Here is a 51,515-nt window from a genome sequence, read left to right on the forward strand (position 1 = left end):
GTAGTATATCTATCTTTAGAATAGGAGTGATTAATAGTGACACGACGTGTACTTATATTAGGGGCAAATGGCAAAGTTTCTAAAGCCGCTATCAATTCATTTCTAGAAAATACAACTTATACTTTAAGACTTTTCCTCAGAGATGCAAACAGATTGCCAGACTATGCGTCTGACCGTATTCGTGTAAGAGAGGGCGATGCGACAGATTTTGAAGCTGTTAGTGCAGCAATGGCAGATGTCGATATCGTTATTGCAAGTCTTTCAGGTGACTTAGATCAAGAAGCTGAAACGATTGTCCAAGCTATGCAAGAGAACGAAGTGAAACGTCTGCTCTTCGTCACTGCGCTAGGTGTGAATAACGAAGTCCCTCAACCGTTCCAAGATTGGGTTGAAGAACATTTAGGTAATCGTTTAGAGATTTACCGTAAAGCAGCTCAAACGATCGAACAATCTGGCCTTGATTACACATTGATTCGTCCTGCTTGGTTAACGAACTTAAACGAAGTCGATTACGAAATCACTAAAAAGGACGAAACATTTAAAGGCACTGAGGTTTCTCGTAAAAGTATAGGGGCGCTCATGGTGGAAATTGCGAAACATCCAGAGCTCTATTCACGTGAAGATATCGGCGTAAACAAGCCCAATACCGATGGCGAGGCACCAAGAGATCTTTAATTTAAAAGTATTACATTTTTATTAAGACATTGAATCTTATATCACTATATTAACGCTAAAGAGACAATTTCTATGGACAGGCTATAGAAATTGTCTCTTTCTATAGTCAATGATCTACCCTCACTGAATTTAACACTTTAGACACATCGTTTTTTATTATACAATTAAACTAATCAACAATCGGTAATAAAGGGGATTACAAGCATGGCGAACACCGAACAATTAGACATACTTTATAAATTGAAGAAAGAAGTAGAGAAATCAAATAATTCTCGACTCGTACATATCATTAACCAAGTGATTAAGAAAGTATATCTCGAACAATATACTGCGACGTTTGTAGGGCATTTCTCAGCAGGTAAATCTACATTAATTAACTCCGTATTGGAACAAAGCATCTTACCAAGTTCACCCGTTCCTACGACGAGTAACACTGCCATCGTTTCCGTTTCAGATGAACCGGGAATCATCGCAAACTTAGATAAGCAACGTTACACCATTCTAGATAACTATGACCAAGTGAAAGTGATGAACCGTGAGAATGTTGATGTTGAGTCTGTAGAGATTAAATTTGAATCATCAAAATTCAATAAAGGGTTCACGCTCCAAGATACACCTGGGGTAGACTCCAATGTCGCTACTCACCAAACAAGTACAGAACAGTTCATGTATACAAGTAACATCATCTTCTACACGGTCGATTATAACCACGTTCAATCCGCGTTGAACTTTGAGTTTATGAAACAGCTCAACAAGGCTGGAATTCCGGTTGTCTTCGTTATTAATCAGATTGATAAACATAACGAAGAGGAAATTACGTTTGATACTTTCAAATCACGTGTAGAGAAGTCAGTTCAAGATTGGGATCTTAACCTTGATAAGATCTTTTACGTAACGAAATTCGACCACCCAGAGAACCAAATGCAGGCACTCTCTGATTACATGGTTGAGAAAGATACGTACCGCGAAAGCATTGATGATTACGTTGAACGCATCGTTCAATTTATCACAGACGAACAACTGTCTTATATTCAAACTGAAATCCAACAAATACTCGATACGTTGGATATTCATGAGGAAGATTTCGACCAAGCTTATTTAAACTTCCAACAACGTCAAGAGGTCAGCGAAGAAGCGCAGTTATTAAATAATCCTGATCAGCTTTATAACTTTTTAAAAGAAAAGCGTAAAGACATATTAGATAATGCCTACGTCATGACACATGACACACGGGAAACGATTCGTCTTTATCTTGAAAGTAGAACGAAAGATTTCAAAGTAGGCGGTTTGTTTAATAAGAAGAAAAAGACGGCTGAAGCACAAGAAACACGACTTAACAATGTGGTCGATCAATTACAAGAGAAAATCGATCAACAAATCCGACAACCGTTGCGTGAAGACATGTCATTCCTCACTCGTTTTATCAACGATACTGAAGTGAATGAACGTATCTTAAATCAACACTATACGATTCAACCTGAAATTATAACGTCTCTGTATCAAGAGCAAATTCACATCAGTAACCAATACGTGCTCACATTCTCAGATGATTTAATGAAATCCATCAAACAGTTTGTGAAGAAAGAGTCAGAGCCATTATTTAAAGATGCGATTGAACACGCGCATGCTGAGGACTTAGCTATGGATGATGAGCAAGATATGAATGACTATGAGCATTTTATCCAGTTGCGTAACTTGAGAGAGTCACTGACGACACGCAACTATCAACACTATTACATCCATCTTCACGACTCACTCGACAAACTGATCGACCGTACAGAAATTCAATACAGTCCGTCATCAACTACAGCCGACAACGGTACAGAAGAGGCGAACGATGCGGATACAAGTCAAACATCTAGTCAAGATCAAAGTAGCGAGATCGTTGCAGGACTCAAAGCGATACATGACGTTCCGCTCTTCGATCAGACGAAGAAAGATATCGAAGGTACGTTGAATCGTCTCGAGCATAAGATGATTAAGATTGGTATCTTTGGCACGTTTAGTGCAGGTAAAAGTAGTCTGATTAATGCTTTACTTGGTGATAACTATTTAGTAAGCTCACCGAACCCAACAACGGCGGCAACAACGGAACTCACATACGGTGAAGATAGTGCGATTACACTCAAATCAGATGAACAATTACTCGAAGAATTGAACAATGTATTTGAAGTGCATGATGAATCATTCGAGTCCGTCGAAGCATTTTTACAATCTAATACGAAGAAATTGAAAGAAAAACTTGAAAAGAACCAACTTGCCTTTATCAACGCAATTGAAAAAAATTATAGCGACTACAGAGAAATGTTGCAATCTGGCGAGAAACATACGATAGGTCAAGAGGAAATACGTAAATGGAGTTCAGAGGACGAATATGCCACGTTCGTCAACACTGTGCATATTCAGCTACCAATTGACTGGCTGAAAGATAAGATTATCGTGGACTCACTCGGTTTACATTCCAACAACCAACGTCATACGAATGAAACTGAGAAGATCCTGACGTCTTCTGATTTAATTCTCTACGTCAGCTACTTTAACCACTCATTTACTGATAACGACAAACGCTTTATTGAACACATGAAAGACATGAATCAGTTGAATGAGAATCAAGCTTTCAAGATGATTATTAATGCGACTGACTTAGCTGAAAGTGAAGACGACCTCAATGCGGTTAAGGATTACGTCCGTGATGCGCTGGCTCAAGTTAATATGAAATCTCAAATCTTCGGCGTTTCAAGTCGTGAAGCACTGCGCAGTGGAGATGAGGGGATTGACGCTTTACGCGAAAGTATCGATCACTTCGCCTCAGTAGAATCTAAATTTATTCTTCAAGATCATATGATGCATCAGTTGAAACAAGTCTCTGTGGCATTTGAAGAAATGATCAATGAATTTGAAACAAATCAATCTCAAATTGAAGAACGTAAGAAGAAACTCAACCAACTTTCTCAACAACGTGTGTTGAAACCGAATTTACTCAACACAGTACAACAGCGTAGTCAAAATGAAGTAGAAGACCAAATTTATCATCTAACTCAGCGTTTAAATCTTCAATTATTAGATGAAGTGAAATCAATTTATAATAGTCAGATGACGAAATTTGATGACTTTAATAAAGAGAAGAGACGTTCAACGAAATTGTATTTAGATCAAATCCATCAACGTTTATATCTCGAACAATCCTTACTCGTAGAACGTACGAAGAAATATTATCTAGAGCAGCTTGAAGACGAATTTGCACCGCTTCAACGCTTTCTCAATCAAGTGCACGTCTTTATCGACCCAGATTTCAATCTCGCTGAAAGTGACATCACAGAACCATATATGTACCTAGAACTCAATGAAATGTTTAATGCGTTACCTAAATCATTGACGAAGAAAAAGATCATTCAACCAAAAGTACAGCGTGATATCCAACAAACCATCACTGACAATACGACTGAGTTGTTAAAACCACAAATCGGCAACTTAAGACAAGCACTTGCAGAATACGTCGACCAAATGATTCAAACATCAGAAGCTGATTTTGATCAACTTGAAGCTGACATTCAATCACAAATTGAGTCACTACTTGCATTCGATATTGATGCTTCACTCATCAATCAAATCCGAGAAGCAAACACAAGTCTTAAATCTGCAATATCAATCGACGACTAGAAAGAGGCACGTAGTTATGACACATAGAATATTACTGGTGGATGGAATGGCGTTACTATTTCGCCATTTCTATGCCACAAGTTTACACCAGCAATTTATGAGAAACTCTCAAGGAACACCTACAAATGGCATTCAAGGTTTCGTACGTCACGTCTTCTCAGCAATCGATGACATCCAACCTACACATGTTGCTGTTTGTTGGGACATGGGGCAAGCGACGTTTCGTAATGACATGTTTGAAGATTACAAACAACATCGCCCCGCACCACCTGAGGAGCTCATTCCACAATTCGACAAAGTTAAAGAAGTGTCCGAAGCTTTAGGCTTTGCAAATATTGGAATGACGAATTACGAAGCTGATGATGTAATAGGGACTTTAGCCCGCAACTATTCAGACGCACATGACGTCTTCGTGGTTACCGGGGATAAGGATATCTTACAATGTCTCAATTCAAATGTTGAAATTTGGCTTACGAAGAAAGGTTTCAATATTTATAACAAATATGACTTACATCGATTTGAAGAAGAATATGGTATTACCCCGCATCAGTTAATCGATGTCAAAGCGTTTATGGGCGATAGTTCAGACGGTTACCCAGGCGTCAAAGGGATTGGAGAAAAAACCGCTTTAAAGCTCATTAAACAATACGGTTCTGTAGAACAAGTCATTGAGTCTTTAGATCAACTCACGCCAGGACAGCAGAAGAAGATTGAACAAGATATGGCCGCACTTAAGATGTCTAAAACGTTAGCGACAATTCATACAGAAGTTCCTATCGATACGACACATCTACTAGAACATTTAGTTTATAATGACGATATCTCTCATGCTTTAGATGTGTGTGAATACCATGAGCTCAAAGTTTCAGGTAGTTATCTTGCGACACATTTTCTATAAAAGTGATTTAGTAATAATTAAATGCATAAAAAGAAACGGCTCCGTCGATATTCACCTTACAAGAGAAGGTAAAACATTCGATGAGCCGTTTTTTAATATGGTATGAAGTCGTATGCGACATTAGCGCTTCTTATTGCTCTTTAAATATTGAAATAATCCTTGTTGAGCATAGTGATTAGCTTCACGATTAGACTTTCTCGGAATCCATTTTACGAATAAAAGAAGAAAGTGAGATTCTAGTTGTTGAATCTGCTCGAAATACGGTCTGAAGAGGGGATTCTTCACTGATTCACTCTGCATGCTATCTTCAATTAATTTAGAATCCGTATAGACCAACGCATTGTCGACTTGGTGTTGAGAAGCAAGTTCTAAAGCAAATTTGAAAGCCGCCCATTCTGCCGTGTGATTATCCATCTCACCTAAATACGTCGTTTCAATCTTGCGTTCGGTCTCAGTTATAATGACTGCAGCACCGACACTTGGTCCTGGGTCGCCACTCGTCGCTGCGTCGAAATAAATCTTAGCCATGGTTCACTTCCTTTATCATTATGTTACGACATCTGTCGCGACTATCATATCATATAATATTATGTATCAAGCACAAATTAAGTTAAACTTTATTTATGATAAACTCACTGTAGACTGAATTGAGTTTATAATCTTTAATATTTTGTATAAAAGGTGAGAACAATGAACAAACAATTATTTATCGTCCACGGCTATCAAGCCACACCTCAAGATCATTGGTTCCCTTGGTTAGCCGAAGAAATGCGTAAAGAGGGTTATCAGACGACTTCAATACCGTTGCCTCACTCTGATCAACCGCAATACGAAGAGTGGCAAGCGACATTACATCAATATTTAGATCAACACATGGATCAGAACACAATTATCGTTGCCCATAGTTTAGGTGTGATTGCTATCTTAAGTTACCTCACATCTTTACCTCAATCTACCAAATTAAAAGGGCTGTTCCTTGTAGCTGGTTTCAATGAACCTCTACCACACATTCCACAACTTGATACGTTTATTCATCGTTGTGATGTGCGCTTCAGCAAAGTCCAAGCACAACACATGTATACGATTGCTGCTTCCGAAGACCCTTCTGTACCTTTAGCTGCAACGAATAGAGTGTCACATGGGTTGAATATTTCAACTACTATCGTGCATCATCAAGTTCACTTCCTTGCTCGTGAAGGCTTTACATCATTCGAAGCTTTAAAGGATATGTTAGTTAACATAGATAAGTAGAACAAACTCAAAGAGTGAAACGTAAACATCGCAATGATGCACGTTTCACTCTTTCGTTTTGTAGTTATTTTATTGACGATATGGATTCAAATACTTACTTATCAAAGGCATCTATGTGATCAATTTTACCTTTACGATACATCGACTTCGCTACATAACCGAAAGGCACGTTGAAAATAGTTGAAATCATTTTAAGTAGATAAGTGGTAATAAAGATTTCAAAAACTGCCATAGCCGGCATTGAACCTGCAAAAGCAATCAACACAAACAACGCTGTATCAACGATATTACTCAATAGCGTACTCCCGTAGGCACGTACAATGAAAGTGCGATCTGAACTAAAAACACGCTTAATCATACTGAATAAGAAGACGTCGAGATGTTGACCGATAATATAAGCGATCACTGAACCGAGTGCAATACGTGGAACGACGTTAAAAATCGTTTCCAAAGCATGTTGTGTGTGATCGACCGGTGATGGGATAAAAGTGAGCGACATTTGCATCACGATAATCATCACTAAGGTTGAGCTGAAACCGAGCCACACTGCTCGCTTAGCTAAACGACGACCATAAATATCATTGAGAATATCCGTAGCCAGATAGATAGAGGCGAACATCACATTTCCTAACGTGGCCGAGATAGAGAATAAATCAATCGTCTTGATAACTTGAATATTAGCAATCACAGTTCCAATCGCAATCCATGCAATTAAACCATGTTTACCAAAGAGACGATACATCAAGACGAGTAAGATAAACGTCACTAGAAAAGTGAGCACACCAAATAATTCATTAAACAATTCAATTCCTCCTAAATTTTGGTTACGCGGGTGTTTAGAAACCGCGTTAAACTAACTTGCTCATTCTATACCTAAAATAGTGAGAAATCAACAGCGTCAGAGATAAAATTAAAAGGAATTAAGATAATAGTTAAATACGATATTGATATGACAAATTTATCAATAATAAGTTGAGCAATAGGGTGCCTAAGCACTTGAAAATTAAAAATTTGAAAGCAGTAAGTAATTCAACTCTAATAACTAACGGTAATAATATTCATTTCTATCTCCTAACAGATTTGAAAATAACAAGAAACGATATGTGTTTATTATGTCCATGCATCAACCCGTAGTTTAATATCGAGCAGAATTACTTGTGTGCTATGTTAGATTAATATATCTTTATTGCTCCGAGCTCTATTGTTTTCAAAAGACGACTTGACACGCTTGATAGATTAAGGCTGCAATGAAAATCCATTTTTTTGAACTTGGAAAGTGAGTAAAAATTAGTTGAATGCATTCCCGTAAGAAAGGAAAGTCGTCAGACTGAAAACAAAATTATGTTGAGCACCTAAATTAAAATGTCAAAGCTTTTACTAACAAACAACCCAGCATCTATCCAAAAAATTCATTTCAGATATTAAACAAGATAGGGCACTAATGATATAATAAGACATAATATCGCCTTCTTGTTCTTAGGCTGAATCCTTGTATTTCACACGCATTCAAGATATGATAATCCACGATTCGCAGGTAGGAGTGTGATACATTGTTTTCACCAACCGAACAACGAGCACTTAATGAAATTGATCAATTAATGAACGATTATTGCAAAGACTGCATTTTAAAAACACACTTAAGAAAGACCCAAGGTAAAAACCAAGCCCATTATTTCTGCATCAATGAATGCTCAATAGGCAAAGAGATTAAACAATTAGGCAATGAACTGCAATAGGGAGTGAGCGTTATGGAAATAGTACGAGTTGAACCAACACCGAGTCCAAATACGATGAAGATTGTCTTAAGTGAAAAACGCGAAGATAATAAATCAAACACATACACACAAGTACAAGACGACCAGCCAACATATATTAACAATGTACTTGAACTTGAAGGTGTGAAATCCATCTTCCACGTTATGGACTTTCTCGCTGTCGATAAAGAACCTAAATTTGACTGGGAAGATGTCTTACCTCAAGTCACTGCTGCGATTAACGACGAAACAGCAGAAACTACAGAAGCTACACCAGATGAACATTACGGTGAGGTTAAAGCAGAAGTTCTCATGTTCAAAGGGATTCCGTACCAAATTAAACTCACGACACAAGAAGATGAACAGCGTAAACAATTACCTGAACGCTTCGTAGATAGTATGTTAAGCGCTCAAAAAGATAGTGATAACGTTGTATTTTTAAGAAAGTGGGAAGATTTCGGTATCCGTTACGGAGAACTCGACGATATCATGGAAGATATTTCTGAAGAGATCCAAGCGCTTTATCCAGACGAGGAATTACAACGCTTGGTCACTGAAGCGCTAAATACGGATGTCGTGATTCCTGAAAAACAATATCAACACGTGACATTAAATGAGTATCGTCAAACAGACGATTGGAAAGCGCGTTTGAGAATGTTGAAGAACTTTACTACACCGACGAAAGAAGACTTTGACTTACTCGGTTATGTCTTAGATGAAGAGAGTAAAGTGCCGCTTCGTCGTGAGGCAGTCGTGTTACTTGGCATGATTGAAGATCAAGAAGTGTTGCCATATATTTATAAAGGGTTGCACGATAAAAGTCCAGCTGTCAGACGTACAGCAGGTGACTGTCTCAGTGATTTAGGCTTTAAAGATGCGCTTCCAGAGATGGAAAAAGCTTTAGATGACCCACAAAAAATCGTGCGCTGGCGTGCCGCGATGTTCTTATTTGATGAAGGTGGGCATGATCAATTACCAGCACTTAAAGCGCACGAAGATGATCCAGCTTATGAAGTTAAACTGCAAATCGAGATGGCTATTTCACGAATTGAAAGTGGCGACGAAGCACTCGGTTCAGTTTGGAAACAAATCGCTAATAGAAACAAATAATAGAGAGGAGATTCTATGATGAATGCTTATGAAGCTTACATGAAAGATTTAGCTAAACAAATGCGTGAAGAGCTCACTTCACACGATTTCACTAGCTTAGAATCTGCCGATGCAGTGAATGATTATATGAAATCAGTAAACGATGATGAAACTACCTTTGTAGTTATCAACTCAACATGTGGCTGTGCAGCTGGGCTTGCGCGACCTGCAGCTGTAACTGTGGCAGAACAAAACGATAAGAAACCTGATTACAAAGTCACTGTCTTTGCAGGTCAAGACAAAGAAGCAACTCAAGCAATGCGTGAATATATTTATCAAGTGCCATCTAGTCCATCTTATGCATTATTTAAAGGGCAAGAACTTAAGCACTTTATTCCACGCGAACACATTGAAGGCCGAGACATCCAAGATATCTGTATGGATATTAAAGATGCTTTTGATGAACATTGCTAAATAAATAGCTATAGTCAGGAGACAAAAACACGAGCTCATCACAATAAGAGGAGGATTAACATTACAAACCTTTTCTTCTTATTGTGGCAAGCGCAATGTTTTTGTCTTTTTTATTTCATTATGAGTTATTCTCTAGAAAAATTTGACCCTTAGGTATATAAGATATTTCCATTTCAGAGCGATTTATTTTAGGATAATGTTAAAAGGACTTTCGAAAGGAGTAGCCAACGATTGTTAAATTCATTCGATAAAGCTTATCATAGCTTATGCGAGGAAATCCTTGCATGTGGCAATAATAGAGACGATCGCACCAAGACAGGTACACGCTCTAAATTTGGCCATCAGCTGAGATTTGATCTCAGCAAAGGATTCCCGCTTCTCACTACTAAAAAAGTTTCCTTTAAACTCGTAGCAACTGAGCTACTCTGGTTTATTAAAGGAGATACAAATATACGGTATTTGTTGCAATATAATAATAATATATGGAACGAATGGGCCTTCGAGAACTACGTACTATCATCTGATTATCATGGCCCAGATATGACGAATTTTGGGCATCGTGCACAACAAGATGCTGAGTTTAAAGCAGAATATCAGAAACAGATGAAACAGTTTAAAGAACGCATCTTAGAGGACGATGCGTTTGCTGAGCGCTATGGCAATCTCGGCAACGTATACGGTAAACAATGGCGCGATTGGGTGGATCAACATGGCAATCATTATGATCAACTTAAACAAGTCATTGAGCAAATTAAAGCACACCCTGAATCACGTCGCCATATCGTTTCAGCATGGAATCCAGCTGAAATTGATACGATGGCTTTACCGCCATGTCATACGATGTTTCAATTCTATGTTCATGATGGTAAATTAAGCTGCCAACTTTACCAACGGAGTGCCGACGTCTTTCTCGGCGTACCATTTAACATCGCAAGTTACAGCTTATTAACGCATCTTATCGCGAAAGAATGTGGTTTAGAGGTTGGAGAATTTATCCATACCTTTGGTGATGCACACATTTACAGTAATCACTTTGACGCTGTGAACACACAACTTTCACGCGACGGTTACGAACCACCTCAACTTCGTATCAACTCAGATGCATCGATCTTTGATATTGATTATGAAGATTTAGAAATCGTCGACTATCAATCTCATCCAGCTATTAAAGCGCCGATTGCTGTGTAAGATATGAGATGAACTATACTTTAAGGAGATGACTATTATGACATTATCTATTCTCGTTGCACACGACGAACAGCGTGTCATTGGTGTAGACAATCAACTACCTTGGCATTTACCGAATGATTTGAAACACGTGAAGAAGTTAAGTACTGGTAATACACTCGTAATGGGGCGCAAAACGTATGAATCTATAGGTAAACCTCTACCAAACCGACGTAATGTGGTACTCACAAGCGATCATTCTTTCAATCCAGAAGGTGTCGACGTCATTCATTCTTTAGATGACATTAAAGCACTGCCAGGCCACGTCTTTATCTTCGGCGGTCAATCTCTCTTTGAAGCGATGATTGATAAAGTCGATGACATGTATATTACTGTGGTCGAAGGTAAACATAAAGGGGATACATTCTTCCCGCCTTATACTTTTGAAGATTGGGAAGTCGTATCTTCAGAAGAAGGCGAGCTTGATGAGAAGAATACGATCCCACATACATTTTTACACCTCAAGCGTAAGACAGAGAACTAGGAGGACTTCCTTAAATGACTAAATATAAAATCGTCACTGATTCTACGTCAGATTTACCACCATCGTTTCTACAACAACATGACGTGCATGTGATTCCATTAAACATAACGATTGATCAAACGTCGTATACTGACCAGCTTGATATTACGTCAGATGAGTTTCTCAAGCGCCTTGAAGCAGGTGCAGATACGAAGACGAGCCAGCCCGCTATTGGACAATTTATCGAAACGTATGACAATCTCGGGTCGGATGGCTCAAAGATTATTAGCATCCATATGACATCACAACTTAGTGGGACGTATCAAACAGCTGTGCAAGCGAGTCATATGAGTAACAGTGACGTTACTGTAGTCGACTCTCAATCGATTTCGTTCGGTCTAGGTTATCAAATCAAACACTTAATAGAGTGGACAAGACAAGGCTTAACTGTAGATGAAATACTCAAGAAGATTCGACATTTACAAGACAATACGAAACTCTTTGTCGTCATTGGTCAACTCAGTCAATTAATCAAAGGCGGTCGTATCAGTAAGACCAAAGGGTTAATTGGTAATATGATAAAGATTAAACCCATCGGCACATTAATCGATGGTCGACTAGAGATGATTCACAATTCACGAACGCAAAAATCTGTGATTCAATTTCTTAAAAAAGAAGTACATCAATTTATCGAAGGTCATCAATTGAAATCAGTCGGCATCGCTCATGCCAATATCATTGAGTTTGTCGACAAGATTAAAGCACAATTTAAGGAAGAATTTCAGTTTGATGATTTCGATGTTAATACAACTACGCCAGTAATCTCTAATCATACTGGACAAGGTGCGATTGGCTTAGTCGTTGTTAGAGAATCAATCTGACAGCTTATCAAAGGAGGTTAACTATGGCCTATGCAACATTAGCCGGTGGTTGTTTCTGGTGTCTCGTGAAACCCTTCACTTCTTATCCAGGCATTGAAAGTGTCGTCTCAGGATACAGTGGTGGCCACGTTGCAAATCCAACTTATGAAGAAGTGTGCTCTGATCAAACAGGGCACGTAGAAGCTGTACAAATCACTTATGACCCAGACATCACTGATTTCGATAATATATTAGATATTTATTTTAAAACGTTCGATCCCACTGATAACGGTGGACAGTTCTTCGATCGTGGTGAGCACTATGCTCCAGTAATCTTCTATCACGATGAAGAACAGAAGAAAGCAGCGGAAGCTAAGATTCAAGAGCTCAACGAAGCTGCGATATTCAACAAACCTGTCATTACACCCATTCGTCCGTATAAGAACTTCTATCCCGCTGAGTCGTATCATCAAGACTTTTATAAAAAGAATCCGATGCATTACGAACAGTATCAACGCGGTTCAGGCAGACAAGCATTTATTGAAAAGCACTGGGGGAAACAGAATGATTAAAAAAGATAAAGCAGATTTAAATGATATCGAATATCTTGTAACACAAGAAGATGGCACAGAACCGCCATTCCAGAATGAATACTGGAATCACTTTGAGAAAGGCATCTATGTGGACAAGATTTCAGGTAAACCGCTATTTACCTCTGAGGACAAATTCGAATCCAGTTGTGGCTGGCCGAGTTTCTCAAAAGCACTCGATGATGACGAAATTATCGAGCTAGCGGATAAATCTCATGGTATGCTTAGAACAGAGGTCCGTTCTGAAGATGCAAATAGCCATCTGGGTCATGTCTTTAATGACGGTCCTCAAGATAGAGGCGGTCTGAGATACTGCATCAACTCAGCTGCTATTCAGTTTATCCCTTATGATAAACTTGAAGAGCTAGGCTATGGCGAATTAGTATCTCATTTTAAAAAGTAAGGAGTATTAGAACATGTTTAAGAAATTATTTGGTAAAGATAAAGAAGTAAGTAAAGATATTGAAATTTATGCGCCGATGACAGGCGAATATGTGAAGATTGACGACATTCCTGACCCTGTCTTCGCTCAAAAAATGATGGGGGAAGGCTTTGGTATTGACCCTACTGAAGGTCACGTCGTTTCACCAATCAATGGTAAAGTAGATAACGTCTTTCCAACGAAACACGCTATCGGCTTGAAAGCAGATAACGGTCTTGAATTGCTCGTACACGTTGGTTTAGACACAGTTCAACTTGACGGCGAAGGTTTCGAAGTCGAAGTCGCAAGTGGAGATACAGTATCTGTTGGAGATCCTTTACTCACATTTGACCTTGAACACATCAAATCCAATGCGAAATCCACTGTTTCACCAGTTATTATTACTAATTCAGACCAAGCTGCTTCAGTGCATATTGAAGATGCACAAGCTTTAGTTAAAGGTGAAACGAAACTTGCTGATGTGACTATGAGCTAATGAAAGATCATTCATTCTATCATTATGCGATGACAGTTCGAGGTCAAAAAGATGACAAAGGTGTACTCGCTGAAGAAATCTTTGATGATTTGGCATTTCCCAAACAAGAATCAGACTTTAATGCGCTAAGTGATTATATTGAAACAGAAGGTGGTTACTCAGTATCCATGTCCGTCTTTGATGATATGTACGAGGACTACCAAGAGTGGTTGAAATTCTAATTCACTTAACCGTTGCAATTGTCATTACTCGGAAGAGCATGATAGGTCTATCTCTCGTACTCCGACACGTGAGATTATAAGCCAGATCTATCAGCAAATGAATACGCAATTTCATACTCTAAGCTAAGGTTATGACAGTCATTCTCACTGTAGTAGTTCTGTGATTGACTCACGCACATTGTTGGCACAAGCTTTGGTAGTTCCATTCCGACCCGTGCAAGGTAGAGTTGATTACGACTACGTCAGTTTATGTTCTAACCTTAGCTTACTTTATTGTGAAGTAACTATAAATTTCTTATTGTTTCAATTTTATACTAAAAGGAAGGAGTGAATGCGATGATAAATTCTGAAGAACATGAGACACAGAGCAATCCCTCTAAGAAACAGCACTCAGCTCGACCTTTACATATTAGAAAAAGCAGATTGGTACTACTTTTACTCGTCACTATCATTCTCACTGCTTTGATCGCTGTTGCGGCTACTCTAGGTTTCCAACATTGGCGCAGTGGTTTAGACAAGCATCAACGGCAGTCATTATCCAAAGTCGAAAATGTGTATCAAACCTTAACGAATGATTACTATAAAAAGAAAGATCCCGATAAATTGTCGAAAGCAGCTATTGATGGCATGGTGAAAGAACTCGACGATCCTTATTCTGAATACATGACAAAAGACCAAACAAAGTCTTTCAATGAGGATGTGTCGGGAGATTTCGTCGGTATTGGTGCAGAAATGCAGAAAAAGGATAAACACGTTCAAATCACCAGTCCAATGAAAGGGTCACCTGCTGAAAAAGCTGGATTGAAACCTAAAGATATCGTGAAGAAAGTCGATGGTAAATCTGTGAAAGGGCAACCTTTAGAAGCGATTGTGAAAAAGGTTAGAGGTAAAAAAGGCAGCACTGTGACATTAACGATTCAACGTGGTACACATGAACAAGATTTCAAGATTAAACGTGATAAAATTCATGTGAAGAGTGTCGATTATTCAAAACATGGTAAGGTCGCTGTGCTTAAAATTAATAAATTCCAAAGTAGCACCTCAGGGGAATTGAAATCAGCATTGCTTAAAGCACATAAAGCAGGTATTCATAAGGTCGTGCTTGATTTACGAAACAACCCAGGTGGGCTCTTAGATGAAGCTGTGAAGATGATTAATGTCTTCGTCGATAAAAATAAAACTGCTGTTGAACTTCAAAAGGGCGACCATACAGAGAATATTAAAACATCTAATAACGCGCTTAAAGAAGCACAAGATATGGATGTGTCTATCCTCATTAACGAAGGTTCAGCAAGTGCTTCTGAAGTTTTTACCGGAGCGATGAGGGATTATAATAAAGCTACAATTTATGGTTCTAAGTCATTCGGTAAGGGTATCGTACAAACAACCCATGAATTTAAAGATGGCTCACTCTTGAAGTTTACCAACATGAAATGGTTAACTCCGAAAGGACATTACATTCATAAGAAGGGCATTCAGCCTGACCAAACAATCAAACCACCTAAATATCAACAACTGAGTGTGATTCCGACAGATAAAATATTAAAAGTCGGTGATAACAATCAACATGTTTCAACGATCAAGATTGGTTTGAATGCCTTAGGTTATCACACTGATGATGAAAGTAAGACGTTCGATTCTAATTTAGAACGCCAAGTGAAAGCTTTCCAGAAAGATCATCATTTAGATGAAACAGGTGAGTTTGATAAATCAACAAATGAGAAATTCACTCAAGCATTAGTCGATAAATCAAATAAACATGATACCGTGTTAGATGACTTATTACACAAACTACAATAATAAAGAGGTGTTGCCCTTATGATAAGATTAGCGACGACAGAAGATCTTCCGACAATCCTTGAACTTGTTGAAGAAGCGAAAGCATTAATGAAACAGGACAACAATCATCAGTGGGATGATGCTTATCCATTGGAAGAGCATTTTGAAGAAGATATCGAGAAAGAAACGCTTTATGTGTTAGATATTGATCAACACATATATGGCTTTATCGTCATCGACCAAGTTCAATCAGACTGGTATGATAAGATTGATTGGCCTGTCGATCGTGAAGGTGCATATGTGATTCATCGCTTAGCAGGCTCTCAAGATTATAAAGGAGCAGCGACAACGCTCTTTGACTTTGCGGTGAATCTTGCGCTCGATCACGACATCCACGTGCTCTTAACTGATACTTTCGCTTTAAATAAGCCAGCTCAAGGCTTGTTTGAAAAGTTCGGATTCTCTAAAGCGGGAGAAGCAGAAATTGATTATCATCCGTTCAATAAGGGTGAACCCTTTTACGCATATTATAAAAAACTAGAAGAATAGAGGTTGAATTATGGCAAAAATAGCATTTACAGGTGGAGGAACAGTTGGACATGTTTCAGTCAATCTCAGTCTTATTCCCACTGCTATCGAACAAGGCCATCAAGCATTCTACATCGGTTCAAAGCAAGGAATAGAAAGAGAAATGATTGAGTCACAACTTCCTAATATCACGTATCATACAATATCAAGTGGCAAACTACGACGTTACCTCTCTTTCGAAAACATTAAAGATGTCTTTAAAGTGCTGAAAGGCATTCTAGATGCGCGAAAAGTGCTGAAGAAAGAACGTCCTGATGCCTTATTTTCTAAAGGAGGATTCGTGTCAGTCCCTGTAGTTATCGCTGCGAAATCTTTAAAGATTCCAACGATTATTCACGAATCTGATTTAACGCCAGGCTTAGCGAATAAAATTGCACTCAAATTCGCCAAAAAAATCTATACGACGTTTGAGGACACAGTCAAATACTTACCGAAAGACAAGTCTGACTTCGTTGGTGCCACGGTACGCCAAGATTTACTTCACGGTGACAAAGGTCGCGGTTACCAACTCACTGAATTTACTGATAAGAAACCTGTCTTACTGGTAATGGGTGGCAGCTTAGGAAGTAAAAAGTTAAATGACATTATTCGTCAAAATCTCGATTTATTACTCGAAAAATACCAAGTTATTCATTTAACAGGTAAAGGATTGCTCGATTCGTCACTCACTGATGTGAAAGGTTATAAGCAATTTGAATTCGTAAAAGATGATTTAACTGATTTGCTTGCTATCACGCATACGGTTATCAGTCGTGCCGGTTCTAATGCTATTTATGAGTTTTTAACATTAAATATCCCAATGTTACTCATTCCACTTGGCTTAGACCAATCACGTGGTGACCAAATTGATAATGCGAAGAACTTTGAATCTAAAGGTTACGGACGCATGATAGCTGAAGATCATCTCACTGAACATCGTTTGATTGATGAGTTGCAAGATATCGAAGCACATCGTTCAACGATAATTGATGCAATGCATGATTACAAAGAAAGCTATACTAAAGAAGACTTATTTAATAAATTTATTACAGATGCATTAGGTTAAACGAAAGAGGTAGTATTTATGACGAGATGGAAACGTATACTCATATTGATCATTTGTATCATACTCTTTAGTTTAATCGCCTTATACCACGGCGCCCAAATCGGACGTGAAGTTGATAATGGTGTCTATCATTTCATCTTCTCATCCGAAAGCTTTCTTACAACTACGTTCTTCATAGGAATAACGAAGATAGGAGAAGTCTATACGATGGCCGTCTTATCATTGATCTTGGTCATCTATCTTGCGCTCAAACGCTATTATGTAGAAATGCTATTCTTCGTGTTTACGATGGGACTTTCAACGATTCTCAATCCGTTACTAAAAAACATCTTCGATCGTGAAAGACCGACTGTATTGCGACTCGTTGAAGCCTCAGGTTATAGCTTTCCGAGCGGACATGCGATGGGCTCCATTGCATTCTTTGGTAGCCTAATTTACTTAGCACATCGTTTAATCAAATCGAAAGCAAGAATTGTCGTTTATATCATTTGTACGCTATTTATTCTAGGTATCTGTTCTTCACGCATTTATTTAGGCGTACATTATCCGACTGATATCATGGCAGGACTATTAGGGGACGGCAGTTCCTTGATACTTTCGACACTCATTTTGCGACACAAATTGCAGATTTAGTGACGGTATCACTGAGTAAAATTAAATCTTATTAATGATAACAATGTGAATATATATCATATGAGTACCGCTCTAGAAAGGTTAGCGACCTAGAGCGGTGTTTTATAGCTAAAAAATCTTAAGCGTGTAGTAGGAGGGTAGGAGGGCGTTCATCTCCTTAAGTTTGAGTACGTATAGTCAACAAAAAAGCGACACAATTTCCGTTCACTGGAAACTTTGTGTCGCTTTCATGTGTCTTTAAGTCTTTGTAATACGTATGATAAAAACCGGTTTTTATATGGCAAACCGGTTTTTATTTAATAACACGTTGTCTCGCAACGTTAGTCTTTTACGGGCATATAAAAGGGGATATTGTGAAAATGATCAATCCAATTAGAACGAAATATGTGTGGGGGGAATAGTTCATTTGGTATTGATAATCATTTTCAACTACAATTATACATGACTGAGAATGGTTGTCAATTAGAAATGGCAACTTTTTTCAAGAAAATTTTTAACTCGTTCTTAAAAAGGCGCTATTAAAGTAATCTCACGCTTTTCTTTTTCTAAAGATTATCAGAAAAAAGACGTTTACCTTTTAACCGAGTTGCGATATGATGTTGTTTACAAACAATTACGTAATCATATGAATTAAACTCTGAGGTGTAAAATATGACGAGAATACTCATTGTTGAAGATGAACAGAATTTAGCACGTTTTATCGAACTCGAACTCAAGCATGAGAATTATCTAGTAGATATTGAGAACGATGGTAGAAGTGGACTAGATCGTGCGCTCCAACACAATTATGATTTAATCTTATTAGACTTAATGTTGCCACACGTGAACGGACTAGAAATCTGCCGTCAAATCCGCCAGAAGCAACAAACGCTTATCATTATTATCACTGCGAAAAGCGATACATATGACAAAGTAACTGGACTTGATTACGGGGCTGACGATTATATCGTGAAACCTTTCGAAATAGAAGAACTGCTGGCGCGTATCCGTGCAACAATGCGTAGACAGCCAGAAAAGAATATCATTAATATTAATGGTCTCGTCATCGATATCGACGCCTTCAAAGTGACGGTAGATGATGACACTTTAGAACTGACGAAGACAGAATATGACCTTCTCTTCTTACTTGCGACCAATCGTAATCATGTCATGCATAGGGAACAAATCATTGAAAACGTGTGGGGATTCAACACCGAAGTAGAAACGAACGTGGTCGACGTCTACATCCGTTATCTACGCAATAAATTAAAGCCTTATCATATGGATAAATACATTGAGACCGTACGCGGTGTGGGATATGTGATACGACAATGAAGCAACGTCGATTACGTACCAAATGGATGGTCATCACTACAACCATCACATTTACAACCATCCTCATCTTTAGTATCATCATTATCTTCTATTTGAGTAATGCATTACGCAACAATGAGTTAGAGGAAGCACAACGTAGTTCTAATGATATTGGTTCATTATTTGAAGAAACACCTTACAAGCATATCTCGACTGTTGATTTAAACGCGTCTCTAGGCAACTTCCAGAAGGTCATCGTCTTTAACGACAAAGGCAAAGAACTGATTGATGCTTCCAACGATAATTCGATTACGTATCATCCTCAGTTACACACGCATCATTTAAACAAGGTGAAAGTGGTTAAGAATCATCACACCGCTTATTTCGTACTCACACAGCGCATCGATTCTGCGAAATTCCACGGCTACAGTGTGGTTATTCACTCGTTAGAGAACTATAATACGCTCGTTAATTCGTTATACTTCTTTGCGGTGACATTTGGAATCTTGGCTACAGTAATCACAGCACTCATCAGTTACTTTTTCTCATCTCAGATTGCGAAGCCTCTAGTCACTTTGTCTGATAAAATGCAGCTCATTCGACGCAACGGATTTCAAGAAAAGATACAGTTACCGACCAATTATGTCGAAACAGATAATTTAATCGAAACCTTTAACGCCATGATGACGCGCTTAGAAGATTCTTTTAACCAACAACGTCAATTCGTAGAAGATGCATCACACGAACTCAGAACACCATTGCAAATCATTCAAGGACATCTGAACTTAATTAAACGTTGGGGTAAGGAAAGTCCGGAAGTGCTTGAAGAATCACTCAACATTTCGCTTGAAGAAATGACACGTATCACGAAACTTGTTGAAGAACTACTCTTACTCACGAAAGATGACGTCACACAACACGCGTCTGAAGTGGAATGTGTCGATATTAATAAAGAAATTAAACAGCGGATTAAATCACTAGCACGCTTACACGAAGACTACACCTTCGAATTTGAACCTTATCCTAAACCATTATTGAAAGAGATCAATCGCTATCATCTTGAACAAATACTTATCATCTTCATCGATAATGCGATTAAATATGACCAGAACAATAAATACATTAAGATAGAAACTCAATTACGCAACAAACAAATTTCGATCAATATTACTGATCATGGTGTTGGAATTCCACAAGAAGATTTAGAGTTTATCTTCGACCGCTTCTATCGCGTAGACAAATCACGTTCACGCAAACTCGGTGGTAACGGACTAGGATTATCTATAGCGAAGAAACTCATCGAACATAATGGAGGCTCAATTGTAGTTGAAAGTGTGGTAGGTGAATATACGACGTTCCATATTCGCTTCTAGATTCATTTCTAAGCGCATGGGAACGTATTGATGTTTGAATTGTAAATAATTGTGAATAAAGTAAGTAACAATACTTAGCAGGACTCTAAGTATAAATTCAATCTGGGTCATCGCACCTTGATTAAAAAATTTATAATTCGGAGTTCTGCTTTTTTATATAAGGTGTGATAAGTACTTTAATTTGAACACTTTTAATGCTATTATTGTGTTGTAAGCGTTTCAACTATTTTGTGGAGGGTGTAATAAATGAGCAACGAAAAACAGGTAACTGAGGCACCTGTAAATTTCGGGCAAAATCTTGGATATATGTTAGACCTATATGATGTTTATTTACAAGATCCATCATCAGTTCCTGAAGATTTACAAGTCCTTTTTAGTACAATTAAAGACGGTGAAGCTAACATCGTAAACAAAGCAAGCTCGGATGCAACTATTTCACAAAGCGACAGCACGATTAAACGTGTTATGCGCTTAGTCGACAACATCCGTCAATACGGGCATTTATTAGCTGACATTTACCCAGTAAATCGTCCAGTCAGAGAACATGTTCCTAAATTAAACATTGAAGACTTTAATTTAGACAAAGAAACTTTAGAAACAATTTCTGCAGGTATCGTATCTGATCACTTTGAAGATATTTACGATAATGCATACGAAGCTATCGAACGCATGGAAGACCGCTATAAAGGTCCAATTGCCTTTGAATATACACACATTAATAATAGTAAAGAACGTGTATGGTTGAAACGTCGTATTGAGACACCATACCAAGCTTCACTAAACAATGAACAAAAAATTGAATTATTTAAAAATTTAGCGCACGTAGAAGGTTTCGAAAAGTATTTACACAAAAACTTCGTAGGGGCTAAACGTTTCTCAATTGAAGGTGTTGACGCACTCGTACCAATGCTTCAACAAACGTTACGCCTAGCTAGTGACGAAGGTATTTCTAATGTTGAAATCGGTATGGCGCACCGTGGACGTTTAAACGTCTTAACTCATGTGCTTGAAAAGCCATACGAAATGATGATTTCAGAGTTCATGCACACTGACCCAATGAAATTCTTACCAGAAGACGGCAGTTTAGAACTCACTTCAGGTTGGTCTGGCGACGTGAAATACCACTTAGGTGGCGTGAAGACGACAGATTCTTACGGCATCACACAACGTATTTCACTTGCAAACAACCCAAGTCACTTAGAAATCGTTTCACCAGTTGTCTTAGGTAAGACACGTGCAGTTCAAGATGATACTGAACAAGCTGGTGCAGTGACTACCAACTTTAAGGATGCTATGCCAATCCTCATTCACGGTGACGCAGCTTATCCAGGTCAAGGTATTAACTTTGAATCTATGAACTTAGGTGGCTTAGAAGGCTATTCAACAGGTGGTTCACTCCACATTATTACGAACAACCGTATCGGTTTCACTACAGAACCAAATGACGGCCGTTCTACAACTTACTCTTCTGACATCGCTAAAGGTTACGATGTACCAATCATGCACGTTAACGCAGACGATGTAGAAGCGACAATTGAAGCTATCGAAATTGCTATGGAGTTTAGAAAAGAATTCCATAAAGATGTCGTAATCGACTTAGTAGGTTACCGTCGTTATGGTCACAACGAAATGGACGAACCTTCAATTACGAACCCTGTTCAATATCAACACATCCGTAAACACGATTCAGTTGAAATCCTTTACGGTAAAAAGTTAGTTGAAGAAGGCGTTATTTCAGAAGACCAAATGAACGAAGTTATCGATGGCGTGAAGAAAACATTACGTTCTGCTCACGATAAGATCGATAAAAACGATAAAATGGATAACCCTGACATGCAAAAACCAGATGCGATTGCAGAACCACTTAAAGGTGACGACCAATCATTCTCATTCGAGCATCTGAAAGAAATCAACGATGCAATGTTATCTTATCCAGAAGACTTCAATGTCTTGAAGAAACTCAACAAAGTACTTGAAAAACGTCGTGAACCATTTGAAAAAGAAGATGGTCTCGTAGATTGGGCTCAAGCGGAACAACTTGCGTTTGCTACAATCACTCAAGATGGTAAACCAATCCGTTTAACAGGCCAAGATAGTGAACGTGGTACTTTCAGTCATAGACATGCTGTACTTCACGACTCTGAGAATGGCCAAGAATACGTGCCATTGCATCATGTGCCTAATCAACAAGCGACATTCTCTGTTTACAACTCACCATTATCAGAAGCTGCAGTTGTAGGCTTTGAATATGGTTACAATGTTGAGAATAAGAACTGTATGACGATCTGGGAAGCACAATACGGTGACTTCTCAAACATGGCACAAATGATCTTTGACAACTTCTTATTTAGTGCTCGTGCTAAATGGGGAGAAACTTCAGGATTAACTCTATTCTTACCTCATTCATTTGAAGGTCAAGGACCAGAACACTCTTCTGCACGTCTTGAAAGATTCTTACAACTTGCAGGCGAGAACAACGCAACAGTTGTTAACTTATCTAGCTCTAGTAACTATTTCCACTTACTCAGAGCACAAGCAGCAAGCTTAGGTACAGATGCAATGCGTCCACTCGTCGTGATGTCACCTAAGAGCTTGTTACGTAACAAGACGGTTTCTCAACCTATCAGTAAATTTACTGAAGGTACATTCGAACCAATCTTACCAGAATCAGGCGATGCAGATAGCGTGAAGAAAGTCATCCTTGCATCAGGTAATATGTTTATCGACCTTAAAGAGTATTTAGCTAAAAATCCTGACGAATCAATTCAGCTTATCGCAGTGGAAAGACTTTATCCTTTCCCTTCAGAAGAAATTCAAGCTGAACTTGATAAATTACCTAATTTACAACACGTTGCATGGGTACAAGAAGAACCTAAGAACCAAGGTGCTTGGTCATTCGTTTACCCACGCCTCAAAGAATTAACTGCAGATAAATACGATTTAAGTTATCATGGAAGAATACAACGTTCTGCTCCAGCAGAAGGTGATGGCGAAATTCATAAACTTGTACAAAATATGATACTTGAACAAAGTACAAATAATAAGTAGGGGGAAGTACAACATGCCAGAGGTTAAAGTTCCAGAACTAGCAGAGTCTATTACAGAAGGTACCATTGCAGAATGGTTAAAGAGCGTAGGTGATAGCGTCGATAAAGGTGAAGCTATCGTTGAATTAGAAACAGACAAAGTTAACGTTGAGGTCGTATCAGAAGATGCCGGCGTATTACAAGAAACTTTGTTTGACGAAGGTGACACTGTTGAAGTAGGTCAAGCTATTGCTGTAGTAGGTGAAGGTCAACCAAGTAATTCAGGTTCATCTTCTTCTGATGACAGCAAACAAGAATCTAAATCTGATGATGCTAAATCAAGTGATGATAGCAAAGATACTCAATCACAAGATGATTCAAGCGATCAATCAGGTCAACGTGTTAACGCTACACCATCTGCACGTAGATATGCACGTGAACAAGGTATTGACCTTAGCGAATTAGCGGGCAAATCAGGAGATGTAGTTAGAAAAGAAGACGTTGATTCTAAACAAAATCAACCAAGTAGTTCTAGCAGCCAATCTTCTTCATCTAAAGAAGACAGCAAACCAGCTCAATCATCTAAACCTTCTAAACCAGTTGTACGTGAAAAAATGTCACGTCGTAAGAAAACAGCTGCTAAGAAACTTTTAGAAGTTTCTAACCAAACAGCAATGTTAACTACTTTCAACGAAGTAGACATGACAAACGTAATGAACTTACGTAAACGCAAGAAAGAACAATTTATCAAAGACCACGACGGTACTAAACTTGGTTTCATGTCATTCTTCACTAAAGCGGCAGTAGCTGCATTGAAGAAATATCCTGAAGTTAACGCTGAAATCGACGGCGAAGACATGATTACTAAACAATTCTATGATATCGGTATTGCCGTATCTACAGACGATGGTTTATTAGTACCATTCGTAAGAGATTGCGATAAGAAAAACTTTGCTGAAATCGAAAGTGCAATCGCAGACTTAGCTGTTAAAGCACGCGATAAGAAATTAGGCTTAGATGACATGGTGAACGGTTCATTCACTATCACTAACGGTGGTATCTTCGGTTCAATGATGTCTACACCAATCATCAATGGTAACCAAGCTGCTATCTTAGGTATGCACTCAATCATCAAACGTCCAATCGCGGTTGAAGATGATAAAATTGAAAACCGTCCAATGATGTACTTAGCATTAAGCTATGACCACCGCATCATCGACGGTAAAGAAGCAGTAGGATTCTTAAAAACAATTAAAGACTTAATTGAAAACCCTGAAGACTTATTACTTGAATCATAATTTGAATAAGACAAAGCCCTTGAAGGTGAGCAATCATCTTCAAGGGCTTTTTACGTGGATTCACAATGCAAATCGTTAAACATCAACTATAGAAATTAACACTCCGTATTACTGCTAGCGTTAGAGGCGTGTATGGAGAAACGCTTTGCTTTGTCGATTTGTAACTATTCTCAATGTTCTATTACGAATGAAATTCAATTATAGATAAGGCGAAAGCATCGCAAACAGCAATACTTTCGCTAAAGCAATAAGTTTTAATTGGAAGACTTTTCATCAAAAAAGATCCAAGCCAGAAATGTAATGTTTCCAACTTGGATCTAGTCATTGAAATATATAAAGCGATATTATCCGACAAAGATAAAGACGAGTAATTCAATAATTGCAAGCACAATAAAAATACCAAACACAATACCATAAATATTATTCTTGTTCTTGCTCTTATTATCTTTACGATTCTGCACAGATTGAGACATATTACTAAAGAATGTAATACCACAGTACACTGCAATCAACAACGTTATTCCAAACAATACCCAAAAGTTAAACATACTGACAGACCTCCTTCGTCTGAACTTAACGTTACTACTATTCTATAATATATTTTAATATAGAAATAGTTAATTCTCCAACAACTTATTTTACTACTTAAATCCATCACACATAATGTCTAAACATATAAATCATAATCAGAATACGTTATAATTAAAGTTAATAGAAATAAAAGGGGTGTGGTAATATGACAGGGTTACGAAGTGTAACACTTGGTGCTAAAAATTTGAAAAAGATTTCTACGCTCTTCCATGATCAATTGGGTATGAGTGTGAAGACAAAGGGGGAAGCATTGCGCTTTGGCGATGCTGATTTAAGTCCAGGAACACGCGTTCACTTTGTAGAGATACCACATTACAGCACGAAAGACCAACACATTTACAGTTTAGGTTTACGTGTTCCTACTGACGAAGCACTACAAGAGTATCAAACGATTCTTGGGGAACATGGTATTCAATACAGTGAAATCACGATGTTGAATACGCATAAGTGCTTTCATTTCATGAGCCCAGAAGGACATCGTGTCGTCATTTACTCTGACGAACACAATAGCGGTGAACCTTTAGGAACGCCATCCACTTACAGTTCAGTCAATCCGCTTCATCAAATTCAAGGCCTGGGTCCAGTAGTGCTACGCGTGAATGATTTATTGCTCACACGCTCAGTGCTTAGCCGAGTCTTTGATATTGAAGCATTTGCGGAATATACGTTGTCTGAAGATGAAGATAAAGATGTCCTCGTCTTCCAAATCGGTGACGGTGGCTTAGGCGGAGAACTGCACATGTATCAATCTGATGAAACTTTAGATCTACCTGATTATGGTATTGGTGAGCAAATTGAGTTCGCGACAGATGATCAAGGTCAATTCCAACTCGCTAAAGAGGAACTTGATGAGATTGGTATACCATATCAGACACTAGATCAAGAAAGTACAAAATCGTTACGAATTAATGAAGCGAGTGGTATTTCATTCATTTTAACTTTAGAATATAATTAAATAGTTAGTTTAGTGAAAGGAACGAAAGTTATGTTACATGAAGAATGGAAATCTAAGACGCCGATAAAGCGTGTAGAAGTTGTGCATACAGATGCTGATAAGTTTACAGTGTCAGACATGCTTACAGTCGGTCAACAATATGATGTAGTTAACGAGACAGAAGAGTACTATCAAATCATTGATAACTCTGGTTTAGTCGGTGGTTACTACAAGACATATTTTAAAGAAATCTAAAGATATTGAACTGTGGAAAGGGCTGGGGAGTGACTTACTCGTAGTTACCCAGTCTCTTTTCTGTATACAACTATAGGTAAAAGGAGTGCTTACATCTTGGCACAAGGACAATATATCAATAATGATGCGACAGTATTCGAAGATGCCCAATCGTTAATGGCTTTGAATAAAAACATTCTACTTAAAGGGCCTACGGGTTCAGGGAAGACGAAGTTAGCCGAAACACTCAGCGAAACTGTCGACATCCCAATGCATCAAGTCAATTGCTCCGTTGATTTGGATGCTGAAAGTTTACTCGGCTTCAAGACAATTCAAACTAACGACAAAGGTGAACAAGAGATCGTCTTTATCGATGGACCGGTCATTCAAGCGATGCGACAAGGTCATATTCTCTACATCGATGAAATTAATATGGCTAAGCCTGAAACATTACCCATACTCAATGGTGTACTAGACTATCGCCGTAAATTAACGAATCCATTCACAGGCGAAGTGATTCATGCTGCACCAGGCTTTAATGTGATTGCAGCGATTAATGAAGGTTACATAGGCACGCTACCGATGAACGAAGCATTAAAAAACCGCTTTGTTGTCATTCAAGTGGATTATATCGATGGTTCAATATTAAGCGATGTTATTCGCCAACAATCTCGTTTGGATGACATGGCACTCATTAAACAAATCGTGCAATTCAATAGCGATTTACGTACGATGACGAAGCAAGGCCAAATCTCAGAGGATGCTGCGAGTATCCGTGCCTTGATTGATTTGAGCGACCTTGCTACAGTGATGCCAATCAGACGTGCGATTCAACGCACAATTATCGACAAACTTGAAGATGAACGGGAACAGCAAGCCATTGAGAATGCAGTTGAACTAAACTTTTAGTGAGGGATAACTATGAATGAACGCTTTATCATGTTTAACGACGAACAACTTGATGCGAAACAAGTGATGATGTTGCAGGATTTAGCTCGGTTGTTACTGCGCAATCCACAAACACAAGTGAAGATTCAAAAGTTTCCTTACTATAATCCGATTGAGAATACACTGATTACGAGTACATTCTGGTCCCATCGTCCTAAAGACGTTGAAACGAATGGTTTGAAGACGGATGTCATGCTTGCTGCATATGGCTATCACTGGATGGATACGTCGATTGTCAACGAAGTGATAGAAGAACAAGCGTTTCAACATCCTAAGCTTTATCAACAGATTTTTAAAATGTTGGAAGATCAACGTATCTTGAATCAAATCGTGGAAGAACGCCCGACTACACGTGCAGCGATTGATTTACGTAATCAGACACGATTGAGTTACACTGAATCGCAAATCAAGGTCTATGAAACGAAGACGACGTATACTGATTTAGTGCTACTACATTTAGAACGCTCTGTGCTCAAGCAGAATTTCTTCGACGTGCCTGAGATACATCCTTCACTAGATGATATTTTTGTAGCAATGTACCAATATCTACCAGACTTCTTTAACTGTACATGCTCCGAAGATAGTATGTATATGGCGCAAAGAATCATGTTCCAAATTGATGATTTGTTAAAAGAAGATATGTTGAATGAATACTACTATCTTCCTAAGAAGGTCTACGCTGAATTGGAAGAATGGCAAGATGATCAGTTGAAGCGCGTGGATGCCAGTCAAACTGATCAACATTCAGAAGAATCAAGCGAAGATATTGTAAGTGCAGAGATTGAAGCGAAAGCACAAGACAGTCAATCAGAGGGCGGTTCTTATCTAGAGATGGAGTTACATGAGGGTGAGACGAGCGATAGCGTATCAAACAATGATACCGCTAGAGAAGGAGACGCGAGCGATGATATTACTGATGTAGCCTCTACCAAAGGCAAGGGAAGCCGTCAAACTGTTGATAATGAACTCGGTGGTATGGTGGGTCAGAATTCACTCTTTGCGTTAAAGGGCATTAATGAGAACGTCTCTGTTGATTGGAATGTCCCTGACATTTTACCCGAATATTACAGTGACTATTTAGAAGTTGAAAAAGATGTACAATACGAAATTAAGGATCTCACTCAAATTATTAAGAAAACGATTGAACGTGAACGTCAAGATGAGCGTCATAACTTAACGAAAGGACGGCTACAAAGGGATCTCATTAACTGGTTTATCGACGACCAATATAAATTATTCTATAAAAAGCAAGATCTCAGTCGTCAATTTGATGCCACGTTTACGCTATTAGTTGACGCGTCAGCCAGTATGCACGACAAAATGGATGAAACCATTAAGGGCGTAGTGCTCTTCCATGAAACGCTTAAAGCTTTAAAAGTAAAACATGAGATTCTCGCTTTCAATGAAGACGCTTTCGAAGCAGATGATCGAGAACACCCTAATATTATCGATGAAATTATCAATTATGATCGCTCACACTTTGATAGAGAAGGTGCGCGCATCATGGCATTGACACCACAAGATGATAACCGAGATGGTGTCGCAATACGTCTCGCAAGCGAACGTTTACTCCGTCGCTCTCATCAGCAACGTTTCCTTATCGTCTTCTCAGATGGTGAACCGTCTGCATACAACTATAGTCAGGATGGTATATTAGATACGTATGAAGCTGTTGAAACTGCACGTAAAATGGGTATAGAAGTCTTCAACGTCTTCCTTAGTCAAGATCCGATCACTGAAGACATTGAAGAAACCATTCATAACATTTACGGTACATTTTCAATCTTTGTTGAAGGTGTGCAGAATTTACCAAGCCATCTCGCACCATTACTAAAGAAACTATTATTGAAATCTTTTTAGTAATAGAGTCATTGTAAACTACAATTAACACAACTATTTTTAAATATTCTGAAACTTTTATAGACGCCCGTTCTTTATCATGTTAGAATATAAAATATTGTTAATGAATTGATTAAAGGAGTACTAACATGAGAAAGAATACATGGATTATTGGATTTACATTATTCGCAATGTTCTTTGGAGCAGGGAACTTAATATTCCCTCCAAATGTAGGACTTGAAAGTGGTCAATTCTTCTGGCCATCCATTATCGCCTTTGCTTTGACAGGCATTGGTTTACCATTAATGGCTGTGATTATCGGCGCAGTGGATAAACAAGGTTATATCGGCTCATTAAATAAGATTTCTCCTAAGTTTTCAGTTATCTTTTTAATGGTTGTTTATCTTACAATAGGGCCATTGTTCGCAATTCCGCGTACTGCGTCTACATCATTTGAAATGACAGTAACGCCAATCGCGCATACAAATAGTAGTTTAGCACTATTTATTTTCAGTTTAATCTATTTCTTAATCGTACTTTATTTGTGTATTAATCCTAATAAGATGGTAGATCGAGTGGGCTCATTACTCACGCCACTATTACTCATCACCATTCTAGCTATGATCATCAAAGGCTTTATTGATTTCGGTGGCAATGCACAAAGTACGGCCGTATCACCTTATACTTCAGCTTTAGGTGGCTTTTCTAAAGGTTTTACTGAAGGGTACTTAACGATGGATGCGATTGCAGCGATTGCCTTCTCAATGATTGTCGTTAACGCAGTGAAGGCCACAGGCGTATCACATGCCGATAATATTTTTAAACAAACAGCGATGGCAGGGGTCATTGCAGCAATTGGTTTAATCATTATCTATATTTGTGTCGGCTCAATCGGTAACCATATGCATATTTCAGATAGTCAAATGCATCAGTTGAAAGCAAATGACCAGAATATCGGTACATATCTACTCACAACGATTGCGACAGTCGGTTTTGGCTCGTTCGGTAAATACTTGCTCGGTATTATCGTTGCACTTGCGTGTCTGACTACAGGTTGCGGACTGGTCGTATCTGTATCGGAATACTTCCATAGAATTCTTCCGAAGATTTCTTATAAATCTTACGTGATCCTATTTACAGTGATCAGCTTTATCTTAGCTAATATGGGTCTCAACTCTGTGATTAAAATGTCTGTGCCGGTACTCAGCGTGGTTTATCCAATCGCTATTACAGTAGTGATCCTAATACTACTTGCGCGTTTCATACCGACGAAACCTATTGTGCAGCGCTTCACGATATTCATCGTGACGATTGTCTCAATTCTTGGCGTAATCGACAGTCAAGGTTGGGTTAAAATACCATTGATGTCAAATCTACCATTGAAAGATTATTCACTTGAGTGGTTCCCAATTGCAGTGATTGCAGTCATTATTGGCTACATTATTTCTACATTTGTAAAAAAACAAGAACCTATTCATTATGAAAAAGAATAGACGTTATGATAGCGATGCTAGGATGAATCAGAACAGTCATCCTAGCATCTTTTTCGTTTTATACAGAAGCTTAGTGGGGATAGAGAGGGAGGATGGGGTGCTCTCATAGATACGACTGGCTCAAAGTAAAAATGAAACAAACTATAGACAATCACGTCTAACCACATCTATATAACTACTAAAAGAGATGGAACCGCTATCGTTCCACCTCTTTTAGTTACTTTATTTAACTCATTTGCGTGGGGAGTTTTGTTTCATTGATAATAATTGTTGCTTTAAATCTTGCTCCAGTCCCACGAGTTCATGTTCTGCTTTTTGACGTTGAGCGCGTCCTTCTTGTTGTATTTGTAAGGTTTGTTGAATTGTTTCAATAATATCGTTTTGCGTCGTCTTCAATGTTTCTAAGTCTACCACACCACGTTCATTCTCACGTGCAGTATCAACAGCATTTTCTTTTAACATGGACGCATTTGTTTTTAATAGATCGTTCGTTGTATCTGTAACTGCTTTCTGCGCAGACACAGCGTGACGTTGGCGCATCAAAGTGAGTGCAATAGACATTTGATTCTTCCATAATGGAATGCTCGTTAAGATAGAGCTTTGAATTTTCTCTGCTAAAGCCTGGTTTACGTTTTGTATCATGCGAATTTGAGGTGCAGTTTGTAAGGCAATTTGGCGTGATAGTTGTAAGTCATAAATACGTTTACTCAAACGTTCTTGAAACTGCTCCATATCGGCGATGGCTTGTACATCCATCTGATTATCTGTCTGTTCTGCGTGCGCTCTTAATTCAGGCAACGTTTCACTTTCAATCTGTTGCTGTTTCTTCTGAGCAGCTGCAATATATAGCGTTAAATCATCGAAATAGTGTTTATTGTGCTCATAAAGTTCATCGAGTAAATCGATATCTTGTTTCAAGTTACCTTTGTGCTTATCTAATTCTATTGAAATGCGATCAATTTGAGCACCCACTGATTGCATACGAGAGAATACTTCATTGACTGATGCCTTAGCTCTTTTAAACAAACGTTTGAGCTTTGATTGATTCTCCACATTTAAATCATCAGGATTCACAGACTTTAACTTTTTCATCAACCCATTTAATGTTTCGCCTACAGGTCCCACATCAGCTGATTTAACCTCATTCAAGATACGATGTGAGAACTGAGACATTTGGTTCTGAGCTTCTGTACCATAATTCAGCAACGATTCATGTTCCATCGGAGTAATTTGCTCTGCTAAACGATCGATTTGTTGTTGCTCTTCAGTAGTAAAATTCTGTTGTTGTTTGTGCAAATGAGTTTCTGTCTGTGAGGTATCATTTAAATATTGATCTAAGGGGTGAGAATTCATGATATCTTTGTCTTTAGACATGTCATTCGCTCCATTTCTTCATACATTTTAGTTACGATAGCGCTTTTGCTCCATACGGTTAACTTCCATTTCGACATCTAAAGTTTGATAGTCATCTTCGTTCAAGCGTCTCAAATCTGCTGTCAATGTACGCTTGACTTCATCTAGCGTAATACGTGTTTGCTCAAGCTTTTGCTTCTCTGTCGTCGTCTTCTTAGGTGAACGTGTGAGACGTGTATAAGCTTCGATAAGATTCAACGCATTATCGATATGCGAATAGAAGAAACTCTCTACGATAAAGAACTTCGATGGTTGTTGCTTTACAGTATAATAAATCGCTCGCGCAATGCGATAAATCTCGTTGACCTGTTTAAAATCTTTAATCGAACGTACATTCATAAACGTTCTCAAGATACGTCTAATCTTATCTTGAGCGTCGTTAAGTTGATGACGAACGAATCGATAATCTCTACGGGATAAACCGATTTCTTGAAGATACTTGCGTGAAGAAAGACGTTGAGTAGGGAAGTAAACGATTCCGAACGTCACGATTGAGATTAACACATCGATAATGACATAGATGTCTAATGCAAATAAACTGACAATCCAAGCGATGACAGCAACTGGAAATGCAAAGGCAGCTCCAATAATACGAGAAATGTTATATCTCAAGTTTCATCTTCCTTTATATTGTTTTAAATTTCTTTAAGCTTTCGTCAACTTCTAATGTTTCAATATCGACATCTTCGACTTTAGAAGCAGGGGAAGCGCCTTGTGATACAGCTTCGACAAATTGATTTAGTGTTTCTGCGTCACCTTGCGCATATATTTCAACGTAGTCTTGTACGTTCTGTACTGTGCCGACTACTCCATACTTTTTAGCTAACTTTTGTGTATAGTAACGAAATCCAACACCTTGAACAGTGCCATACACTTTCATATGCTTACGTTCCATTCATATCACCTCATATACTTATTATACGAAATTTTAAGGCGCAAAACTAATATTTGCGTTGCACGCTGAGTATAACATCGGTCAAAAGTATGAGTCGTAAAACTTGATTTATAAACTCTGAAAATATTATAGTTACTTTGTTACATACGTAAAGTGCGCTATCGCTCATCTTCACTTTGATGAGATGAGTAGTGAAACTCTCTGAATATTTAGGTATCGTCTCGTGATGATGGTATTCAAATTACGTATAGCGACATAATCGAAAGGATGTAATAAGGGATGTGGACAGTTACAAAGATCAGAGCTGATTACGAAGGTTGGTGGCTTTTTAGTGACTGGACAGACTGTATTATTGAACGTTACAACTATGAAACTTACGCTGAGATGTTAAATGCTTATCGCAAAATGATTGCAAAGGCTAAAGCATACTATGATAACTACATTGTAGGAAAGTACAACATTCATGCCTTTTATAATAACTGTGAACTAGGGTTCTGTGAAGACTGTGATGAAGACCTACAAATATTTTATAGTTTCATTGTATTAAATAATAACGAAGTTTATTATAATCTACCAATTATTGAATAATTCCTTTTTTGATAATTGTATTGCATTTTAACATGCTTTAACGTATACTGGTAATCAAGCAATAAGTATTATTCCATATTGCAAAGAATATTGTATTTCAGTTTGACTGTGAAACCGTATTTTTTGTAATATGCGAATAACGCATATTGATTGAATTTTAGTCTTGGAGGTTTCACAGATATGAAACAAGGTACAGTTAAATGGTTTAACGCTGAAAAAGGTTTTGGTTTTATCGAAGTTGAAGGAGAAAACGACGTATTCGTACACTTCTCAGCTATTAACCAAGAAGGTTACAAATCATTAGAAGAAGGTCAATCAGTTGAATTTGAAGTAGTTGAAGGCGACCGCGGTCCTCAAGCTGCAAACGTTGTTAAACTATAATTATAGATTTTAATACCAATTGACACAAAAAAGAGCCTTAATTAAGGCTCTTTTTTGTGTCTTTATCTTTATTTCGTATCATTGATGATGAGTTGACGTAGAGATTGACGTTTAATCACTTCACGTGCTTTACCATCTTTCATAAAGAATACGGATGGTTTCTGCATTTGATTATAGTTTGAAGCCATAGAATAATGATACGCCCCTGTTGAAAGAATAGCTAAATAATCGCCGCGTTGTACAGAGGAAGGGAGTTTCGCTTCACGTACGATAATATCGCTAGATTCACAAAGTTTACCGGCAATCGTCACTGTTTCATCCGCTTCTTCTTCACGATTGACTAATAGCGCTTCGTAATCAGCATCATATAACGCTGTGCGGATATGATCACTCATACCCCCGTCTACAGAAACATACTTATTCACACCTGGGATTTCTTTAATTGTTCCGACTTCGTATAAAGTCACACCCGCTTCACCAACGATAGAGCGTCCTGGTTCAATACCAATTTCTGGTACAAGGTAATTCAATGATTCAGCTGTTTCTTTAATCGCACTCGTAATTTCTGCAATACCTTCTTCAATAGGGAAGCTTGTATCACCATCTACATACTTAATACCGAAGCCGCCACCTAAGTTGAGTAAATCAACCTCAATGTTATTGTCTTTTAACCATTGAAGCACGAGTTTCGCAGTCTCGATCATTGCTTCAGTACCTTCGATTTGAGAACCGATATGGAAGTGAACTCCTTTGAGATTCAATTTCTCTTTGTCATTAATCGCTTCGACCGCTTCTTTAGCCAAACCATGTTTGATTGAAAGTCCAAATTTACTATCTTCTTGTCCTGTTTGGATAAACTCGTGCGTATGCGCTTCAACTCCAGGATTCAAGCGTACGACCACATCTACCGGCTCGCTCGCGTATTTATTGATTAAATCGATTTCTTCGAGTGCATCAATCACGATGTAACCCACATGATTTTCCAAAGCATATTGAATTTCACGTTTCGTCTTATTATTCCCATGGAAGTGAATTCGTGATGGATCGAAACCTGCAGCGAGTGCTGTGTAAAGTTCTCCTTCAGACACAACATCTAATTGTAAATCTTCTTCATCAACCAATTTGACCATTTGTAGGCAAGTAAAAGCTTTTGAAGCATAAGAAATATTATAGTTCAGACCACTTTTACGAAAAGCCTCATGATAACGACGCATTTGATTACGAATTTCGTCTTCATCATAAACAAAAGCAGGGGTACCAAAGCTCTGAGCAAGCGTCTTCAAGCTCGTACCACCCATCGTTAATTCGCCATACTCATTATATTTAACAGCCATAACTTATCGTATCTCCTTTATCAATGAATGATGATTGAGCGCACTGAGTTGTTCAGAATTCGCGCCCACACCTTTAAATGTAAATTCATCTACACGTATATCACCATTATATAATATAACCTCATCTTCTGCATGGACTGTCTCATCTACTTCAACAAACATATGGCTCATCATCAAAGCACGAATAGAGAAACGACGGCCGTGAATTAACACATCATGCTCTGCACGAGACTTAAGGAAGCCATCACCATAACCAATATCAACGACTGCTAAACGCGTATGAGGTTCAGTTACTTCGAAAGCAAAGCTATAGCCACAATAATCGCCTTGATGTACATCTCGGATTTGAATCACATTCGCCTTGAGTGTCAGTGCTTGTGTGATTTCACTCTGATTCAGCGAACTATATGGTCTTGAACCATAGAGCGCGATGCCTATGCGCGCATGAGTATGGTGGGGGAGTAAGCCCTCTTCACGATAGTAGCTTGCACTATTTTGCGCATGAATCAGGTTAAAATGATAGCCCTCTGAAAGTAGTGTATCGACAATCTTCAACCAAGCTTCTCTTTCATTTTGATATTCTGGCACATCGAATTCGTCGGCATAACCAAAGTGCGTCCATAATCCTTCAACAATCACGCGTTGATCTTCATCTTCTTGCTCGATTGCACTTAATACTTCATGAATCTCATCAAGCGTTCTAAAGCCAGAGCGATGGAGTAAATTCTCAAATTCAATATGCACTTTAATACCTTGTAGTTGTTCTTTGTGACAGTAATAATAATCTAAAGAAGGTAAAGTCATCTGAATGTCGTACTGACGTACCGTGTCGAACTCATAACTTGGATTCATAAGAAAGATTGTTGCTTCTGGCGCTAGTTCACGTACACGAACCGCTTCCTTTAAAGAAGTCGTACTAAACGTATCTATACCAGCTTCTAGAAAGGATTCAACAGCGAATTCTAATCCATAGTGATATGCATTGTTCTTCACAACCGCCAGCACATTGTTATTACCTTTAACGCTTTGCGCATTATTTATAAACGTTTGTCGATCTATTGACCAAATCGCTGTCATTCTGCAAGCACCTCTTCATAATTCATTAAGATTTGTTCATAATAATCTGCGACACGAATCAGCATACTTTCATTAAAGTTCAAATGAGACGTATGCAAGCCTGTAACGTAACCTTTACTTTCATCTCGCGTACCTACAAAGACGAAATAACTTGGCGCAAGTTGGCTATAGAAACTGAAATCTTCACCAAAGAGATACGGCGTTGGTTTATCGATAATACCTAAACCTGCTTCAGTCAGTCCTTTATCTACAAACGCTCTAAGTTCAGGCGCATTATAAGTAGGGGGATAACCTTCCTCAAATTTCACTTCACAGTCAACATTGAAGAGGGCTTTCACACTTTCGGCAATGCGCTCCATTTGATTTTTAACAATCGTTAGATCTTGTGTGTCATATGTACGAATTGTACCTTCTAAATAACCATGACTAGGCACTGTATTAATCGCTTCTCCTGCTTCAAAGTGTCCCATGTGCACGATATTACGTTTCAAGCCGTTGAGATGAAATTGCTGAATTTGTCCTACTTGCGTCAACACATGCTGTAACGCTTCTCCACACGAACGACCTTGCTCTTTATCCGCTACGTGACTAGATAGACCATTTAAGAAAAAGCGATATTCTGTCGCACTAGCAGTGATTTCCTTATCACGTAAAGCGACATGGCCTTCATCGACGAAAGGCATGACATGAATACCAAAGATGGCTTCAATATCAAAGCTCTCAAATGCACCCGCTTTAATTAGACGATTCGCACCACCGCCTGTTTCTTCAGCAGGTTGGAAGATAAACACGACATTTTGTGGTAAACGTCCTTCATCACTAAGACGTTTACATCTTTGAACGAATAACATGAGCGCCGTTGTATGTCCATCATGACCACACGCGTGCATCACGTTGTCTTCTTGACTGCGATAGTCAACATCATTCTCTTCAAAGATAGGTAAGGCATCGATATCTGCGCGATAAGCAATCGTATGATTCCCGTTACCCTCTAAAAAAGCGATAGCACCCGTATCGAGAGGGCGCTCGTAATGAATACCTAAATCTTCAAGAAATTTCACGATATACTCAGTCGTTTCATATTCATGTAAGCTCAGTTCTGGATGTGCATGTAAATGGCGACGATGTTGCGTAACAAATTCTAATTCACTCATAACAATCCTGTCCTTTGTTTAAAATATGTATAAGGGATAACTGTGTCCTCACACTAAACAAGTTATAGTTAAAATCATTGCTACAACCGTCTAAAGCTAGAAGTCTTCTAAAGTTATCCCTTTAAGTTGGTGAGATATGCCTCGGCAGAAGTGGACGAATATCTTCTAAGTATGTGTAAGCGTTTCTTAAAAAATAATCATTTTACCTAACGATAAATTCACACAATCCTACCGAGCATCACTTAAATTATCTTTAATGCTATCATTATATAATACTTAATTATCTAAATTTCTTAATGCTGAAACAATTTCTCGTTTAGAATCATCAACGTCTGATGTTTGTTTGATGACTTTCGCTGGCGTACCGGCTACTACTGCACCCGCGGGCACATCTTGAGTAACAATTGCGCCTGCTGCAACGATTGCACCTTCGCCGACTGTGACACCTTCTAGGATGACCGCGTTCGCTCCGATAAGCACGTTGTCTTCAATGACAACAGGGGAAGCACTTGGAGGCTCAATGACACCTGCAAGGACAGCACCAGCACCTACGTGGACGTTCTTACCTGTCGTTGCACGACCACCTAATGCCGCGTTCATATCGATCATCGTACCTTCGCCAACGACAGCACCAATATTAATTGTAGCTCCCATCATTACTACAGCGCCATCTTCGATAATGGCTTGTTCACGGATAAATGCGCCGGGCTCAATACGTGCGTTTGTATTCGTTAAGTCTTTGAGCGGAATAGCTGAGTTGCGTCGATCCATTTCAATTTCTAATTCTTCAATAGCAGATGCATTTGCTTCGTAAAATTGTTTCCAATCTGCTGCTTCACAGAAGATGACTTTTGAATCATCTGAACCGAATACTTTAAATTGTTCTGGGAAAGTGACATCATTAAAGTTCCCGTTTGCATAAACCTTTAAAGGCGTTGATTTCTTTGCATCACTAATATATTGAATAATTTCTTCTGCTGATAAATGTTGTACCATCCATCTCTCTCCTTTGTTTATAAATTATCAAATGTATAGAAACCATTCTCTTTAGTTACTAACTTCGTCGCTGCATTTAATGCGCCATTCGCAAAAATATCTTTAGACTGAGCGCGATGCGTGAGTTCAATCGTTTCATCTTGACCTGCAAATAAGACATCGTGTTGACCGACGATTGTGCCTCCGCGAATGGCGTGAATTCCCACTTCATTCGGTTGGCGTTTCTCATCATTGTCATGTCGATCGTACACAGGCTCTAAATTCTGTCTCAACTCATCAATCACATCATATAGCTTAACGAGTGTGCCACTTGGCGCATCAACTTTCTTATTGTGATGTGCCTCAGTGAGTTCGATATCGAAGTCTTGAAGTAAAGGTACTGCTGTTTCTAGTAATTTAGTCAACACATGTATACCGTAACTCATGTTGGCACTAAAGAAGACAGGCATCTGTTTACCGAGCGTTTGGAGTTTATCGATAATCTCATCCTTTTTACCAGTAGTGGCAACGACTAAGGGAAGATTGAAATCTTCATCTAGTAAAGGTAATAATAATTCAGGATTTGAAAAATCGATGGCTACATCTGCTTCTTTAGCCTCACTAATATGTTGGAAAGTCGGGTAGGGATACGACTTCGACGCATCCCTTACGATCGTACCGACAATCTCATGACCATTCTCTTCTGCTAAGCGTGCCACACGTTCGTTCATCGCACCGTAGCCAATTAAGAGAATCTTCATTATAAATCACCTGCTTTATAACTTTGATACGCATCTTCTAATCCTTTGCGCTCAGCTTCAGGAAGTGGCACGAGCGGTAAACGCAACTCATATTTACCGAATCCTTCAACAGCTGTTAAAGCTTTAATTGGAATAGGATTCACATCTATGCTCGTCGCATCTAACAAGCGACCAATTGGTTGAAATGCTTCTTCAATATTTTCCTCATTTTGTTTAGCGTCGTATAAATTTTGGAAATCTCGTGGAATCACATTCGCAATAACTGAAATCACGCCATGTCCACCACGATTGTAGAATTCAACTACGTTATCATCATTACCACTGAGTAAAGCGAAATGGTCTGTATCGACACGTTGTTTCACTTCTTCAAAGTAATCGAAATCATTTGTCGCATCTTTCAATGCAACGATGTATTCATTTTTACTCAACGTTTCAACCGTTTCTGGCTCAATCGTCATATTCGTACGTGAAGGCACGTTATAAAGTACCACTGGAATTTGAGCTTCATTCGCAATCGTCGTGAAGTGCTCAACTAAGCCACGTTGATTCGTTTTATTGTAGTAAGGTGTAATCAACATTACGCCATCTGCACCTAACTCTTTCGCACGTTTCGATGCTGCTACTGATTTCGCCGTATTGTTGGTACCTGTACCTGCAATAACCGGAACCTCGCCGTTCACGAGTCCTACAACTGTTTCTAATACTTGCTCTTTCTCTTCATCCGTTAGGGTAGGGCTTTCTGCAGTAGTTCCGTTAACGACAATCGCTTTCGCGTTATTCTCTAGTAAGTATGTCACGTGCTCACGTAATGCACCATAATCTACTTCGTTATTGGTAAAAGGGGTTGTTAAAGCAACACCCACGCCTTCAAAGATATGTGTCATGATATAGAACTCCTTTCAAGTTGTTAATATTGTTACAATTCGGTTATTTCTTGAGTTGCATGACTTGTTCTAAGATCTGAACTGCATTGAGCGCAGCGCCTTTCAATAAATTGTCAGACGTGCACCATACATGGAACGTATTGTCTAAAGTATCATCGCGACGAATTCGTCCAACGAAGATCTCATCTTTACCTGTAGAATGAATCGCTAGAGGATATTCATTCTGTTCCGGATTATCGATGAGTACGACACGGTCATCTTCCTCAAATAGTTGTTGAATGCTTTCGACTGATGCTGTGTCCTTTAACGTCACACTCATGTGTACACTGTGGCTATCTTGCACTGGAACACGCACACATGTCGCTGTCACTTTTAAAGTCTCATCATTCAAGATTTTACGTGTTTCATCGATCATCTTCTGTTCTTCTTTCGTATAGCCATCCTCCAAGAACACATCGATATGTGGTAAGACGTTGTTATAGATTGGGTGAGGGTAGGCTTCTGGAGCTTTACCATTCGCACCTTCAGTTAAATCTCTTTTACCTTTAACGCCTGAACCTGAAACAGCTTGATAAGTCGTATAAGCTACACGTTCAAGTCCGAAACGTTCTTGCAAGAGTCTTAAAGGCACGACAGATTGAATCGTTGAACAGTTCGGGTTAGCGATGATTCCTCTCGTAAAATGCGGTTGATTCACTTCAGGAACGACTAAGTCCACATCTTCTGTCATACGCCATTGACTTGAATTGTCGATAACGATCGCGCCCGCTTCTTCGAAAAGGGGAGCGAAATGCTCACTCGTGCCTCCGCCAGCACTCATAAGGACATAATCAAAATGTTCTTGCGCTCGCGCTTCAGTGAGCTCTTGAACGGTATACGTTTGTCCTTGGAAATTGATTTCCTGACCTGCTGAGCGAGCAGAGGAGAACAATACGAGTTCATCAAATGGAATAGCTTTGCGATCTAACGTTTCTAACATCTTTGTTCCCACTAGTCCTGTGGCACCAACTACTGCTAATCTTGTCATCTATATACACTCCTCTGGATTGATTTAAATATCAAATGCTTCGTAGAGGACGGCAACGGCTTTATCACCATTCTCCTCATCAATCACACTTGAAATACTAATTTCTGACGTTGTTGTTTGGTAAAATGGAATGTCGTTCTCGATTAAGGTAATAAACGCGCGAGATGCCACACCCGACATGTCACGCATGCCTGAACCGATGAGCGAAATCTTAACGTAAGAATCATTAATCTTGTAATCTAACGCTTTAAATTCATTCGATAAACGTTCGAGAATTCCATTAATTTGTCCTAAGTCAGTATCTTTAATAGTGAATGACATTTGAAGTCCTTCGATATTAATAATTTGTGAAATCATATCGACGTTGACTGACCCTGCTTCTAGTTGATCAAAGAGGGCGGTCAACAGACGATTATCGGGTAGGGGATGACTAATCGTTACATGCATCATGTTGCGATCTAATGCAACCCCTGTTACTGCTTTCTTCTCTAACAACTCTGTTCTAGACATAATCCAAGTTCCTTTCACATTTGATAGGGTTCTGCCAAGATAAATTGGAATATTGTAATTTTTGGCAATTTCAACACTTCTCGTTTCTAACACACCCGCGCCTAATGCACTCATCTCCATCATTTCTTCAAAGGAGACATATTCAAGTCGTTTCGCATCTTTATAGATACGCGGGTCCGTCGCATAAACACCATCTACATCGGTGTATATTTCACAAGGAATCTGGTTACTTGCAGCTAAAGCTACAGCGGTCGTATCTGAACCCCCGCGACCTAGCGTAGTAATTTCATCATGTTCGTTAATTCCTTGGAAGCCAGCAACGACGAGTACATCATTCGCTTCAAATGCATGTTCAAACGTCTGTGGATTGATCTCAGCAATTTTACTTTTAAGATGATGTCCAACAGTCTTAATGCCTGCTTGATAGCCCGTCATCGCTTTAGCATTTACGCCGATATCATTCAGTATCATTGAAAGGTATGATACTGTTTGTTGTTCACCCGTTGTGAGTAGTAGGGCCAGTTCTTGCTCCTTAGGCTTTGTAGTAAGCGATGAGACATTGTTCCTTAACTCATCCGTTGTCTTGCCCATTGCGCTGACTACCACGATGAGTTGTTCTCCTGCCTCTACTCGACTTTTCAGCATGTCAGCAATATTTCTAATTTTGTGAAAATCACTGACAGAAGAACCGCCAAATTTTAAAACACTTCGTTTCAATTTCAATATCCTCCTCAATTAGGGGAGAATCACAGTAATAAAAAAAGAACAAGTTCGGAATGCGAGCTTGTCCTCAATCTATCTACAAGTGATGCACTCCATTATCTAACAATAATGACAGACTCTTTGTTATTAACAAGAAAGTCCAATGATCTCCCTCTGCTAAGAGAAACCACTTCGGCATCGCACCCTTTCAATGTTAGCTACTAGCAGGTAGGGAATAGTTTTCCTTTTCAGATAATTATTAGCAAAAAAGAAATCAAGGCCGTCTAACATTTACTGATGATTGATGCTCCTCATCTTTGAATTATTAGCTTTTCAATATGTTTTTTATTATACATAGATGCGCATAGCCTGTAAACCTCAAATATCATTTTTAATCAAAAAAATCTGAAAAATAATGTACGATAAATATGCATTTGCTACATAACTGTAAAAATAAAAGATGTGTGAGTAAGAAAATTAGGGAAATAAAAAGGAATTATGATTGAAAGGAGTGGAATGTTGGTCAGTTATAGATGAAAGGATGTAAGTTGAGTGATGATTAATTAAATCGTTAACGATGAAACGTTGGATAATCCTAGCATAGTTTTAAAATCAATAGAAGAGTTGGAATAGGTAATATGAGTATAAAGAAATTGATATGAACCATCATATAAAAGTAACATTTATAAACACTAGAAGTTCGATGATAGATAATGAAAATTATATTAGAAAATAAATAATAAGTTAATTTTCAATGTTGACTCGAGACGCTTGATGGAACCAGACTACAACGAACATCCATTCTTTGAACACTTTATGAGAAAGGAATGAGTTGAGTGGGGTCCTACGCAATAGAGATCTGGATTCATAAGAGGTTCAACTCTTATGAATCCTAGCTCTCTTTACGAGGGAAGTACTACGAAATCAAAGATTTCTGTACTTCTCCCAACCAAGCGAGAGTCATAACATTGAAAAAAGTAGATAATATTAATTTTTTAAGGATAATTAGCTTTGAGGCTTAATGACACCAATTTCTTCAAGATATTCACTATATGGAATTTCTTTAGAAACTGCGCCCGGTTGATTAATATCAATGACACGGTTCGCAATTGTATTGATAAATTCAAAGTCATGTGAAGTAAAGATAATAGAGCCTTTAAAGTTCTTCAAGCCTTCGTTCACAGAGGTAATACTTTCAAGGTCTAAGTGGTTCGTTGGCTCATCCATGAGAAGTACGTTCGCTTCAGATAACATCATCTTACTCAACATACAACGTACTTTCTCACCACCGGATAAGACGCTAGCTTTCTTCTTAACTTCTTCACCGCTGAAGAGCATACGACCTAAGAAACCACGTAAGAACGTTTCAGTTTGTTCGTCTTCAGGTGCATATTGACGCAACCAATCAACAAGGTTCATGTCTACACCTTCGAAATAAGCAGAATTATCTTTAGGGAAGTTACTACGTGAAGTTGTCACACCCCATTTAACTGAACCTTCGTCAGGTTCCATTTCTCCTGCAAGAATCTTAAGTAATGCTGTCTTAGCAATTTCGCTATCGCCAATAAGCACAGCTTTATCATTTGGATTCATAGTGAAGGAGATGTCATCAAGCACTTTTTCACCATCAATCGTTTTAGAAACGTTATTGACGAATAATAAGTCATTACCGATTTCACGTTCAGGTGTAAATCTAACGAATGGGTAACGTCTTGAGGATGGTTGAATATCTTCAAGTTCAATTTTTTCCAATTGTTTCTTACGACTTGTCGCTTGTTTAGATTTAGATGCATTTGCTGAGAAACGCGCGATAAAGTCTTGTAATTCTTTAATCTTTTCTTCTTTTTTCTTGTTTTGCTCTTGCGCCATCTTCATCGCAAGTTGGCTGGATTGATACCAGAAATCATAGTTACCGACGTAAAGTTTAATTTTACCGTAATCTAAATCCGCAATATGCGTACATACGTTATTGAGGAAGTGTCTATCGTGTGACACGACTATAACCGTATTCTCGAAATTGATTAAGAAATCTTCGAGCCAGTTAATCGCAGGAATATCGAGACCATTGGTAGGCTCGTCGAGAAGTAAGACGTCTGGATCGCCAAATAAACTTTGAGCTAAGAGTACTTTCACTTTCTGATTGTTCTCTAGTTCAGACATTGTCTTGTCATGCAATTCAGCAGGAATTCCGAGACCTGACAGGAGGGAACCTGCATCCGCTTCAGCATTCCAACCGTTCATTTCCGCAAATTCGCCTTCAAGTTCTGCCGCGCGAATACCGTCTTCGTCACTAAAGTCAGGCTTCATATAAATTTCGTCTTTCTCTTTCATCACATTAAATAGTCTTTCATGACCTTGGATGACTACATCAAGTACGCGTTGATCTTCATACGCAAAGTGATCTTGTTTCAATATTGCTAAACGCTCGTCTTTACCCATAGAAACGTGGCCTGTTTGAGCGTCAATTTCTCCAGATAATATTTTTAAAAATGTTGATTTACCAGCACCGTTTGCACCGATTAAACCATAGCAGTTCCCATCAGTAAATTTGATATTTACATCTTCAAATAACTTACGGTCCCCAAAACGCAAACTTACATCTGAAACTTGTAACATGTCATAACTCCTTTACGTTATTATACCGGACAAATTATAACATATAATAAGAACGCATTCGATAGTCATGATGAGAATCATGATAGGGTTTAATGCTAGGAGTATCAATGCGTGTTATAATGGTTAAGATTATATGTGCAAAGGAGATAATTATGGCACACAATGAACAAGATATTGCAGGAACAATCGATTTCCTAGAAGTAGTAGATACGTCAGGTTCTACCTATATATTACGCGGTCCCAATAATGAAATAGTAAAGTTGAATCCTTCTGAAATTAGTGAAGAAGATGACTTAGAAGTAGGAGAAGAATATAGTTTCTTCATATATCCGAACCGCTCTGGCGATTTATTCGCTACGCAAAACATGCCTGACATTACTAAAGACAAATACGATTTCGTTAAGGTGTTAAAAGCCGACCGTGATGGCGCACATGTGGACGTGGGCTTACCTCGTGAAGTATTGATTCCTTGGGAAGACCTACCTAAACTTAAATCGTTATGGCCAGCACAAGGTGATTACGTCCTTGTCACTTTACGTATCGATAGCCAACGTCAAATGTTCGCGCGTCTCGCTTCAGAAACGATTGTCGAACATATGTATACACCAATTCATGATGATCGTTATCATAATCAAGAAATCCAGGCGCGTCCATACCGTTTACTTCGCGTTGGAACATTTTTACTCTCAACTGAAGGACATAAAATCTTTGTGCATCAATCTGAGCGTAAGGAAGAGCCACGTTTAGGCGAGTTAATGAATGTCCGCATCATTGGTTACAATGAGAAAGGGGAGCTCAATGGTTCGTTCTTACCACTTGCCCATGAACGCTTAGATGATGATGGCCAAGTTATCTTTGATTTACTTATCGAATATGACGGTAAATTACCTTTCTGGGACAAGTCTAGCCCTGAAGCTATTAAAGAAGTCTTTAACATGAGTAAAGGTGCTTTCAAACGTGCGATAGGCCACTTGTATAAAAGAAAAATTATTAATATCGAAACAGGACAGATTAGTTTAACGAAAAAAGGTTGGAATATCGCGAAAGATAATGAAAGTTAATAAAGTTTTAAATCCAGCTTTAGAAAAATAAAATGAGTTAAAGTTTAAAATAGAATAGCTTTTAAAAATCAGCTTGAGTTCGAAAAAGCATAGCGCTCACATTCGAATTCAAGCTTTTTTATGTGGAGGAAGTACTCCGACACATCTGAGACGAACATCTATTCATGATACCGCTAAGATGTCGTGATTGAGTTAAGTGCAGCGCTTCAGCAAGGAAAAATTGCCAACTTGAAAACGACACATAGTTCGCGAAAATCTCAATAATTTCTACTAGACAACATTCCTCTAGACCATTCCTTCCTTCAATTAACTTTATTAACCCATACTTTTACAGCTTTTTAAAAGAATTTAACTTAATCTTTACACTGCAACTATTTTAACTTAATAAACAACCTCTAATATAAACAGTGAAATAACTTAAACATTACATATCACTGAGGAGGATGTTGGAATGAAGAAATGGCAATTCGTTGGTACATCGATTATCGGCGCATCGTTACTACTTGGCGCTTGTGGGGGAGGAAATGCCAACTCGGGCAACGATAGTTCAAACAAAGTGAAGGGCGATGGCTCATCTACAGTCGGCCCAATCATTGAGAAGTTAAATGAGAAATTCTCGAAAGACCATTCAGATGTCACAGTATCTTCAGGTACAGCAGGCACAGGTGGCGGTTTCGAAAAATTCATCGCTGGTAACACAGATTTTTCTAATGCTTCTAGACCAATCAAAGATGAAGAAAAGAAAAAACTACAAGATAAAAATATCAAATATCATGAATACAAAGTTGCACAAGACGGCGTAACAATTACCGTCAATAAAGATAACGATTTCGTTGATACGCTAACGAAAGATCAACTTAAAGATATTTATTCTGGTAAAGACAAGACTTGGAAAGATGTGAACTCTAAATGGCCAGATAAGAAAATTAAAGCGTTCTCTCCTGACCAATCTCACGGTACTTACGACTTCTTTACTGAAGAAGTGATGAACGACGGCGATATTAAAGCAGATAAAAATGCTGATACTAACGTCATCGTTAAGTCTGTTCAAGATAACAAAGAAGGTATCGGTTACTTCGGCTATAACTTCTACGAACAAAATAAAGACAAATTAAAAGAAGTTAAGATCAAAGATAATGACGGCAAAGTAACGAAACCGACTAAGAAAACAATTCAAAATGATTCTTACGCCTTGAGTCGACCACTCTTTATCTATACCAATGATAAGAAACTCGAAAGCAATAAAGGCTTCCAGAAATTTATGAAATTCGTCATGGATGATAAAGGTAAATCTGCCGAAAAAGCTGGTTTCGTCGCACTACCAGACAAAGATTACAAACAACAAAAGAACGAAATTAAAGATTTTATCAACAAACACGATAAAAAAGACGACGATAAAGACAGTAAGGATAAAGAGGATAAATAAAAACATTGCTAAGTAGAAGATAAAGATTGGGGAGACTGAGTAGAAAGCGAAGCATGATAAATCACCTTTCTACGCTTCCCAATCTTTTTACATAATTAGGAGTTACAGAAGAAAGAAGGGATGCTATTGACTACACCACAAATTAACGTCAGCAAGATGATTGAAGATAAACAATCGAAATCGAAAGTAACGAGCGATAAAGTCGTTCCAAAAGTGCTTGCACTCATCGCGCTGATTTCAATTCTAACTACACTAGGCATATTAGTGACATTGCTCACTGAAACCATCACATTCTTTACACGCATACCACTGACTGAATTTCTATTCACAGCGGAGTGGTCGCCATTCACTTCGTCACCGAAATACGGAATTTGGGCACTCATCATCGGCACACTGAAGATCACAGTCATTGCCACAATCGTAGCAGTGCCAATCGGCTTAGGTTCTGCAATTTATCTCAGTGAATATGCCTCAAAGACAGCACGTAAGATCATTAAACCTACCTTGGAATTATTGTCAGGAATTCCGACGATTGTCTTTGGTTTCTTCGCCCTAACTTTCGTCACACCATTACTCAGATCTATCTTTCCTGATATCAATAGCTTCAATTCCATCAGTCCCGGAATTGTTGTAGGTATCATGATTATTCCGCTCATCTCGAGTATGAGTGAAGACGTCATGTCTTCTGTACCAAACAAAGTACGAGAGGGCGCTTTAGGAATGGGTGCAACCAAGTTTGAAGTTGCACGCAAAGTCATCGTTCCCGCTGCGACATCAGGCATCATGGCATCGATCGTGTTAGCTATCTCAAGAGCATTAGGCGAGACGATGATCGTGTCGTTAGCAGCCGGCAGTACACCGAGTTCATCATTCGATTTAACAAATTCCATTCAAACGATGACCGGTTACATCGTCCAAGTGGCGACAGGTGATGCAACCTTCGGCTCTACAGCTTATTACAGTATTTATGCGGTAGGATTCACACTCTTCATCTTCACGATTATCATGAACTTGATTTCTCAGTGGATTACACACCGCTTCAGAGAGGAGTATTAATATGACGGTATCTGCACCAACTCGACAACTTAAGCAAGATGACGCGAAGTTAAATCAACGCATACGTCAACGTCTCAAACTCAATCGCATACTGAAATATGTACTCTTAGGCTGCACTTTAGTCGGCTTGCTTGTCTTAGCTGTGCTGATTATCGACACTTTAGTAAAAGGAACGAGTCATCTCAACTTACATTTCTTAACGTCGTTTTCTTCTTCTACACCAAGTATGGCAGGGATTAAAGGCGCTCTAGTTGGTACGCTGTGGTTAATGGTGACAATCATTCCCATTTCAATCATTCTCGGTGTAGGCACAGCGATATATTTAGAGGAATACGCACGAGATAACACGTTCACACGTATTATTAAAATTAGTATTTCAAACTTAGCAGGTGTTCCTTCTGTCGTTTTCGGTTTACTTGGTCTGACGATATTCGTTAGAGGTATGGGCATCGAAGCACTTGGCTTAGGCAACTCAATTATTGCTGCAGCACTGACGATGTCGCTACTCATCTTACCTATTATTATCGTTGCAAGCCAAGAGGCGATACGTGCTGTCCCGCAATCAATGCGCGATGCTTCATATGGTTTAGGTGCAACCCAATGGCAAACGATTCGTCGTGTCGTTCTACCTGCTGCACTACCAGGTATCTTAACTGGCTTTATATTAGCTTTATCACGTGCATTAGGGGAGACGGCACCTCTCATTCTCATTGGTATTCCAACTGTCTTATTGTCGCTACCATCTAGTATATTCGATCAGTTCCAAGCTTTACCAATGCAGATTTATAACTGGGCGAAACTACCGCAAGCTGAATTCCAGAATGTCGCTTCAGCCGGAATTATCGTCTTGCTCATCATCTTACTGTTAATGAATGCGATAGCCATCTTTTTACGTAATAAGTTTAGTAAAAAATTTTAGGGGAGTGTAATTATGTCTCAACTTTTACAAGAAAGAAAAAATACCAAGGTCGCACAACGACTTTCAGACTTCAATCAAACAGAAGCGCAACCATCATCAAAAAATATCGTTTATTCCACACAGAATTTAGATTTATGGTACGGTGACTATCACGCTTTGAAGAATATTAGCTTAGATATTGAGGAGAACACGATTACAGCGATTATCGGTCCTTCAGGTTGTGGTAAATCAACATATATCAAAGCGTTGAACCGTATGGTCGAACTCGTACCATCTGTTAAGACAGCGGGTAAGATTTACTATCGTGAACAAAATATCTTTGATCGTCAATTACCTGTTGAGAAACTCAGAACGAAAGTAGGAATGGTCTTCCAACATCCAAACCCATTCCCTAAATCGATTTACGACAATGTAACTTACGGACCTAAAATGCACGGTATCAAGGATAAAAAGACGCTCGATGCCATCGTCGAAAAGTCGTTGAAAGATGCCGCAGTGTGGGATGAAGTGAAAGACAAACTTAATCGTAATGCGTACAGCCTATCTGGTGGTCAGCAGCAACGTGTGTGTATTGCACGAACGCTCGCCATTCAACCTGATGTGATACTCATGGATGAGCCTACATCTGCACTAGATCCCATTTCAACTCTAAAGATTGAAGAGCTCGTTCAAACGTTGAAAGAAGACTATACAATTATCATGGTGACACATAACATGCAACAAGCAGCGCGTGTATCTGATCGTACCGCTTTCTTCCTCAACGGTTACGTCAATGAGTATAACGATACAGATAAATTGTTCTCGCATCCTGTCGATAAGGAGACAGAAGATTACATTTCAGGAAGATTTGGTTAATATGATGACAATTCGTTCACAATATGAGGCGGATATTGATGCTTTGCACCACAAACTGAGACGAATGGGTCTACGTGTTTATAGCAGTATCACAAGAGCCATTCAATCGCTGGATGACAATGATAAAACACGTGCACGCCAAGTGATTGCAAAAGATCAATTGATTAATCAGCTAGAGACAGATATTAATGAAAGTGTCGTTCTGCTTATTCTAAAACAACAACCTGTAGCATCAGACTTAAGATTAGTGCTCGCTGCGTTAAAGATTGCGAACGAACTTGAGCGTATAGGTGACAACGCTGCGAACATTGCACATATTCGTTTACGAACGCGTATCGATGATGAATATGTGTTGAAGCGCTTAGAAGCAATGGGGCAGTTAAGCCTATTAATGTTAGAGGATCTTGATACGGCTAACAAGGGTAAAGAACTGTCTTTAGTAGAAGAAATTATTCAACGCGACCAAGATATTGATGACCTTTACACACACATTATTAATATTACGTATTTAATCGATAACGATCCTTACGTGGCAGGGCAAGCCCATCTCGCTGCACGCTCTTTAGAACGCATCGGGGATCACATAGGCAACATTGCTGAAAATATTCTTTATTATTACACGGGAGAACTTAATAAATAAAGGCTCCTTGTCAATAACGGTTGGTGAGGGTCAAACGCACTAAGCAACTTTATTATGTTGTTTGGTGCGTTTTTTATATTCACTTACG

Annotated in this window: 50 protein-coding genes and 1 riboswitch; of the genes, 35 read left to right on the forward strand and 15 right to left on the reverse strand. The window is 38.7% G+C overall.

The window, feature by feature from the left end; translation table 11 throughout:
- Window positions 1-36: 36 nt before the first annotated feature.
- From CD126_RS06995 to CD126_RS07005, 3 genes are all read left to right on the forward strand, one after another.
- Window positions 37-675: an SDR family oxidoreductase gene (locus CD126_RS06995; RefSeq protein ID WP_049406059.1), complete on the forward strand. Its 639-nt coding sequence runs from the start codon at window positions 37-39 to the stop codon at window positions 673-675.
- A 204-nt stretch (window positions 676-879) separates the two neighbouring features.
- Window positions 880-4,335, forward strand: coding sequence for a dynamin family protein (locus CD126_RS07000; RefSeq protein WP_103370238.1), 3,456 nt, complete (start codon window positions 880-882; stop codon window positions 4,333-4,335).
- A 16-nt stretch (window positions 4,336-4,351) separates the two neighbouring features.
- A complete protein-coding gene (locus CD126_RS07005) occupies window positions 4,352-5,233 on the forward strand; it encodes a 5'-3' exonuclease (RefSeq protein WP_049406063.1) in 882 nt (293 codons plus the stop codon).
- 120 nt (window positions 5,234-5,353) lie between these two features.
- Here the strand turns inward: CD126_RS07005 and CD126_RS07010 are convergent, their stop codons facing one another.
- Entirely contained in the window at window positions 5,354-5,761 is a 408-nt protein-coding gene (locus CD126_RS07010; protein ID WP_049406064.1) for a ribonuclease HI family protein, read from the reverse strand.
- A gap of 162 nt (window positions 5,762-5,923) precedes the next feature.
- Between CD126_RS07010 and CD126_RS07015 the strand changes: the two genes are divergently transcribed.
- The gene (locus CD126_RS07015; protein ID WP_049406065.1) at window positions 5,924-6,484 is read left to right on the forward strand and encodes an RBBP9/YdeN family alpha/beta hydrolase; all 561 of its coding nucleotides are present in this window, start codon (window positions 5,924-5,926) and stop codon (window positions 6,482-6,484) included.
- A 94-nt stretch (window positions 6,485-6,578) separates the two neighbouring features.
- Here the strand turns inward: CD126_RS07015 and CD126_RS07020 are convergent, their stop codons facing one another.
- A complete protein-coding gene (locus CD126_RS07020; RefSeq protein ID WP_049406066.1) occupies window positions 6,579-7,286 on the reverse strand; it encodes a queuosine precursor transporter in 708 nt (235 codons plus the stop codon).
- A gap of 748 nt (window positions 7,287-8,034) precedes the next feature.
- Between CD126_RS07020 and CD126_RS07025 the strand changes: the two genes are divergently transcribed.
- The 18 genes from CD126_RS07025 (at window position 8,035) to sucB (ending at window position 25,114) form a co-directional block, all read left to right on the forward strand.
- Window positions 8,035-8,220, forward strand: coding sequence for a zinc-finger domain-containing protein (locus CD126_RS07025; RefSeq protein ID WP_002470990.1), 186 nt, complete (start codon window positions 8,035-8,037; stop codon window positions 8,218-8,220).
- A gap of 12 nt (window positions 8,221-8,232) precedes the next feature.
- Window positions 8,233-9,348 (forward strand): conserved virulence factor C family protein, encoded by a 1,116-nt coding sequence (locus CD126_RS07030; protein WP_049406068.1) that lies wholly within the window; start codon window positions 8,233-8,235, stop codon window positions 9,346-9,348.
- 18 nt (window positions 9,349-9,366) lie between these two features.
- Window positions 9,367-9,801, forward strand: coding sequence for a bacilliredoxin BrxA (brxA, locus tag CD126_RS07035; RefSeq protein WP_049406069.1), 435 nt, complete (start codon window positions 9,367-9,369; stop codon window positions 9,799-9,801).
- A gap of 231 nt (window positions 9,802-10,032) precedes the next feature.
- Window positions 10,033-10,989 carry a thymidylate synthase gene (locus CD126_RS07040; RefSeq protein WP_049406071.1) on the forward strand — a complete coding sequence of 319 codons (957 nt, stop codon included), beginning with the start codon at window positions 10,033-10,035 and terminating at the stop codon, window positions 10,987-10,989.
- 37 nt (window positions 10,990-11,026) lie between these two features.
- The gene (locus tag CD126_RS07045) at window positions 11,027-11,512 is read left to right on the forward strand and encodes a dihydrofolate reductase (protein ID WP_049410433.1); all 486 of its coding nucleotides are present in this window, start codon (window positions 11,027-11,029) and stop codon (window positions 11,510-11,512) included.
- 14 nt (window positions 11,513-11,526) lie between these two features.
- Window positions 11,527-12,372 carry a DegV family protein gene (locus tag CD126_RS07050; protein WP_049406075.1) on the forward strand — a complete coding sequence of 282 codons (846 nt, stop codon included), beginning with the start codon at window positions 11,527-11,529 and terminating at the stop codon, window positions 12,370-12,372.
- A gap of 23 nt (window positions 12,373-12,395) precedes the next feature.
- Window positions 12,396-12,923 (forward strand): peptide-methionine (S)-S-oxide reductase MsrA, encoded by a 528-nt coding sequence (msrA, locus tag CD126_RS07055; RefSeq protein ID WP_049406077.1) that lies wholly within the window; start codon window positions 12,396-12,398, stop codon window positions 12,921-12,923.
- A complete protein-coding gene (gene msrB / locus CD126_RS07060; RefSeq protein ID WP_049406079.1) occupies window positions 12,916-13,344 on the forward strand; it encodes a peptide-methionine (R)-S-oxide reductase MsrB in 429 nt (142 codons plus the stop codon). The genes msrA and msrB overlap by 8 nt, the downstream gene beginning before the upstream one ends.
- A 13-nt stretch (window positions 13,345-13,357) precedes the next feature.
- Window positions 13,358-13,858, forward strand: coding sequence for a PTS sugar transporter subunit IIA (locus tag CD126_RS07065; protein WP_002471000.1), 501 nt, complete (start codon window positions 13,358-13,360; stop codon window positions 13,856-13,858).
- Entirely contained in the window at window positions 13,858-14,079 is a 222-nt protein-coding gene (locus CD126_RS07070; protein WP_049406082.1) for a YozE family protein, read from the forward strand. Before CD126_RS07065 ends, CD126_RS07070 begins: the two co-directional genes overlap by 1 nt.
- A gap of 336 nt (window positions 14,080-14,415) precedes the next feature.
- Window positions 14,416-15,879, forward strand: a complete 1,464-nt coding sequence (locus tag CD126_RS07075) for a S41 family peptidase (RefSeq protein WP_103370239.1) — start codon at window positions 14,416-14,418, stop codon at window positions 15,877-15,879.
- Window positions 15,880-15,897: 18 nt separating this feature from the next.
- On the forward strand, window positions 15,898-16,407 hold the full coding sequence (locus CD126_RS07080; protein WP_049406086.1) for a GNAT family N-acetyltransferase: 510 nt from the start codon (window positions 15,898-15,900) through the stop codon (window positions 16,405-16,407).
- A 10-nt stretch (window positions 16,408-16,417) separates the two neighbouring features.
- Window positions 16,418-17,491: an undecaprenyldiphospho-muramoylpentapeptide beta-N-acetylglucosaminyltransferase gene (locus CD126_RS07085; protein ID WP_049406087.1), complete on the forward strand. Its 1,074-nt coding sequence runs from the start codon at window positions 16,418-16,420 to the stop codon at window positions 17,489-17,491.
- An 18-nt stretch (window positions 17,492-17,509) separates the two neighbouring features.
- Window positions 17,510-18,124 (forward strand): phosphatase PAP2 family protein, encoded by a 615-nt coding sequence (locus tag CD126_RS07090; RefSeq protein WP_103370240.1) that lies wholly within the window; start codon window positions 17,510-17,512, stop codon window positions 18,122-18,124.
- A gap of 651 nt (window positions 18,125-18,775) precedes the next feature.
- Window positions 18,776-19,438: a response regulator transcription factor gene (locus CD126_RS07095; protein WP_103370241.1), complete on the forward strand. Its 663-nt coding sequence runs from the start codon at window positions 18,776-18,778 to the stop codon at window positions 19,436-19,438.
- Window positions 19,435-20,790 (forward strand): HAMP domain-containing sensor histidine kinase, encoded by a 1,356-nt coding sequence (locus tag CD126_RS07100; RefSeq protein WP_049406092.1) that lies wholly within the window; start codon window positions 19,435-19,437, stop codon window positions 20,788-20,790. The genes CD126_RS07095 and CD126_RS07100 overlap by 4 nt, the downstream gene beginning before the upstream one ends.
- Before the next feature lie 246 nt (window positions 20,791-21,036).
- Window positions 21,037-23,838 (forward strand): 2-oxoglutarate dehydrogenase E1 component, encoded by a 2,802-nt coding sequence (locus CD126_RS07105; RefSeq protein WP_103370242.1) that lies wholly within the window; start codon window positions 21,037-21,039, stop codon window positions 23,836-23,838.
- A 13-nt stretch (window positions 23,839-23,851) separates the two neighbouring features.
- Complete coding sequence (gene sucB, locus CD126_RS07110; RefSeq protein WP_049406096.1) at window positions 23,852-25,114, forward strand: dihydrolipoyllysine-residue succinyltransferase; 1,263 nt, start codon at window positions 23,852-23,854, stop codon at window positions 25,112-25,114.
- Window positions 25,115-25,458: 344 nt separating this feature from the next.
- On the opposite strand, the gene CD126_RS07115 is transcribed toward sucB, so the two are convergent.
- A complete protein-coding gene (locus tag CD126_RS07115; protein ID WP_002470988.1) occupies window positions 25,459-25,662 on the reverse strand; it encodes a Mid2-like cell wall stress sensor domain protein in 204 nt (67 codons plus the stop codon).
- A 188-nt stretch (window positions 25,663-25,850) separates the two neighbouring features.
- Here CD126_RS07115 and CD126_RS07120 point away from each other — a divergent pair, with 188 nt between their 5' ends.
- From CD126_RS07120 to brnQ3, 5 genes are all read left to right on the forward strand, one after another.
- Entirely contained in the window at window positions 25,851-26,660 is an 810-nt protein-coding gene (locus tag CD126_RS07120) for a VOC family protein (RefSeq protein ID WP_049406098.1), read from the forward strand.
- Window positions 26,661-26,690: 30 nt separating this feature from the next.
- Window positions 26,691-26,894 carry a DUF6501 family protein gene (locus CD126_RS07125; RefSeq protein WP_002471003.1) on the forward strand — a complete coding sequence of 68 codons (204 nt, stop codon included), beginning with the start codon at window positions 26,691-26,693 and terminating at the stop codon, window positions 26,892-26,894.
- 156 nt (window positions 26,895-27,050) lie between these two features.
- On the forward strand, window positions 27,051-27,782 hold the full coding sequence (locus CD126_RS07130; protein WP_049406131.1) for an ATP-binding protein: 732 nt from the start codon (window positions 27,051-27,053) through the stop codon (window positions 27,780-27,782).
- Between the two features lie 12 nt (window positions 27,783-27,794).
- Window positions 27,795-29,681: a vWA domain-containing protein gene (locus tag CD126_RS07135; protein WP_103370244.1), complete on the forward strand. Its 1,887-nt coding sequence runs from the start codon at window positions 27,795-27,797 to the stop codon at window positions 29,679-29,681.
- Window positions 29,682-29,809: 128 nt separating this feature from the next.
- Complete coding sequence (brnQ3, locus tag CD126_RS07140) at window positions 29,810-31,153, forward strand: branched-chain amino acid-like transporter carrier protein BrnQ3 (protein ID WP_049406101.1); 1,344 nt, start codon at window positions 29,810-29,812, stop codon at window positions 31,151-31,153.
- Window positions 31,154-31,384: 231 nt separating this feature from the next.
- Here brnQ3 and CD126_RS07145 read toward each other — a convergent pair whose 3' ends face one another.
- From CD126_RS07145 to CD126_RS07155, 3 genes are read right to left on the reverse strand one after another with little or no spacing between them, the layout of a single operon-like run.
- Window positions 31,385-32,527, reverse strand: a complete 1,143-nt coding sequence (locus tag CD126_RS07145) for a toxic anion resistance protein (protein WP_049406104.1) — start codon at window positions 32,525-32,527, stop codon at window positions 31,385-31,387.
- A 27-nt stretch (window positions 32,528-32,554) separates the two neighbouring features.
- A complete protein-coding gene (locus CD126_RS07150) occupies window positions 32,555-33,178 on the reverse strand; it encodes a 5-bromo-4-chloroindolyl phosphate hydrolysis family protein (protein ID WP_002471694.1) in 624 nt (207 codons plus the stop codon).
- 13 nt (window positions 33,179-33,191) lie between these two features.
- A complete protein-coding gene (locus tag CD126_RS07155) occupies window positions 33,192-33,461 on the reverse strand; it encodes an acylphosphatase (protein ID WP_049406106.1) in 270 nt (89 codons plus the stop codon).
- A gap of 279 nt (window positions 33,462-33,740) precedes the next feature.
- Between CD126_RS07155 and msaA the strand changes: the two genes are divergently transcribed.
- Window positions 33,741-34,049 carry a regulatory protein MsaA gene (gene msaA / locus CD126_RS07160; RefSeq protein ID WP_049406108.1) on the forward strand — a complete coding sequence of 103 codons (309 nt, stop codon included), beginning with the start codon at window positions 33,741-33,743 and terminating at the stop codon, window positions 34,047-34,049.
- A 180-nt stretch (window positions 34,050-34,229) separates the two neighbouring features.
- Window positions 34,230-34,430 carry a cold shock protein CspA gene (gene cspA, locus CD126_RS07165; RefSeq protein WP_001831260.1) on the forward strand — a complete coding sequence of 67 codons (201 nt, stop codon included), beginning with the start codon at window positions 34,230-34,232 and terminating at the stop codon, window positions 34,428-34,430.
- Between the two features lie 68 nt (window positions 34,431-34,498).
- Here the strand turns inward: cspA and lysA are convergent, their stop codons facing one another.
- The 9 genes from lysA to CD126_RS07210 all read right to left on the reverse strand — a co-directional run bounded on the left by lysA (window position 34,499) and on the right by CD126_RS07210 (window position 45,470).
- Window positions 34,499-35,764 carry a diaminopimelate decarboxylase gene (gene lysA / locus CD126_RS07170; protein WP_049406110.1) on the reverse strand — a complete coding sequence of 422 codons (1,266 nt, stop codon included), beginning with the start codon at window positions 35,762-35,764 and terminating at the stop codon, window positions 34,499-34,501.
- Window positions 35,765-35,767: 3 nt separating this feature from the next.
- Window positions 35,768-36,841, reverse strand: a complete 1,074-nt coding sequence (locus CD126_RS07175; RefSeq protein ID WP_049406111.1) for an alanine racemase — start codon at window positions 36,839-36,841, stop codon at window positions 35,768-35,770.
- On the reverse strand, window positions 36,838-37,995 hold the full coding sequence (locus tag CD126_RS07180; protein ID WP_049406114.1) for a M20 metallopeptidase family protein: 1,158 nt from the start codon (window positions 37,993-37,995) through the stop codon (window positions 36,838-36,840). The genes CD126_RS07175 and CD126_RS07180 overlap by 4 nt, the downstream gene beginning before the upstream one ends.
- Before the next feature lie 276 nt (window positions 37,996-38,271).
- Window positions 38,272-38,991, reverse strand: a complete 720-nt coding sequence (dapD, locus tag CD126_RS07185) for a 2,3,4,5-tetrahydropyridine-2,6-dicarboxylate N-acetyltransferase (protein ID WP_049406117.1) — start codon at window positions 38,989-38,991, stop codon at window positions 38,272-38,274.
- A gap of 17 nt (window positions 38,992-39,008) precedes the next feature.
- Complete coding sequence (dapB, locus tag CD126_RS07190) at window positions 39,009-39,731, reverse strand: 4-hydroxy-tetrahydrodipicolinate reductase (protein ID WP_049406118.1); 723 nt, start codon at window positions 39,729-39,731, stop codon at window positions 39,009-39,011.
- Complete coding sequence (gene dapA, locus CD126_RS07195) at window positions 39,731-40,615, reverse strand: 4-hydroxy-tetrahydrodipicolinate synthase (RefSeq protein ID WP_049406120.1); 885 nt, start codon at window positions 40,613-40,615, stop codon at window positions 39,731-39,733. Before dapA ends, dapB begins: the two co-directional genes overlap by 1 nt.
- Before the next feature lie 43 nt (window positions 40,616-40,658).
- A complete protein-coding gene (locus CD126_RS07200; protein WP_049406121.1) occupies window positions 40,659-41,642 on the reverse strand; it encodes an aspartate-semialdehyde dehydrogenase in 984 nt (327 codons plus the stop codon).
- Between the two features lie 24 nt (window positions 41,643-41,666).
- Entirely contained in the window at window positions 41,667-42,869 is a 1,203-nt protein-coding gene (locus CD126_RS07205) for an aspartate kinase (protein WP_103370245.1), read from the reverse strand.
- Window positions 42,870-42,952: 83 nt separating this feature from the next.
- Window positions 42,953-43,177, reverse strand: a riboswitch (Lysine riboswitch).
- Between the two features lie 682 nt (window positions 43,178-43,859).
- Window positions 43,860-45,470 carry an ABC-F family ATP-binding cassette domain-containing protein gene (locus CD126_RS07210; RefSeq protein WP_103370246.1) on the reverse strand — a complete coding sequence of 537 codons (1,611 nt, stop codon included), beginning with the start codon at window positions 45,468-45,470 and terminating at the stop codon, window positions 43,860-43,862.
- Window positions 45,471-45,622: 152 nt separating this feature from the next.
- Here CD126_RS07210 and CD126_RS07215 point away from each other — a divergent pair, with 152 nt between their 5' ends.
- The 6 genes from CD126_RS07215 to phoU all read left to right on the forward strand — a co-directional run bounded on the left by CD126_RS07215 (window position 45,623) and on the right by phoU (window position 51,427).
- Window positions 45,623-46,531, forward strand: coding sequence for a CvfB family protein (locus tag CD126_RS07215; protein ID WP_049406124.1), 909 nt, complete (start codon window positions 45,623-45,625; stop codon window positions 46,529-46,531).
- A gap of 451 nt (window positions 46,532-46,982) precedes the next feature.
- Window positions 46,983-47,957: a PstS family phosphate ABC transporter substrate-binding protein gene (locus CD126_RS07220; RefSeq protein WP_049406126.1), complete on the forward strand. Its 975-nt coding sequence runs from the start codon at window positions 46,983-46,985 to the stop codon at window positions 47,955-47,957.
- Between the two features lie 120 nt (window positions 47,958-48,077).
- Window positions 48,078-49,013: a phosphate ABC transporter permease subunit PstC gene (pstC, locus tag CD126_RS07225; RefSeq protein ID WP_414715591.1), complete on the forward strand. Its 936-nt coding sequence runs from the start codon at window positions 48,078-48,080 to the stop codon at window positions 49,011-49,013.
- Window position 49,014: 1 nt separating this feature from the next.
- On the forward strand, window positions 49,015-49,932 hold the full coding sequence (pstA, locus tag CD126_RS07230) for a phosphate ABC transporter permease PstA (protein ID WP_002472017.1): 918 nt from the start codon (window positions 49,015-49,017) through the stop codon (window positions 49,930-49,932).
- A gap of 12 nt (window positions 49,933-49,944) precedes the next feature.
- A complete protein-coding gene (gene pstB, locus CD126_RS07235) occupies window positions 49,945-50,787 on the forward strand; it encodes a phosphate ABC transporter ATP-binding protein PstB (RefSeq protein ID WP_049406128.1) in 843 nt (280 codons plus the stop codon).
- Between the two features lies 1 nt (window position 50,788).
- Window positions 50,789-51,427, forward strand: a complete 639-nt coding sequence (gene phoU / locus CD126_RS07240; RefSeq protein ID WP_049406130.1) for a phosphate signaling complex protein PhoU — start codon at window positions 50,789-50,791, stop codon at window positions 51,425-51,427.
- The last annotated feature ends 88 nt before the right edge of the window (window positions 51,428-51,515 follow it).

This window comes from Staphylococcus pettenkoferi (assembly GCF_002902685.1).
GTDB lineage: Bacteria > Bacillota > Bacilli > Staphylococcales > Staphylococcaceae > Staphylococcus > Staphylococcus pettenkoferi.

Excerpts from the sequence above, each read along its gene's own strand:
- CD126_RS07000 (WP_103370238.1), top strand. The coding sequence starts at position 880 with ATGGCGAACACCGAACAATTAGACATACTTTATAAATTGAAGAAAGAA.
- CD126_RS07005 (WP_049406063.1), top strand. The coding sequence starts at position 4,352 with ATGACACATAGAATATTACTGGTGGATGGAATGGCGTTACTATTTCGC.
- CD126_RS07010 (WP_049406064.1), bottom strand. The coding sequence starts at position 5,761 with ATGGCTAAGATTTATTTCGACGCAGCGACGAGTGGCGACCCAGGACCA.
- CD126_RS07015 (WP_049406065.1), top strand. The coding sequence starts at position 5,924 with ATGAACAAACAATTATTTATCGTCCACGGCTATCAAGCCACACCTCAA.
- CD126_RS07030 (WP_049406068.1), top strand. The coding sequence starts at position 8,233 with ATGGAAATAGTACGAGTTGAACCAACACCGAGTCCAAATACGATGAAG.
- brxA (WP_049406069.1), top strand. The coding sequence starts at position 9,367 with ATGAATGCTTATGAAGCTTACATGAAAGATTTAGCTAAACAAATGCGT.
- CD126_RS07045 (WP_049410433.1), top strand. The coding sequence starts at position 11,027 with ATGACATTATCTATTCTCGTTGCACACGACGAACAGCGTGTCATTGGT.
- CD126_RS07050 (WP_049406075.1), top strand. The coding sequence starts at position 11,527 with ATGACTAAATATAAAATCGTCACTGATTCTACGTCAGATTTACCACCA.
- msrA (WP_049406077.1), top strand. The coding sequence starts at position 12,396 with ATGGCCTATGCAACATTAGCCGGTGGTTGTTTCTGGTGTCTCGTGAAA.
- msrB (WP_049406079.1), top strand. The coding sequence starts at position 12,916 with ATGATTAAAAAAGATAAAGCAGATTTAAATGATATCGAATATCTTGTA.
- CD126_RS07065 (WP_002471000.1), top strand. The coding sequence starts at position 13,358 with ATGTTTAAGAAATTATTTGGTAAAGATAAAGAAGTAAGTAAAGATATT.
- CD126_RS07070 (WP_049406082.1), top strand. The coding sequence starts at position 13,858 with ATGAAAGATCATTCATTCTATCATTATGCGATGACAGTTCGAGGTCAA.
- CD126_RS07075 (WP_103370239.1), top strand. The coding sequence starts at position 14,416 with ATGATAAATTCTGAAGAACATGAGACACAGAGCAATCCCTCTAAGAAA.
- CD126_RS07080 (WP_049406086.1), top strand. The coding sequence starts at position 15,898 with ATGATAAGATTAGCGACGACAGAAGATCTTCCGACAATCCTTGAACTT.
- CD126_RS07085 (WP_049406087.1), top strand. The coding sequence starts at position 16,418 with ATGGCAAAAATAGCATTTACAGGTGGAGGAACAGTTGGACATGTTTCA.
- CD126_RS07090 (WP_103370240.1), top strand. The coding sequence starts at position 17,510 with ATGACGAGATGGAAACGTATACTCATATTGATCATTTGTATCATACTC.
- CD126_RS07095 (WP_103370241.1), top strand. The coding sequence starts at position 18,776 with ATGACGAGAATACTCATTGTTGAAGATGAACAGAATTTAGCACGTTTT.
- CD126_RS07100 (WP_049406092.1), top strand. The coding sequence starts at position 19,435 with ATGAAGCAACGTCGATTACGTACCAAATGGATGGTCATCACTACAACC.
- CD126_RS07105 (WP_103370242.1), top strand. The coding sequence starts at position 21,037 with ATGAGCAACGAAAAACAGGTAACTGAGGCACCTGTAAATTTCGGGCAA.
- sucB (WP_049406096.1), top strand. The coding sequence starts at position 23,852 with ATGCCAGAGGTTAAAGTTCCAGAACTAGCAGAGTCTATTACAGAAGGT.
- CD126_RS07115 (WP_002470988.1), bottom strand. The coding sequence starts at position 25,662 with ATGTTTAACTTTTGGGTATTGTTTGGAATAACGTTGTTGATTGCAGTG.
- CD126_RS07120 (WP_049406098.1), top strand. The coding sequence starts at position 25,851 with ATGACAGGGTTACGAAGTGTAACACTTGGTGCTAAAAATTTGAAAAAG.
- CD126_RS07125 (WP_002471003.1), top strand. The coding sequence starts at position 26,691 with ATGTTACATGAAGAATGGAAATCTAAGACGCCGATAAAGCGTGTAGAA.
- CD126_RS07130 (WP_049406131.1), top strand. The coding sequence starts at position 27,051 with ATGGCTTTGAATAAAAACATTCTACTTAAAGGGCCTACGGGTTCAGGG.
- CD126_RS07135 (WP_103370244.1), top strand. The coding sequence starts at position 27,795 with ATGAATGAACGCTTTATCATGTTTAACGACGAACAACTTGATGCGAAA.
- brnQ3 (WP_049406101.1), top strand. The coding sequence starts at position 29,810 with ATGAGAAAGAATACATGGATTATTGGATTTACATTATTCGCAATGTTC.
- CD126_RS07145 (WP_049406104.1), bottom strand. The coding sequence starts at position 32,527 with ATGTCTAAAGACAAAGATATCATGAATTCTCACCCCTTAGATCAATAT.
- CD126_RS07155 (WP_049406106.1), bottom strand. The coding sequence starts at position 33,461 with ATGGAACGTAAGCATATGAAAGTGTATGGCACTGTTCAAGGTGTTGGA.
- msaA (WP_049406108.1), top strand. The coding sequence starts at position 33,741 with ATGTGGACAGTTACAAAGATCAGAGCTGATTACGAAGGTTGGTGGCTT.
- cspA (WP_001831260.1), top strand. The coding sequence starts at position 34,230 with ATGAAACAAGGTACAGTTAAATGGTTTAACGCTGAAAAAGGTTTTGGT.
- lysA (WP_049406110.1), bottom strand. The coding sequence starts at position 35,764 with ATGGCTGTTAAATATAATGAGTATGGCGAATTAACGATGGGTGGTACG.
- CD126_RS07175 (WP_049406111.1), bottom strand. The coding sequence starts at position 36,841 with ATGACAGCGATTTGGTCAATAGATCGACAAACGTTTATAAATAATGCG.
- CD126_RS07180 (WP_049406114.1), bottom strand. The coding sequence starts at position 37,995 with ATGAGTGAATTAGAATTTGTTACGCAACATCGTCGCCATTTACATGCA.
- dapD (WP_049406117.1), bottom strand. The coding sequence starts at position 38,991 with ATGGTACAACATTTATCAGCAGAAGAAATTATTCAATATATTAGTGAT.
- dapB (WP_049406118.1), bottom strand. The coding sequence starts at position 39,731 with ATGAAGATTCTCTTAATTGGCTACGGTGCGATGAACGAACGTGTGGCA.
- dapA (WP_049406120.1), bottom strand. The coding sequence starts at position 40,615 with ATGACACATATCTTTGAAGGCGTGGGTGTTGCTTTAACAACCCCTTTT.
- CD126_RS07200 (WP_049406121.1), bottom strand. The coding sequence starts at position 41,642 with ATGACAAGATTAGCAGTAGTTGGTGCCACAGGACTAGTGGGAACAAAG.
- CD126_RS07210 (WP_103370246.1), bottom strand. The coding sequence starts at position 45,470 with ATGTTACAAGTTTCAGATGTAAGTTTGCGTTTTGGGGACCGTAAGTTA.
- CD126_RS07215 (WP_049406124.1), top strand. The coding sequence starts at position 45,623 with ATGGCACACAATGAACAAGATATTGCAGGAACAATCGATTTCCTAGAA.
- CD126_RS07220 (WP_049406126.1), top strand. The coding sequence starts at position 46,983 with ATGAAGAAATGGCAATTCGTTGGTACATCGATTATCGGCGCATCGTTA.
- pstC (WP_414715591.1), top strand. The coding sequence starts at position 48,078 with ATGCTATTGACTACACCACAAATTAACGTCAGCAAGATGATTGAAGAT.
- pstA (WP_002472017.1), top strand. The coding sequence starts at position 49,015 with ATGACGGTATCTGCACCAACTCGACAACTTAAGCAAGATGACGCGAAG.
- pstB (WP_049406128.1), top strand. The coding sequence starts at position 49,945 with ATGTCTCAACTTTTACAAGAAAGAAAAAATACCAAGGTCGCACAACGA.
- phoU (WP_049406130.1), top strand. The coding sequence starts at position 50,789 with ATGATGACAATTCGTTCACAATATGAGGCGGATATTGATGCTTTGCAC.